Origin of the sequence: Pseudoalteromonas sp. Z1A2 (assembly GCF_011378755.1) — a bacterium.
GTDB lineage: Bacteria > Pseudomonadota > Gammaproteobacteria > Enterobacterales > Alteromonadaceae > Pseudoalteromonas > Pseudoalteromonas distincta.
In genome coordinates, this window is record NZ_WTKX01000003.1 from 185,476 (window position 1) to 243,146 (window position 57,671).

At 38.8% G+C, this 57,671-nt stretch carries 49 protein-coding genes, 1 tRNA gene and 1 riboswitch (1 of these 51 running past the window's edge); of the genes, 14 read left to right on the forward strand and 36 right to left on the reverse strand.

The window, feature by feature from the left end; translation table 11 throughout:
* Positions 1 to 38 precede the first annotated feature (38 nt).
* The 3 genes from GQR47_RS03770 to msrA all read left to right on the forward strand — a co-directional run bounded on the left by GQR47_RS03770 (position 39) and on the right by msrA (position 4,815).
* Positions 39 to 1,091 carry an efflux RND transporter periplasmic adaptor subunit gene (locus GQR47_RS03770; protein WP_154903486.1) on the forward strand — a complete coding sequence of 351 codons (1,053 nt, stop codon included), beginning with the start codon at positions 39 to 41 and terminating at the stop codon, positions 1,089 to 1,091.
* 3 nt (positions 1,092 to 1,094) lie between these two features.
* On the forward strand, positions 1,095 to 4,193 hold the full coding sequence (locus tag GQR47_RS03775; protein WP_024603401.1) for an efflux RND transporter permease subunit: 3,099 nt from the start codon (positions 1,095 to 1,097) through the stop codon (positions 4,191 to 4,193).
* 85 nt (positions 4,194 to 4,278) lie between these two features.
* Positions 4,279 to 4,815 (forward strand): peptide-methionine (S)-S-oxide reductase MsrA, encoded by a 537-nt coding sequence (msrA, locus tag GQR47_RS03780; RefSeq protein WP_024595951.1) that lies wholly within the window; start codon positions 4,279 to 4,281, stop codon positions 4,813 to 4,815.
* Between the two features lie 77 nt (positions 4,816 to 4,892).
* Here msrA and GQR47_RS03785 read toward each other — a convergent pair whose 3' ends face one another.
* The 3 genes from GQR47_RS03785 to GQR47_RS03795 all read right to left on the reverse strand — a co-directional run bounded on the left by GQR47_RS03785 (position 4,893) and on the right by GQR47_RS03795 (position 8,460).
* A complete protein-coding gene (locus tag GQR47_RS03785) occupies positions 4,893 to 6,719 on the reverse strand; it encodes a TonB-dependent receptor (protein WP_024595950.1) in 1,827 nt (608 codons plus the stop codon).
* 36 nt (positions 6,720 to 6,755) lie between these two features.
* Positions 6,756 to 6,940: riboswitch (cobalamin riboswitch) on the reverse strand.
* Positions 6,941 to 6,994: 54 nt separating this feature from the next.
* The gene (locus GQR47_RS03790) at positions 6,995 to 7,789 is read right to left on the reverse strand and encodes a hypothetical protein (protein ID WP_024595949.1); all 795 of its coding nucleotides are present in this window, start codon (positions 7,787 to 7,789) and stop codon (positions 6,995 to 6,997) included.
* Positions 7,790 to 7,977: 188 nt separating this feature from the next.
* Positions 7,978 to 8,460 carry a YajQ family cyclic di-GMP-binding protein gene (locus tag GQR47_RS03795; RefSeq protein WP_002958753.1) on the reverse strand — a complete coding sequence of 161 codons (483 nt, stop codon included), beginning with the start codon at positions 8,458 to 8,460 and terminating at the stop codon, positions 7,978 to 7,980.
* 152 nt (positions 8,461 to 8,612) lie between these two features.
* Here GQR47_RS03795 and GQR47_RS03800 point away from each other — a divergent pair, with 152 nt between their 5' ends.
* Complete coding sequence (locus tag GQR47_RS03800) at positions 8,613 to 8,966, forward strand: VanZ family protein (protein WP_002958754.1); 354 nt, start codon at positions 8,613 to 8,615, stop codon at positions 8,964 to 8,966.
* Positions 8,959 to 9,861, forward strand: a complete 903-nt coding sequence (locus tag GQR47_RS03805) for a 2-dehydropantoate 2-reductase (protein WP_024595948.1) — start codon at positions 8,959 to 8,961, stop codon at positions 9,859 to 9,861. Before GQR47_RS03800 ends, GQR47_RS03805 begins: the two co-directional genes overlap by 8 nt.
* 25 nt (positions 9,862 to 9,886) lie before the next feature.
* On the opposite strand, the gene thiI is transcribed toward GQR47_RS03805, so the two are convergent.
* Both thiI and GQR47_RS03815 read right to left on the reverse strand, forming a co-directional pair.
* Positions 9,887 to 11,344, reverse strand: a complete 1,458-nt coding sequence (thiI, locus tag GQR47_RS03810) for a tRNA uracil 4-sulfurtransferase ThiI (RefSeq protein ID WP_024595947.1) — start codon at positions 11,342 to 11,344, stop codon at positions 9,887 to 9,889.
* Positions 11,345 to 11,441: 97 nt separating this feature from the next.
* Positions 11,442 to 12,095, reverse strand: a complete 654-nt coding sequence (locus GQR47_RS03815; protein WP_024595946.1) for a TetR/AcrR family transcriptional regulator — start codon at positions 12,093 to 12,095, stop codon at positions 11,442 to 11,444.
* A 198-nt stretch (positions 12,096 to 12,293) separates the two neighbouring features.
* Between GQR47_RS03815 and coaD the strand changes: the two genes are divergently transcribed.
* The gene (gene coaD, locus GQR47_RS03820) at positions 12,294 to 12,785 is read left to right on the forward strand and encodes a pantetheine-phosphate adenylyltransferase (protein ID WP_024595945.1); all 492 of its coding nucleotides are present in this window, start codon (positions 12,294 to 12,296) and stop codon (positions 12,783 to 12,785) included.
* Between the two features lie 35 nt (positions 12,786 to 12,820).
* Here coaD and GQR47_RS03825 read toward each other — a convergent pair whose 3' ends face one another.
* The 10 genes from GQR47_RS03825 to argC form a co-directional block, all read right to left on the reverse strand.
* Positions 12,821 to 13,327, reverse strand: coding sequence for a hypothetical protein (locus tag GQR47_RS03825; protein WP_154903485.1), 507 nt, complete (start codon positions 13,325 to 13,327; stop codon positions 12,821 to 12,823).
* Between the two features lie 103 nt (positions 13,328 to 13,430).
* Complete coding sequence (locus GQR47_RS03830) at positions 13,431 to 13,943, reverse strand: hypothetical protein (RefSeq protein ID WP_024596066.1); 513 nt, start codon at positions 13,941 to 13,943, stop codon at positions 13,431 to 13,433.
* Positions 13,936 to 14,451, reverse strand: a complete 516-nt coding sequence (locus tag GQR47_RS20435) for a hypothetical protein (protein WP_024596067.1) — start codon at positions 14,449 to 14,451, stop codon at positions 13,936 to 13,938. The genes GQR47_RS03830 and GQR47_RS20435 overlap by 8 nt, the downstream gene beginning before the upstream one ends.
* A 456-nt stretch (positions 14,452 to 14,907) precedes the next feature.
* Positions 14,908 to 15,441: a hypothetical protein gene (locus GQR47_RS03835; protein ID WP_024596069.1), complete on the reverse strand. Its 534-nt coding sequence runs from the start codon at positions 15,439 to 15,441 to the stop codon at positions 14,908 to 14,910.
* A 16-nt stretch (positions 15,442 to 15,457) separates the two neighbouring features.
* The gene (locus tag GQR47_RS03840; protein WP_024596070.1) at positions 15,458 to 15,658 is read right to left on the reverse strand and encodes a hypothetical protein; all 201 of its coding nucleotides are present in this window, start codon (positions 15,656 to 15,658) and stop codon (positions 15,458 to 15,460) included.
* A 259-nt stretch (positions 15,659 to 15,917) separates the two neighbouring features.
* On the reverse strand, positions 15,918 to 17,783 hold the full coding sequence (gene argH, locus GQR47_RS03845; RefSeq protein ID WP_024596071.1) for an argininosuccinate lyase: 1,866 nt from the start codon (positions 17,781 to 17,783) through the stop codon (positions 15,918 to 15,920).
* A gap of 51 nt (positions 17,784 to 17,834) precedes the next feature.
* Positions 17,835 to 19,037: an argininosuccinate synthase gene (locus tag GQR47_RS03850; protein WP_154903484.1), complete on the reverse strand. Its 1,203-nt coding sequence runs from the start codon at positions 19,035 to 19,037 to the stop codon at positions 17,835 to 17,837.
* Positions 19,034 to 19,966 (reverse strand): ornithine carbamoyltransferase, encoded by a 933-nt coding sequence (locus GQR47_RS03855; protein ID WP_002958764.1) that lies wholly within the window; start codon positions 19,964 to 19,966, stop codon positions 19,034 to 19,036. The genes GQR47_RS03850 and GQR47_RS03855 overlap by 4 nt, the downstream gene beginning before the upstream one ends.
* Before the next feature lie 7 nt (positions 19,967 to 19,973).
* The gene (argB, locus tag GQR47_RS03860; RefSeq protein ID WP_154903483.1) at positions 19,974 to 20,741 is read right to left on the reverse strand and encodes an acetylglutamate kinase; all 768 of its coding nucleotides are present in this window, start codon (positions 20,739 to 20,741) and stop codon (positions 19,974 to 19,976) included.
* Entirely contained in the window at positions 20,742 to 21,752 is a 1,011-nt protein-coding gene (argC, locus tag GQR47_RS03865) for an N-acetyl-gamma-glutamyl-phosphate reductase (RefSeq protein WP_024596072.1), read from the reverse strand.
* A 224-nt stretch (positions 21,753 to 21,976) separates the two neighbouring features.
* Between argC and argE the strand changes: the two genes are divergently transcribed.
* Positions 21,977 to 23,125, forward strand: coding sequence for an acetylornithine deacetylase (argE, locus tag GQR47_RS03870; RefSeq protein WP_024596073.1), 1,149 nt, complete (start codon positions 21,977 to 21,979; stop codon positions 23,123 to 23,125).
* Between the two features lie 53 nt (positions 23,126 to 23,178).
* Here argE and GQR47_RS03875 read toward each other — a convergent pair whose 3' ends face one another.
* Both GQR47_RS03875 and radA read right to left on the reverse strand, forming a co-directional pair.
* A complete protein-coding gene (locus GQR47_RS03875) occupies positions 23,179 to 24,111 on the reverse strand; it encodes a hypothetical protein (protein ID WP_002958768.1) in 933 nt (310 codons plus the stop codon).
* Between the two features lie 75 nt (positions 24,112 to 24,186).
* A complete protein-coding gene (gene radA / locus GQR47_RS03880) occupies positions 24,187 to 25,572 on the reverse strand; it encodes a DNA repair protein RadA (RefSeq protein ID WP_024596074.1) in 1,386 nt (461 codons plus the stop codon).
* Positions 25,573 to 25,936: 364 nt separating this feature from the next.
* On the opposite strand from radA, the gene GQR47_RS03885 reads away from it, so the two are divergent.
* Positions 25,937 to 28,414: a PilZ domain-containing protein gene (locus GQR47_RS03885; protein WP_024596075.1), complete on the forward strand. Its 2,478-nt coding sequence runs from the start codon at positions 25,937 to 25,939 to the stop codon at positions 28,412 to 28,414.
* Positions 28,415 to 28,434: 20 nt separating this feature from the next.
* Here GQR47_RS03885 and serB read toward each other — a convergent pair whose 3' ends face one another.
* The gene (gene serB, locus GQR47_RS03890) at positions 28,435 to 29,463 is read right to left on the reverse strand and encodes a phosphoserine phosphatase SerB (protein ID WP_024596076.1); all 1,029 of its coding nucleotides are present in this window, start codon (positions 29,461 to 29,463) and stop codon (positions 28,435 to 28,437) included.
* Positions 29,464 to 29,615: 152 nt separating this feature from the next.
* Between serB and GQR47_RS03895 the strand changes: the two genes are divergently transcribed.
* On the forward strand, positions 29,616 to 30,236 hold the full coding sequence (locus tag GQR47_RS03895; RefSeq protein ID WP_024596077.1) for an AhpA/YtjB family protein: 621 nt from the start codon (positions 29,616 to 29,618) through the stop codon (positions 30,234 to 30,236).
* On the opposite strand, the gene GQR47_RS03900 is transcribed toward GQR47_RS03895, so the two are convergent.
* From GQR47_RS03900 to GQR47_RS03920, 5 genes are all read right to left on the reverse strand, one after another.
* Positions 30,203 to 30,970 (reverse strand): TatD family hydrolase, encoded by a 768-nt coding sequence (locus GQR47_RS03900; protein WP_165723573.1) that lies wholly within the window; start codon positions 30,968 to 30,970, stop codon positions 30,203 to 30,205. The genes GQR47_RS03895 and GQR47_RS03900 overlap by 34 nt on opposite strands.
* 21 nt (positions 30,971 to 30,991) lie before the next feature.
* Positions 30,992 to 31,630 carry a pyridoxamine 5'-phosphate oxidase gene (pdxH, locus tag GQR47_RS03905; RefSeq protein ID WP_024596079.1) on the reverse strand — a complete coding sequence of 213 codons (639 nt, stop codon included), beginning with the start codon at positions 31,628 to 31,630 and terminating at the stop codon, positions 30,992 to 30,994.
* A gap of 468 nt (positions 31,631 to 32,098) precedes the next feature.
* Positions 32,099 to 33,841, reverse strand: coding sequence for an arginine--tRNA ligase (gene argS / locus GQR47_RS03910; RefSeq protein WP_024596080.1), 1,743 nt, complete (start codon positions 33,839 to 33,841; stop codon positions 32,099 to 32,101).
* 60 nt (positions 33,842 to 33,901) lie between these two features.
* Positions 33,902 to 35,491, reverse strand: coding sequence for a peptide chain release factor 3 (prfC, locus tag GQR47_RS03915; protein ID WP_002958776.1), 1,590 nt, complete (start codon positions 35,489 to 35,491; stop codon positions 33,902 to 33,904).
* A gap of 292 nt (positions 35,492 to 35,783) precedes the next feature.
* Entirely contained in the window at positions 35,784 to 35,987 is a 204-nt protein-coding gene (locus tag GQR47_RS03920) for a multidrug transporter (protein ID WP_279167488.1), read from the reverse strand.
* Between the two features lie 245 nt (positions 35,988 to 36,232).
* On the opposite strand from GQR47_RS03920, the gene GQR47_RS03925 reads away from it, so the two are divergent.
* A complete protein-coding gene (locus GQR47_RS03925) occupies positions 36,233 to 38,899 on the forward strand; it encodes an ATP-binding protein (RefSeq protein WP_024596082.1) in 2,667 nt (888 codons plus the stop codon).
* Positions 38,900 to 38,972: 73 nt separating this feature from the next.
* Here GQR47_RS03925 and rimI read toward each other — a convergent pair whose 3' ends face one another.
* The 5 genes from rimI to guaB form a co-directional block, all read right to left on the reverse strand.
* Positions 38,973 to 39,440, reverse strand: coding sequence for a ribosomal protein S18-alanine N-acetyltransferase (gene rimI / locus GQR47_RS03930; RefSeq protein WP_024596083.1), 468 nt, complete (start codon positions 39,438 to 39,440; stop codon positions 38,973 to 38,975).
* Positions 39,427 to 39,732 carry a hypothetical protein gene (locus tag GQR47_RS03935; RefSeq protein WP_024596084.1) on the reverse strand — a complete coding sequence of 102 codons (306 nt, stop codon included), beginning with the start codon at positions 39,730 to 39,732 and terminating at the stop codon, positions 39,427 to 39,429. Before GQR47_RS03935 ends, rimI begins: the two co-directional genes overlap by 14 nt.
* A 64-nt stretch (positions 39,733 to 39,796) precedes the next feature.
* Positions 39,797 to 39,873 (reverse strand) — tRNA-Trp (locus GQR47_RS03940).
* Between the two features lie 155 nt (positions 39,874 to 40,028).
* On the reverse strand, positions 40,029 to 41,606 hold the full coding sequence (gene guaA, locus GQR47_RS03945; RefSeq protein ID WP_002958782.1) for a glutamine-hydrolyzing GMP synthase: 1,578 nt from the start codon (positions 41,604 to 41,606) through the stop codon (positions 40,029 to 40,031).
* Between the two features lie 264 nt (positions 41,607 to 41,870).
* Positions 41,871 to 43,340, reverse strand: coding sequence for an IMP dehydrogenase (gene guaB / locus GQR47_RS03950; RefSeq protein WP_002958783.1), 1,470 nt, complete (start codon positions 43,338 to 43,340; stop codon positions 41,871 to 41,873).
* A 401-nt stretch (positions 43,341 to 43,741) separates the two neighbouring features.
* On the opposite strand from guaB, the gene xseA reads away from it, so the two are divergent.
* Positions 43,742 to 45,073, forward strand: a complete 1,332-nt coding sequence (gene xseA, locus GQR47_RS03955; RefSeq protein WP_024596085.1) for an exodeoxyribonuclease VII large subunit — start codon at positions 43,742 to 43,744, stop codon at positions 45,071 to 45,073.
* Here xseA and GQR47_RS03960 read toward each other — a convergent pair.
* The 3 genes from GQR47_RS03960 to GQR47_RS03970 all read right to left on the reverse strand — a co-directional run bounded on the left by GQR47_RS03960 (position 45,070) and on the right by GQR47_RS03970 (position 49,684).
* Entirely contained in the window at positions 45,070 to 45,750 is a 681-nt protein-coding gene (locus GQR47_RS03960) for a hypothetical protein (protein ID WP_024596086.1), read from the reverse strand. The two genes, xseA and GQR47_RS03960, sit on opposite strands and share 4 nt — an antisense overlap.
* 35 nt (positions 45,751 to 45,785) lie before the next feature.
* Positions 45,786 to 46,604: a serine O-acetyltransferase gene (cysE, locus tag GQR47_RS03965; RefSeq protein ID WP_002958786.1), complete on the reverse strand. Its 819-nt coding sequence runs from the start codon at positions 46,602 to 46,604 to the stop codon at positions 45,786 to 45,788.
* A gap of 197 nt (positions 46,605 to 46,801) precedes the next feature.
* Positions 46,802 to 49,684 carry a pitrilysin family protein gene (locus tag GQR47_RS03970; RefSeq protein WP_165723575.1) on the reverse strand — a complete coding sequence of 961 codons (2,883 nt, stop codon included), beginning with the start codon at positions 49,682 to 49,684 and terminating at the stop codon, positions 46,802 to 46,804.
* Between the two features lie 250 nt (positions 49,685 to 49,934).
* On the opposite strand from GQR47_RS03970, the gene GQR47_RS03975 reads away from it, so the two are divergent.
* The gene (locus GQR47_RS03975; RefSeq protein WP_024597318.1) at positions 49,935 to 50,891 is read left to right on the forward strand and encodes a methylenetetrahydrofolate reductase; all 957 of its coding nucleotides are present in this window, start codon (positions 49,935 to 49,937) and stop codon (positions 50,889 to 50,891) included.
* A gap of 259 nt (positions 50,892 to 51,150) precedes the next feature.
* Here the strand turns inward: GQR47_RS03975 and GQR47_RS03980 are convergent, their stop codons facing one another.
* From GQR47_RS03980 to GQR47_RS03990, 3 genes are all read right to left on the reverse strand, one after another.
* Positions 51,151 to 52,131, reverse strand: coding sequence for a sensor domain-containing diguanylate cyclase (locus GQR47_RS03980; protein WP_024597319.1), 981 nt, complete (start codon positions 52,129 to 52,131; stop codon positions 51,151 to 51,153).
* 58 nt (positions 52,132 to 52,189) lie between these two features.
* Positions 52,190 to 53,437: a DEAD/DEAH box helicase gene (locus GQR47_RS03985; protein ID WP_024597320.1), complete on the reverse strand. Its 1,248-nt coding sequence runs from the start codon at positions 53,435 to 53,437 to the stop codon at positions 52,190 to 52,192.
* A 177-nt stretch (positions 53,438 to 53,614) separates the two neighbouring features.
* A complete protein-coding gene (locus tag GQR47_RS03990) occupies positions 53,615 to 54,316 on the reverse strand; it encodes a DUF3581 domain-containing protein (RefSeq protein ID WP_024597321.1) in 702 nt (233 codons plus the stop codon).
* 203 nt (positions 54,317 to 54,519) lie between these two features.
* Here GQR47_RS03990 and GQR47_RS03995 point away from each other — a divergent pair, with 203 nt between their 5' ends.
* The gene (locus tag GQR47_RS03995; RefSeq protein WP_084324671.1) at positions 54,520 to 55,299 is read left to right on the forward strand and encodes a CPBP family intramembrane glutamic endopeptidase; all 780 of its coding nucleotides are present in this window, start codon (positions 54,520 to 54,522) and stop codon (positions 55,297 to 55,299) included.
* Positions 55,300 to 55,403: 104 nt separating this feature from the next.
* Complete coding sequence (locus GQR47_RS04000; protein WP_154903480.1) at positions 55,404 to 55,796, forward strand: hypothetical protein; 393 nt, start codon at positions 55,404 to 55,406, stop codon at positions 55,794 to 55,796.
* Positions 55,797 to 55,812: 16 nt separating this feature from the next.
* On the opposite strand, the gene GQR47_RS04005 is transcribed toward GQR47_RS04000, so the two are convergent.
* The gene (locus GQR47_RS04005) at positions 55,813 to 56,112 is read right to left on the reverse strand and encodes a 2OG-Fe(II) oxygenase (RefSeq protein WP_154903479.1); all 300 of its coding nucleotides are present in this window, start codon (positions 56,110 to 56,112) and stop codon (positions 55,813 to 55,815) included.
* A 161-nt stretch (positions 56,113 to 56,273) separates the two neighbouring features.
* Positions 56,274 to 57,671: the 3' portion of a glutamate--tRNA ligase gene (gene gltX / locus GQR47_RS04010; protein ID WP_002961608.1), read on the reverse strand. 87 nt of this gene lie beyond the right edge of the window; 1,398 of the gene's 1,485 nt are visible here — the last part of the coding sequence; the start codon falls outside the window, past its right edge; it ends in the stop codon at positions 56,274 to 56,276.

Here is a 57,671-nt window from a genome sequence, read left to right on the forward strand (position 1 = left end):
CGTACAATACTTACAATTCATTTTCAGGTATGAAATCAATGTACTCAAGACAATCAGGTAAAGCACTTTTTCCATTTATTATTACGTTACTTCTAATATTTAGCGTTTATTTATATTTACCCGCTAGCCACGGCGAACAAGCCGATTCATCACAAGTGTCTACCCAAGTAACGGCTCATACTGTTACCTCTGAGGAAAACGCAGTGATGATAGAGGCCATCGGTAGTGCACGTGCAAACCAAGCTATTTATATAAAAAGTGCGCAAAACGATTATGTCACAGATATATATTTTAAAGATGGCGACTTAGTCAGTAAAGGACAAAAATTAGTACAGTTACAAAGCCAACAAGAGCAACTTGCAGTTAAAGAACTCGGTATTAACTTACGTGAGGAAAAACGCCAGTTAGATCGCCTTACCGAACTTTCACGCTCGCAATCAACGGCAAAGTCATTACTTGAAGAACAATTATCTCGTGTTGATGCCACTGAAGCTCAACTAGAAAGCGCTAAAACAAAGTTAAATGAAATGACTATTACCGCGCCATTTTCAGGCCTGTTAGGTAAGCGTGAAATATCAGTTGGCGCCTACGTAAGCAACACAACAATAATCACCACACTTGATGATATTAGTATTATTAAAGTTGACTTCAAAGTACCTGAAAAATATTTAGCACAATTAAACATAGGTATGAAAGTACTTACCCAAAACGATGCCTACCCAGGGCAGACATTTAACGGCAAGGTAACGCATATTAGCTCGCGTATTGATTCGGTAACACGCAGTGTTGAAGTAACTGCAAGTTTTGCTAATAAATCAGGATTACTTCGCCCTGGTATGTTACTAAATACAGCACTTGAGCTAAGCAGTAACCAAGCTTTAATGGTGCCAGAAAAAGCGGTTATCCCTTTACAAGACAAACACTTTGTTTTTCAAATTCAAGACGGAGTAGCCAATAAGGTTGAAGTGCATGTTGCTGGCAGAAATAATGGCTGGGTTGCTATCGATGAAGGTTTAAATGATGGCGAGCAAATTGTTACTGAAGGGCTAATAAAAATTCGCTCTGGTAGTAAAGTAAGCGTAAAGGGGTAATACGTGAAAATTACTGATACTAGCGTTAAACGCCCCGTTTTTGCCATAGTAATTAATTTACTGCTTCTTACTTTTGGTCTGGTTGCATTTACTATGCTGCCACTTCGTGAGTACCCTGATATTGAAACGCCAATAGTAAATATCAGCACTGAATACACAGGTGCTTCTGCCGAAATTATAGAAACCAAAATAACGCAAATAATAGAAAATCGAATTTCCGGTATTGAAGGTATTAAAAGTATTAACTCTTCGAGCCGTAATGGGCGTTCAAACATTACCATTGAGTTTGATATTAACCGCGATATAGATGCCGCATCTAACGATGTACGCGAACGTGTAGCACGTGCACTTGATAGTTTACCCGATCAGGTACGCCCACCAGAAGTGTCTAAGTCAAATAGTGATGAAAGCCCAATCGCATGGTTTGTATTAAACAGCGAAACAATGGACTCGTTACAGCTCTCTGATTACGCACAGCGCTTTATCGTTGACCGTTTAGCCGTTGTAGATGGTGTATCTAACGTGCGTATTGGTGGTGAGCGCCAATACGCCATGAAAATTTGGCTAAACCGCCAAGCAATGGCTGCACGTGGCATTACCTCGAGCGATATTGAAAATACACTGCGTACAGAAAACGTTGAATTACCTGCCGGCGAAATAGAATCAATAGATCGCGACTTTACCGTGCGTACCGCACGTAGTTATAAAGATCAGCGCGATTTTAAAAACCTTGTTATTAAACGTGGTGAAGAAGGTTATTTAGTGCGTTTAGGTGAAGTTGCCGACGTAAAATTAGAAGCTGCCGATGACGAAAGCTTATTTCGTGGTAACGGGCGCAACATGATTGGCCTAGGAATTGTAAAACAAGCTAAAGCAAACACGCTTACCGTAGTAGATAACGCACGCAGTGAACTTGAAAAAATCAAACGTAACCTACCTGAAGGCACCACAATTCAAGACAGCTACGATTCGTCTGTATTTATTAAAGAATCAATTAGTGAAGTTTACAGCACACTTGCCATCTCTATGGGTTTAGTCGTACTCGTTATATTTTTGTTTTTAGGCAATATACGAGCAACGCTTATTCCTGCGGTTACCGTACCGGTCGCACTTGTTGGTAGCTTTATGTTTTTATTAGCAATGGGCTACTCAATCAACTTACTAACTTTACTTGCCTTAGTACTGGCTATTGGTTTAGTAGTAGATGATGCCATTGTAATGCTTGAAAACATTCACCGTCGTATTGAACTGGGTGAGCCGCCATTACTAGCTGCATATAGAGGTGCGCGTGAAGTTGGTTTTGCCATTGTCGCAACCACGCTTGTACTAATATCGGTGTTTGTGCCATTGGTGTTTATGGATGGCCGTATAGGGGCATTATTTACTGAGTTTGCAATGGCGGTAAGTGCTGCCGTATTTTTCTCAAGTGTTACAGCGCTGACTCTCGCACCAGCCTTGTGTTCTAAAGTACTTAAAGTATCAGACAAACCAAATAAATTTAGCCAATGGATGGACCGCCAGTTTACTAAAATTGAAGTAAGTTACCGTAATTCACTCTCCACCAACATAACCCGTAAATGGGGTTTAATGGTGAGCCTATTATTAGCGGGCTTTGTTAGTTACTCGTTGTTTTTACAAGTCCCCTCTGAGCTAACGCCAAAAGAAGACCGTGGCACGTTCTTTATTATGATGAGCGGCCCTGAGGGCGCAAGTTATGAAAATAATGCCGCTAATATGGCTAAAATTGAAGAACGCTTAATGCCTTACTCGCAAGCAGGTGAGCTAAGTCGCGTACTTGTTCGAGTACCTGGCTGGGGTGGCAGCGGCGGTGTTGCTATTGTTGGTATGGCCGATTGGGATAAACGCAAACGCTCAACATGGGAAGTAATGGACGAAATAAGCGGTAAAATGCAAGAAGTTACCGATGTTCGTGCATTTGCCATTATGCGCCGTGGTATTGGCGGTGGTGGTTCATCTCGCCCTATTGAGTTTGTATTACAAGGTAATGATTATGCACAACTTGCCGATTGGCGTGACCGTATAATTAAGCGTGCTGAACAAAACCCAGGTTTAGTAAGAATCGATCATGATTATAAAGAAACCTTCCCGCAGTTTTTAGTCAGCATAGATAAAAACAAGGCCGCTGATTTAGGCGTTTCTGTATCTGATGTAGGCCGTACACTTGAAACAATGCTTGGCCAGCGCCGTGTTACAACCTTTATTGACCGTGGTGAAGAATACGATGTAATTTTAAAAGGGACTAAAGAAGACTTTACTAACCCTACTGACATTTCAAATATATATCTTAAATCACGAAGCGGTGAACTAGTCCCACTTGATAGCCTTATCAGCTTAAAAGAAGAAGCAACCGCATCGCGCTTAAACCGATACAACCGTATGCGCGCAATTACATTAAGCGCCAACTTAGCCGACGGTTATACGCTTGAGCAAGCGCTTAACTTTTTAAACGAAGTAGCCGCGCAAGAAAACGATATAGATGGCGCCGTAGATTACAAAGGCGAGTCGCAGCTTTATTACGAAGGCGCATCAGCGATGACCTACGTATTTATACTTGCACTCACTGTTACCTTTTTAGTACTGGCAGCACAGTTTGAAAGCTTTATGCATCCGTTCGTCATCATGCTTACCGTACCACTTGGTTTAATGGGCGCTATGTTCGGACTTTGGGCTACAGGACTTACCTTAAATATTTACAGCCAAATAGGTATTGTCATGCTCATAGGGCTAAGTGCTAAAAACGGTATTTTGATTGTAGAATTTACTAACCAACTACGCGATAAAGGCGTTGAATTTAGTGAAGCTATTTTGCAAGCAGCAACTCAGCGTTTGCGCCCTATTATTATGACCTCGCTGACTACGGTTATGAGTTCGGTACCTTTAGTACTTGCTTCAGGTCCGGGCGCTGAAAGCCGTATGGTGATAGGTGTAGTCGTGTTTACTGGGGTTATTGTATCGACCCTACTAACTCTTTTTGTTGTACCTGCTGCATATTATGCACTTGCACGTAACACTCAATCACCTGAATTTTTACAGCAAAAATTAGACAAACAAGCCGCTGAAAAACCTTTCGAAGAGATCTAGCCTCTTAATTGCGCCGTAACCTTGTTGTTGCGGCGCATACAATTTATGCTCGCCTTTAAACCCCATATACATTTTAGGAATACTTATGAGCTCAACAACGCAAGTAGCAACATTTGGTGGCGGCTGTTTTTGGTGTATAGATGCTGCATTTAGACGTGTAAATGGCGTACTAACCGTAAGCTCTGGCTACACCGGCGGTGAAACAAATAACCCAACATATGATTCTGTATGCTCAGGCACAACCGGTCACGCTGAGGTTGTTAAAATTGAATTTGACGCGACTGTAGTTAGCTTTGAAACACTCTTAGCAATGTTTTTCACACTGCATGATGCAACACAATTGAATCGCCAAGGTAACGATATAGGCACACAATATAGAAGTGTGGTTTACTATCACGATGAAGCTCAACTTAAGCAAACCAACGAAATGATAGCTCAACTGCAAAGCCATGTCGCTGAGCCAATTGTGACAGAAGTCAGCCCTGCCACTACGTATTATCCAGCAGAGCATTATCATCAAGATTACTATAACGAAAACCCACAGCAGGGTTACTGTAGTATTTTAATAGCACCTAAGTTACACAAGTTTGAAACCGTATTTAAAGAGTTCTTAGCTGACTAGCTAATTTTAGTAGTTAAACTTAGCTACACATTAAAAAGCCCGACATAAGTCGGGCTTTTTAATATTAATAAATACCGTTAAAACTGGTAGCTTGCGCCTGCAAAAAAGCGACGCTCTGGCGTGTTGTAGTAATACACTTCACCCGTTGTAAAATCAGTGTTTGAATCAACAGCGTTATATTCTTTATCAAATAAGTTTTCTACACGAAGTGAAACTTCTATATGTTCATTTACTTGATAATTACCCGCTAGGTTCCAGAGTGTATAAGAGCCTAAGCGCGTCACAGCACCTTGTCGGTCGCTACGGTATTGCATGTCTAAGCTTACATCAAAAGCACCAAACTGTTTTGCAAGTTCCCAGTTAAAAGTACGTTTAGCAACATTACGCAACTCTGCGCCCGTTTCTTCGTCTTCAGCGCTTAAATAAGCAAAGTTAAGGTTGCTATCAAAACCAAAAAACTGCTGAGATAAGCTAAATTCAACCCCTTCGTAACGTGCTTCATCGATATTAGCCAATGCAAAGTTTGCATCGTAATCAATCTTATCTTCTATATCGTTTCTAAATATTGCAATATCAACTTGCGCGATATCAAAATCTACACTCAAACCTAACTCACGGTTTACTGATTTTTCAGGTTGTAAATCAGGGTTACCATAAAGTGGATAATATAAATCGTTAAATGTAGGAGCTTTAAAGCCAGTACTTTGGCTTATACGAAATGTTGCATCTTCAGATAAATGATAACCTGCAGCGGCTGTATACGTTGTTTCGTCGCCAAATTGCTCATCATCATCTTGGCGAACAGTTAAATTAGCCAGTACTTTATCTGCATCATAGTAAGCACCTACAAACACAGCAAGTACATCGCGGCTGTCTTCAACAAATGGTTGCGAACTATGCGACACATCATCGTTGTACCAATTAATACCACCACTAATGTTAAGTTCATTAGATAACAGGTACTGGCCGTTATAATCAATTTGTGCGCGTTTAGTTATAAAGGTACTTGTTGTTGGCCCAACTGAAAAATCGACATATGTATTGTCTGAATCATCTGTTGAAAGCGCTAAATCAATACTATGCGTTTGGTTAGTGTAGTTTTTGCTCCAACCTGCAGAAAGTTGGTAGTTTTTAAAGTCATCTCGTTCAATCGTACTATCTGCTGGGCTAAAGCTACTGTCGTAATCTGCATAACCTTCACTGTATTGGCCTAATAACTTAAAGTCGCCGTAATGTGCATCGGTGTAGTTTACTTTAAACCCAAGGTTTTTATTTTCATAGCCATCTTCATCAGGTGCTACGCCTTGCAGTACATCAAAGTTATCTGTTTTTTCAAAGCCTGCGTTAAATGCTGTTGTTATATCATCTGATTTTACAGAACCTGCAACTTGATAATTTTGATAAGAGTCAGAACCAAATGTAGCGCTTAGGGATAAGTTATCTGACTCACGCGTAATAATATTAATAACACCAGCGAGTGCATCAGAGCCATAAACAGCCGCGCGAGAGCCTTTAATAATTTCTATGCGTTCAATACTATTTAAAGGGACATTATTTAGTGCTTTTTGACCAAGTGTTGCTGAGCCTGTACGTACACCGTCAATTAAAATCAACGTATCGCCAGAGCCTGTACCACGAAGTGACACACCTGTATTTTGACCAAAACCACCGTTTGGATTAACTTGAAAACCCACTCGCGTGCTTAAAAGTGTAGGTAAATCGCGTACGTTACTAGCTTCTATTTCAGCACGTTCAATAACATTTACACTCACTAAAACGTCGTTAATTGATTGCTCAAACTTATTAGCTGTAACGGTTATTTTTTCAATTGATTGCTCTGCACCAGACACAGAAAATGAAAGCGCAGCAGAAATTGCAACGCCTAGAGTTGTTTTGTTTAACATGAGATCCCCTACCTTTGCCCACCGCAAAGATTTAAGTAAGTAAGATTGCATCAAGGCCGGTCTCCGGACTCAGTAAGCACATAAAAACATGCAATACTCTACCGTTGCGGGGGCAGTGTTGGGCTTGTAGTCATCATGAAAACGCACCAACTTCCCGATTATCCTGCTAAAAAAATCATTACATGAAGTGGCTAGCAAGCACCTTGAAAATATGCCGTCATTGTGAGCATTTTGTTTACAAATGTCAATGGACGTCTATATAGCTAAAAGCTATTTCAGTTCAGTGCTGTATTATTATAGCTTGAAGGAATACCGTACTTATCAAGTAGCTTCTGAAGTTGCATTTGTGTAGTAGGTAAATTTAATATTTCATCCATTTTGCGACTAGATATTTTATTTGATTGTGAGTTAATCAAAAAATGTGTTTCATACACTGCATCTGGTACGTCACTCTTAAATAGTAAATCCATATTTAAGATATTCTGCTTTTTAAAATACTGATAAGCAATACTGTTTAAAACCCCGACTTCAGCGCGCCTTAATAGCAGCATTTTAACTACATTGAATTCATCGATTGTAAGGCTTACCTGGTGCTCTTCTCTCAAGTATTCGGCATTTGTATTAAATCCTGCAAATTGATACGAGTACCCTAAAACCCCAACTTTGGTTAATTTGTCCAGATTGTCAAAATAAGTTTGTTCTGATGCATTCTCTTTGAGTGTATAAAGCTCGTTTTTGGTGATGGTATAAAATTCAGTTTTTTCAATGTTTTTCTGCGTTGTTTTTGGCAGCCATTGCATTGCCATTAAAAATAAAACGTCGAAGTTATTTTTTTCAACAGACAAAGTAAGCCTTTTTACAGGTAAAGAAATAAGTATAAAGTTAAATTCCTCCTGTGCGTCGTTTAAAATATTAATAAACTCAGGAGCAAAGCCCTGCTTTTTTTGCGCGTTAATAATAATCGGAAAGTAGCCATCTTCGACCAATACATCAATATCAACTGGCTTTGATAAGCTTGGCTTGGTAAATATAAGCAAAACAAATAACAGAAATAATTGATGGGGTCTCATTTTAATACCTTCTAGAGTGAAATTTTTATTATATTCAATTAAATATAATAGCTTAAATATCAAAAGGTGGATTAATACATGCAGAACTACGAGAGGATAAGATGGGAAAGTTGTAAAAAATTAAGTAGCTTTAATCTGTCTGCAAATATAGACAAATTAAAGCATTTTTATTAAAAACAGTTTATAAATTAGTCGCGAAAGTTTTTAAACTGAAAAGGCTGACCTAAATCGGCACTGCGTACTACCTGCATTGCCTCTTGAAGATCGTCACGCTTTTTACCTGTCACACGCACTTCTTCGCCTTGAATAGCGGCTTGTACTTTAACTTTTGAATCTTTAATGGCTTTAACCACTTTTTTGGCCATGTCTTTTTCGATACCTTGCTTTAACCCAACGTTACGAAATACATTTTTTCCTGCACGGCTAATATCTTGAAGTTCTAAACTAGCTACATCCATACCGCGCTTTGAAATTTTTCCCGCTAAAATATCGAACAACTGCATAACTTGAGAGTCAGCTTCTGCTTTAAGCTTAATTGTTTTATCGTTTAGCTCAATAGATGCATCAACGCCTCTAAAATCAAAGCGAGTCTCTAGTTCACGGTTTGCGTTATCAACCGCATTTTTAGCTTCGTTCATTTCTACTTCAGATACAATATCAAATGAAGGCATTAGTATACTCCTAACTATTTAATCTTAATTTTATGTGGCAATTATAACGCTAAAATTATAAATCTTTACATTTTTCTGCATCTTGTTCAGGTGCGATACTAAATTAGTTTGATATACTTGCGCCTCTTTTTTAAGCGATTTTAGGATTTGTCGTGACAAGGCGTGTTTATCAAGCAGTTTTTTTAATCAGCATAGTGGCTTTCACCTTTTTATTTGCTAAAGAAATAAAAGGTGGCGTTGTAAATTTATTCCCTCATGTTGATAAAGTCGCCCATTTTGGGATTTTTTTTATATTAGCCATAATAATGGATAAGGCTTTTAAGCTTCCTTTATATGCTCAAATACTCTTATTAGCAGGCTATGGCGCCTCGATAGAAATAATGCAAGACGCACTTCCTTATAGGCAAGCATCACTTGGTGATTTTTTTGCTGATTTTGCAGGTGCTGCAAGCTACTTTTTACTTAGAGTAATTTTTACACCTCGAAAAAAGAACCCACATGGCTAATATTTTAATCGTTGGCGATGGCGCTATTGGCTTATTGCTGAGCCACTTTTTGAGCGCATCGCATAATGTCAGTGTTTTAACTCGTAAAAACCCAACAAACACCCGCTTTTACAGCAGAGCTAAGGGTGCATCAAAAAAAATTAACGCAAAATTTATTTCATTAAATCAGTTAGATAAAGCAACTGAATTTGATGTAATTTTATTTACCGTTAAAGCTTTTCAAGTGCTTGATGCGTTTTCTCAAATAAAGCCATTTTTACCGACACATTGCTCTGTTGTACTTTCGCATAATGGAATGGGCAACGTTGATGAGATAAATAACCAGCTAAACACCCATCAAGCACTCTACTTTTTAACGACAAGCATAGCGGGCTTTAAATCAAACCAATATATTGTGCAACACACAGGTGAAGGACAAAGCGTTATTGGTGGCTGTAATGAGCTTGCACTTCAAAATAGCGCGCCAATAGCTGATATTTTTAAAGTAATACCCAACCTAAAGTTTACTAATAACATTCAGCAGCTTCGTTTTGAAAAGCTACTCGTCAATATTGCCATTAATCCATTAAGCGCTTTAAGTAATGTAAAAAATGGCGAATTACGTGCACCTAAGTACAATACAATAATTTTTAATGCACTCACTGAAGCATGCAATATTGCAAAGGCTCAAGGGCTTAATATCCCATTAATTAAAGCTCTCAATACCGCTTATAAAATAATGGAGTTAACCGCAAATAATTACTCATCAATGCAGCAAGATATAGCTCACAATAGAGAAACAGAAATATCAGCTATATGTGGCTATATTAGCCAACAAGGTAAACTTTACAGTATTCCAACGCCTTACAACGATGAGTTGTTAGTCAAAATTCAGGCAAAAAAAAGCGTGGTATAAACCACGCTTATATAAGCTTTTAACTTTACGGGCGATAAACTTTTACAGTTTCGAAGCCCTGTTCGTGCAGCATAAGTGCCTGTAGTTGGCTCATTACGCCTCTGTCACAATATAAATAGTAGTCAGTGTCTTTTGGTAAATCACCAAACTTAGTAGCTAAACGGAAGAACGGCAAATGCACCACTTCAACACCATCGATTACAAGCGGTGCAGCTTCTTCTTCTTCTGGTGAGCGAATATCAATTACTACAGAGCCTGCAGGTAAATCAGCAACCGACTCAGCCTCTTTTAGCTCTTGCTTGGCTTCTACGTCAATATCGCGTACATCCATTATGCGCGCGTTATTTACTACGGTATCTAGCACATCAAAATCGAACTTTTCTTCTTCGGCTTCTATTACTTCAATTTTGGCTTTAACTGTCGGTTTTTTAGAAATAACACCACAATATTCAGGCATCGTTTCAGCCATTTCAGCTGTACCAATTTGGCGAGCAAGATTAATAATTTCTTGTTTATCATTTTGAATTAGCGGGCGTAAAATGAGCGTTTCAGTAACGCGGTCAATCACGCTTAAGTTCGCTAATGTTTGACTAGATACTTGGCCAATACTTTCACCAGTGACAAGCGCCTGAATGTTTAACTTTTCAGCCACTACACTTCCTGCTCGCATCATCATACGTTTAAGTACAACACCCATTTGGCTGTTTTCAACGTTTTCTAGAATTTCAGCAACAACAGGTTCAAAATCAACTGTTATAAATTTAACTTTATGTGTTGAGCTGTATTTTTTCCATAAAAAATAGCTCGCTTGCTTAACACCAATCTCGTGCGCTGCGCCACCTAGATTAAAGAATAAAAAGTGCGTACGTGCGCCTTTACGAATCATTTGGTAACTTGCTACGCCAGAGTCAAAACCACCCGACATAAGCGAAAGCACGTCTTCTTGCGTTGGTAGTGGAAAGCCCGCCATACCAAAATGCGTTTGCGAAACAATATAAGCTTTATCGTCTTTTACTTCTAAGCGTATTGTTACTTCTGGACGGCTAAGTTTAACGCTTGCGCCTTCAATATGTTGATTTAGCCCACCACCAACATAACGCTCTAAATCAGTCGAGGTAAAGTCGTGCTGGCCTATACGCTTAGCACGCACACAAAAGGTTTTACCCACAATTGTATGACCCACTAACGCTATTGTTTTTTGATAGATATCATCGAGAGTTTCAAATTGCGTCTCAGTTACTTCAATAAACTGAACGATACCAGGTATGCGTTTAAGGCTGTCGATAAAATCAAGGCGAACTTGTGCATCTTCAAGCTTTGTAACAACTGAAATATTATCCCAGTTATTTCTTACTTGTACTTTTTCGTCAAGACGTCGCAATACAATCTTAATGTTATTTTCTAACACTTTAGTAAAGCGTTTACGGACCGAACGGCTTTTGATGGCTATTTCAGGATGTAGTTTGACGATAAATTTAAGCATAGTTCACTCTTAGACTGCGGGAATTCGCGCTCCCAGGCATTTGGCGCGCGATTATAGCAAAAAATCCAGCGTCTAGGAAACAACCAAAGGGCAACGGCTAAACAACAGTTGGGGCTTGTTGCGCTAATTCGGTGTATTTTTCGCGTAATAGGTTCATTTTATTAATACTTTTATCGGTACTGTACGCTCTAAATAATGTAAGTACTTTTAAAATACCGTGATATATATCTTGCTCAGCAAGGGTACCGCTTGGCCTACGAGCCTTAATATAAGGCGTCCAAAAGCTAACAGTTAACTTTAGTGTATGGGCTAAATCAATGACATCTTGCTCATCAATAGTAATCATTTCACTATCGCGAAGACCTAGAATAATTTTACGAACTTGCTCTAATAACTCTAACTGAAAATCAATGTAAGCTTGTTTTAGCTCAGTGTCTCTGGCGAGTATATCGCCAAGATTGTCGTAAAAAAAATGGTAACGCCACATCAATTCAAATAACGAATCTAAATAAGCCGTTAAATGATTAAATGCATCATCATCTTTATTAATAGGTTTAAAGTGAGTATTTAAATGATCGCGATACAGCGCAAAAATATGACGGATAATGTCTTCTTTATTTTTAAAATGATAATAAAGATTACCCGGGCTCATCCCTAAGTTTGATGCAATATGATTTGTCGTTATTGCACGCTCACCATTTTCGTTAAACAACAAAATACTGGTGTGTATTATTTTATCCTTGGTATTCATATGCTAATACTCAAATTATCTATAGGCTACATTACACTCAAAAGAGGTAAACAGTATAAACAAATATGAATCATTAAAACACTCAAACCTTGGACTGACCTGTTCAAAGAAAGTAAGTGTTTATATGCTTTATTAGCTAGGCTGCTTTGTGGCATAAACACTGTTAAACTAGCGCTAAAATCATAAATAGTGAACATTATGAAAGTTATTGCAATTTACCCTGGCACCTTTGATCCACTAACCAATGGTCATACAGATCTTATTCAACGTGCAGCTAAAATGTTTGATACCGTATTAGTTGCGGTTGCGAACAACCCAAGTAAGAAACCCTGTTTTAACCTTGAAGAACGTGTTGAACTTGCAAACTCTATTTTAAGTCACTTAGATAATGTTAAGGTCATTGGTTTTTCTGGCTTATTGGCTGACCTTGCGCGCGATCACAATGCTAATGTGCTTATTCGTGGTATTAGGGCTGTATCTGATTTTGACTATGAATTTCAATTAGCTAACATGAACCGCCGCCTGAATCCTGATTTAGAAAGTGTATTTTTAACACCCGCAGAGCGAAATTCATTTATTTCATCAACGCTTGTTAAAGAAGTAGCACGTCACAATGGTGATGTAAGCGAGTTTGTAGACCCTGTAATTGTCAAAGCGCTAAAAACTAAATTGGGCTGTGGTGCCAGTTAATAATAAATAAGGCCTGTTAGCACTGAAATCCATTACTAATAGGCCCTTTTATTAAACACTTTATTTAGCTTTCCTTCTAACCAAGCAAGTTTTAAAATATCTTTACCTATAAAGAAAACTAAAACCATGGTCAAATCTGTAAAATTTATACCTACTATGTACACCCACCAGAACCACCAAAATTCATAATGGTGCATAACATCATTATCTATATACATTGCAAAAAATAGTAAGGTGTTTATACCTAAACCAAATAATAAATAAATGTATACACCGCTAATTTTTATAAAAAAACCAGATAAAATAATAACAAATAGAGTAATACTATCGAATAAGAAAAAATCGAAGTAAGTTATCGAATCCATATCAATAAAAATACTAGAAGAGTAAGAAAGTGCCATGATGAAAGATAGCCAAACAATGCTTTTATCTGCGTTATTTATAGAGCTTACTAAAGAATATAGAAAAGCCATCAAAAAGCCCCACTGTACAAAAGCACCTATATAAAAAGAGATGTTTGTATTTAAAAGTAGCTCAATCATCTTACTCCAACACTAGATAAAAAATTATTATACCGCTTTACATATTACGGCAACATCAGAAAAGGCACAAAATCACTCTTCTTTTAAGTTGAGCTATACTGCCTCAGCGATCCAAACTTAACTTTCTAACACACCTTAAAAGCTTGTTTAAGCCTAAAACATCCTTATTGATGATTAATACCAATGCCATTGTAAAGTCGACAAAATACATTCCAAAAATATAAACAGTCCAAAACCACCAATAGTAAAGAGTACCTGCAATTTCAATATCGTAGTGCATACCTAAAAATAAACATGCATTAATAAAAAGGCCTACAATTAAATAGGAGAAAACAATTGGTACTAATTTTTTATATATAAATCGCCAAAGTATCAGGGCGCTAATAGTAGCAAGATCATAATAGAAGTAATTTAGGTGAGGATTTTCAATAAGTGGATCCATAAAAAGACTAGATATATATGAGGCCATCATTATAAATGAAAGATGCGTTCTACTTTTATCATTTTTATTAATACTCGCTGATAGGTTATATAAAAATGCGATTAGGAAGAACCATGTAAATAGTATTGCTACGTTATATCCTAAATCTACCAGAGCCCAAAGTATGTCAGCCACTACTATTATTCCTTTTCATAATACTATTGTGGAACCATATTTTAATTGCAGCTAAAGCTAAAAAATCTTTGTTTATAAAAAATATAGCTAGCATCATAAAGTCGGCTAAATTAATAACAATTGAATAAAAAAACCAAAACCACCAAGGTTCGTAATTATTAAAAACTGACACATCTATATACATACCAAGAAATAATGATGAGTTTATAATCAACCCTAACAACAAGTAGATCGATATAAGATTTTCAATAATGAACAACCTTAAAATAATAATGGCGAAAATAGTTGTTATATCAAACAAAAAGAGCTGAAAATACGATATGTGTTGTATATCTATAAACAAGCTTGAGGAGTAAGAAATTGACATAACAAATGATAACCATACAGCTTCTTTTCTAGGTTTGTTAATACTTATAACTAATGAGTACAAAAAAGCCATTAAAAAGCCCCACTGTACAAATGCACCTATGTAAAAAGAAATTGCTGGATTAACTAGAATATTATCCATTATTTTTGAGATTTTTGTTGAATACTAGTGACAGAATCATTAAAACATCGAACATATTTACACCAACAGAATAAACACTCCAATACCACCAAGGCTCATAGTTATACAAGATGTTTAGATCGTAATGTAATATTAAGGTAAGCACAGCATTTATTATTAACGCAAAGATGATGAAGTGAAAAGCTATAGAGCGGTGAAGTACTTTAAAGTACTCTAAAATTAACAAAGCTAAAATTGTAACAAAATCGTAGAGCATCGAGTTTAAATATAAACCTTCTAATAAGTCTATATAACCACTAAAAACATATGAGCAGAGCATAAGCGCAGATAAATAAACAGGAGACTTATTTTCTTTATTTATCGTAGAGGTCAAACAATACAGAAAGGCCATTAAAAAGCCCCACTGAGTGAAGGCTTGTACATAAACCATTAGGGGTTCAGTAACGTACATTTAAGCTAAGTTACTTTGTGGGTATCGTTTGACTTGAAGTAATTAAGGAGTTTGCTTTTTAATTTATGAAAACCAAGTAAGTCTCTATCTACAATCAAAATAACAATCATTATAAGATCGATTATATTGACTGAAAATGTATACAAATCCCACAAGAACCAAGGTTCCCTGTTATTGTAAACATACATATCTAAGTACATACACAAACTCAATAATGAATTAACTATAAGGCCTATTAATAAATACATAAATGAGGGAGTTGTTTTTTTTAATAGTAAATAAACTGATAATAAGGCACCCACAGTAGCATAATCATAAAGTGCCCAATCAAGATAAAGTGAGCTTTCAACTGATAACCATGAGAAAAAATAGTCTGATGTAGAATAAGAAAACATCATAATGAAAGAACTGAGCAATAAGGTTGTATTTCTTTTTATATCTAATGAAAAAACAAAAATATTAAAAAAAAATGCCATCAAAAAACCCCACGAGGCAAAAGCTGATAGCGAAAAGAAACCAAAAAACTCAGTTAAAAACATTCATTACCTTCATTAATTATTTTGGTTTATTTGGGGGATAAAGTATCACACCACCACGCTGTAAATCAGTACTCGCAGCAGCCATAGCTTCTTGTGAGATGCTTACTGTATCAGATTGCAGGGTTTTAGGGCTAGCAGTTTGTTCCATTGCAGGCTTTAATTGTTGTGTTTTGTTGTATGCTTGCATTTGTAATTGGCTATTAGCTGAAACTTGCATGTGATTGATCCTTGTAAAAGTTTTAATTATATTTGGTGCAACTTTTAACCACATTATTATGTAGATAAATGCATTACCTGTTTTAAGCAGTGATAGCTATTTTGCTATCTATCTTATACAAAGCAACCAATGTGCCAACTTTTTTTGACACATTAAAATTCACTCAAAAAATATAATCAAACCAAACAACTCCGACCAGTTTACTGCAAATATAAAAAAACGCACAGGGATAACCGTACGTTTTTTATATCCAGGGAGTTTAAGCTACGTATTTACACGGGATCTCCGCAGGTGTACTTAGCTTCAAAATATATTCCATTGCTACTTCGTCACAATTTTCTTTACGAAGGCAAAGTTCACAATCTTTCATTACTTTTTCAGGCAAAGAGTCTTTGCTACAAAAAGTAAAACGTTGTTGTTCAAAAAAATCGGGTACACGGGTCAATACAATAACTCGGTTAAGTGCCAATTTTTTGGCTTTAGCAAGTAGGTGCTCTACAAGCTGTCTACCCTGCCCCGTCACTTTACTTTTTGGGTCTATACCCAATGAGCGTATTTCAGCAAGGCCGGTATCGTAAATGTATAACGATGCACAGCCCGACACTTTTCCATTTATTTCAGTAACTGCAAACTCGTTAATAGAGTGCACCATATCGCTTTTTGCACGAGGTAGGTTTTCGCCTACCGTTGCCCAATGCTGTATAAGTGTGGCTATTGCCTCTACATCATCTAAATTTGCATCACGTACCGTTATTTGCTGTTTTTTTTTGGCTTCTTTAACAGCATTAGTTACTTGCTCAATAGACGTCCCACCAAGCGCTTGACGCGCTTTTATACACGCATCAATTTCAAGTACTGGGTAAACATCGTCTTCAAATACAGTGTTTACTGATTTGTACTGTTCAAGTGATAGCTCCTCAAGCGTTTTACCTTCGCTAATCGCAAGCTGTACAAGTACACCCACAATGTGATGCCCTTCTCTAAATGGCACACCTTTAGCAACTAAGTAATCAGCAAGTTCAGTGGCATTAGCGTGGCCGCCTTTTGCCGCTGCTAACGTTTTATCACCATTTACTTTTACGCCTTTAATACACGCTTGCGCCATATGAATACATGCAAGCCATGTTGGCATAGCGTCAAACAGGCCTTCTTTGTCTTCTTGCATATCTTTATTGTATGCAAGTGGCAACGCTTTTAATGTCATCATCATAGCGCTAAATGCACCAAATACACGTCCGGTTTTACCGCGAATAAGCTCGAGTGCATCAGGATTTTTTTTCTGAGGCATGAGCGATGAGCCTGACGTGACGTTATCAGCAAGCTCTATAAATCCGGCTTCACCCGAATTATAAAAAATCAGATCTTCAGACATACGAGATAAGTGAATCATCGAAATAGACGCACAACTTAAAAGATCTAACACGAAGTCACGATCAGATACGCCATCAAGGCTATTTTTTGTAGCCGCTGTAAAACCTAATCCGTGGGCTAATGCTTGGCGATCAATCGGATAAGCTGTACCTGCTAATGCACCACTGCCTAATGGGCAAAAATTCATGCGCGCTTTAGCATCTTGCAGGCGGCTTTCATCGCGCTCTAGCATTTCTACATACGCCATACACCAGTGGCTAAACAATACTGGTTGTGCGCGCTGTAAATGCGTGTAACCTGGCAATATTGTGCCAAGCTCTCGCTCTGCAAGCGCTACAAACTCGCCTTTTAGCTGTGCAATGGCATCTAGTAAATGATCGGCTGTATCACGGCACCATAGTCTAAAATCGGTGGCAACTTGGTCATTACGGCTTCGGCCTGTATGTAATTTTTTAGCTAAATCACCTACTTTTTCAATTAGAGCAGCTTCAACATGTGAATGAATGTCTTCTGCACCTGAAGTAGCAACTGATTGTGGATCAGCTTTAACTTCTTCAAGTAGCTCATTTAATGCAGCAACTAATTTTGTATGCTCATCACTTGAAAGTACATTTACCTGTTCAAGTGCACCAGCCCATGCCACAGAGCCAATAATATCTTGCTCTGCTAACTGGTAGTCAAAGGGAAGAGAGTCGTTAAATTGCTTAAACGCCTCATCTGGACCCGTAGAAAAACGTCCGCCCCATAATGCCATGAAATCTCTCCAAACCCTGTAATGCCCCTTTTATAAGGGGCTATAAATAATTTACTTTTTAGCCAATGCTGAAATTCTGCTTGAAAGCGAGAATAAACGAATAAAGCCTTCAGCGTGTGACTGGTCATACACATCATCTTCGCCAAATGTAGCAAATGCTTCGCTGTATAAGCTATTTGGTGATTGCTTTTGAACCGCAGTTACTTGACCTTTATATAGCTTAAGTACCACTTCACCTGTTGCCACTTTAGAAAGTGCTTCTGCACCAGCTAAAATAGAATCTTTAAGTGGTGTAAACCAACGTCCGTCGTACACTAAATGTGAAAATTCACCACCTAGTACTTCTTTCCATTTACGGCTTGCTTTATCAAGCACTAGCTCGTCAATGGCTTGAAGCGCAGCCATAATTACTGTGCCACCTGGTGTTTCATAACAACCGCGTGACTTCATACCTACTAAACGGTTTTCTACAATATCAACACGTCCAACGCCATGAGGCGATGCAATATCGTTTAATTTAACTAAACAGTCATATGGTTTAAGTTCTTCGCCATTTACAGCAACCACTTCGCCTTCAACAACTTTTAAAGTTACTAGTTCTGCCTTATCTGGTGCTTGCTCTGGAGAGTTAGTCCAAGTCCATACTTGCTCAGTTGGTTGGCACCATGGATCTTCAAGCTCACCACCTTCGTGCGAAATATGCCAAGCGTTAGCATCACGGCTATAAATTTTTGTAGCAGATGCTGAACACGGAATGTCACGCTCTGCTAAGTAATCAAGTAATGATTCACGACTCGATAAGTCCCACTCACGCCATGGCGCAATTACTTTTAAATCTGGAGCAAGGGCTGCAAAACATGATTCAAAACGAACTTGGTCATTACCTTTACCAGTACAACCATGAGAAAGTGCATCAGCACCTACTTTACGTGCAATTTCAACTTGTGCTTTAGCAATAATAGGACGCGCCATAGACGTACCTAGTAAATAAGTACCTTCGTAAATCGAGCCCGTTTTAAGTGTTGGATAAATGTAATCACTTACCATTTCATCTTTTAAATCAACTACGTAACATTCTGAAGCACCTGAAGCGATTGCTTTAGCTTCTACGCCTTCAAGTTCTTCTGCGCCTTGACCTACATCCGCTACAAACGCAACAACTTCACAACCGTAGTTTTCTTTTAACCATGGCACGATAGCCGATGTATCAAGACCACCTGAATAGGCTAAAACGACTTTTTTAATTGAACTCATAGGTGTTCCTTAACAAAATTTGGATTTAGTAATGTAACTAGCAAAGCATTTTGCGCGTGCATGCGATTCTCTGCTTGTTGAATAATTTTCGATGCTGGACCATCCATTACCTCAGAGGTAATTTCAAATTCACGGTGTGCCGGTTGGCAATGTAATACCGTAGTTGCACCGGTTTGATCTAGCAATGCCTGATTTAATTGATAAGGCATATATTTTTCTTTAACTTGCTCAAGCGGTGTTGTATCACCCATTGATACCCATGTATCTGCATATACAACGTTTGCACCAACAGCCGCTTCAACACGGTCACTTACCATCACTGATGCGCCATTCATTGCCGCTATTTGCTCTGCCTTTTTAAGGATTTGCGAATCAGGCGAGCTGCCTTTTGGCGTTACAGCAACAAAATCAGTGCCAAGCGTTGCCGCTAAAAGCATTAATGAATGAGTTACATTGTTGCCCTCACCTAAGTAAGCCACTTTAAGCTCGCTCACATCGCCGTGAACTTCTTGAAGCGTTAAAAAATCAGCAAGCGCTTGGCATGGGTGGTATAAATCACACAAACTATTTACTACCGGTACTGATGCGTATTCACCTAATGTAGTTAATGTGCTGTGCTGATTTACGCGCGCAACAATACCATCGGCCCAAGTAGAAATATTAAGTGCGAAATCTTTAATTGATTCACGTGCACCCATAGCGCCATTTTGCTGATCTAAATAAACTGCATGGCCACCAAGGCGGTTAATACCTATATCAAACGATAAACGAGTACGTAAACTTTGTTTTTCAAACAATGTTACGATTGATTTTCCCGCTAATACATTGCTGTATTTTTCTGGTTTTGCTTTTATATCTTGCGCTAACTTTAATAAATTAAGTGCGCCTTCTTGGTCTAACTCTAAACCCGTTAAAAAATTCTCAAACATAATAAACCTATGGTGTAATCTTAGTTCCGACATGCTCGCCTTGTAGCAGAGCAGTTAAATTTTCTGGCTTTTGCCAGCTGGAAATATACACACCGCGTCGTAAATGTTGGGCAGCGTGAAGGCTGGTCTTAACTTTGACCTCCATCCCGCCCACAATTACTCCATTTGAAATTAAAGTATCAATGTGTTTTGTGTCAAGTTGATGTAACGGCTGTTTATTTTCATCAAGCACTGCTTCAACATCCGTCATAAAAATAAGCTCGGCATTTAAGTTACTAGCAATAGCCGCTGCTGCTTCATCTGCATTTACGTTGTACCAAAGCCCTTGCTCATCAAAGCCTATAGAGCTAACAATGGGTAGGCGACCGATTTTAAGTAAATCATTAACAATAGAATCGTCGTTGCTTTTACATTTACCCACCAAGCAAAGCGCTTTTAGCTTTTGAGTGGCAGTAACACCTGCCTCAAAAAGGCTTAAGCCCACAGGCTTGTGCCCAGCACTAATAGCTTGAGTCATTAATTGTTTATTAGCGCAACCTGCAAGCGCACCCACTATATAAGGCATTTGCTCTGCTGGGCTAATACGTAATCCTTGGTGTTTAGCACTGGCAAAACCCGCTTGTTTTAACCATGTATCAACTAAAGCGCCACCGCCATGTACAATCACAAACTCATCATTTGTTTGCTCATTTAATACATCAAACAACGCTTTTGCTGCATTTTCTGTATTAAGTACTGCACCACCTAGTTTAATTACCCACGTTTTTTTACTCATTTAAAACGCTCCTTTTAAACCAGTGGTATGATCTAAATTCATAGAAATATTAATACACTGCAAAGCTTGTCCAGCAGCGCCTTTTAATAAGTTATCAATAGCAGACATCACAATTAACTGCGTTCCTTGTTGCTGCCAGCCAATATCAACAAATGGCTGCTTAGCTACACCTTTAATTGAAGGTACTTTATCGCCTAATAAACGAATTAATGGCTCGCTCGAAAGTACTTGATAAGCCGATGCAACGTTTTCCTTGGTAACGCCTGGCTTAAGCTGTACATAAATAGTTTCTAAAATACCGCGCGGAAAATTACCTAAGTGCGGTGTAAACAACACTTTGTGGCCAAGGTGTTGTTCAATTTCAGGGCCGTGGCGATGGTTAAACAAACCATAAGGTGCAAGCGACACTTCACAAAAATGCGTTCCTACACTAGCTTTACGCCCGGCACCCGTAACGCCCGAAACCGCATTAATAATAATACTTTCGCTGCTCAATAAGCCTGCTTGCTTAAGCGGTTTTAGCGCATTAAGCGCTGCTGTTGGGTAACAGCCTGCAACAGCAATTAGCTTTGCATTAGCGATAGCATCATGGTTCCACTCAGCTAGACCGTAAGCCGCTTCATTTAAAAGCTCTGGATGTTGATGCTCAAAACCATAGTAAGTAACGTAGTCGTCATTGCTTGCTAAACGATAGCCACCAGATAAATCAAATACCTTTTTACCCATAGCTAAAAATTGCGGCGCTAAATCAACACTTACTTTGTGATCGGTACATAAGCATACGTAATCAGCATCACTTTGAATGTCATCAAAAGCTGATACGCTAAGAGGAAGTAAAGGGCAGTCTAGTAAGCCAAGGTGCTCTGGGTATAAATCACTTAGCAATTTATTTTTATCTAAGCTACCCTCAGATACATAACAGCCTGTTAAAGTTAAGTTTGGATGCTTAGCAACTAAACTTGCTAACTCTGCGCCGCTGTATCCGCTTGCGCCAATAATCACTACATTCATTTGTTACTCGTTATCTTAAAATTAATTACTACTTATCTATAATGTTCGCTTAAACTAGCTTAGACGCTAATTAAGTCTTTTTTATTAATGAATTTTGATTATCGTCGCATTATTTTCATGGCGTTACTTTTAATATATTTATGCTTAAAAAGTGAATTGATATTCATCATAAATACTTTTATATTGTTATGCAATTAAATTGAATAATAATTTTGGATTTTTTTATGCCTTTGCCTTCGTTTATTTCCATGTACCAACAATTGATTGCAGCCCCTTCTATTAGTGCTATTGAAGACAACCTGTGTATGAGCAATAAAAACGTAATTGAACTCCTAGCCAGTTGGTGCGAAACAATCGGTTTTACGTGTGAAATTATAGAATTAGAAGGAGGTAAAGGGCGCTATAATTTATTAGCAAAACGCGGAGAAGGTGATGGCGGATTAATGCTAGCTGGTCATACCGACACAGTGCCTTTTGATGACAGTCGTTGGAATCATAATCCATTTAAACTTACCGAACTCGATAACAAATTGTATGGGCTAGGAAGTATTGATATGAAAGGCTTTTTTGCTTTTGTATTACAAGCGATTAGTGAACTTGATGAAAAGCAGCAAACTCAGCCTATTTTAATCCTTGCCACCGCCGACGAAGAAACAACGATGGCTGGTGCACAACAAATATGTAAGCACCCGAATTTAAAACCTGCGCGTTGTATAATAGGCGAACCTACTGATATGACGCCAGTATTTATGCACAAAGGCCATATGAGTACAGCAATAAGAGTGGTTGGTCGCTCTGGGCATAGCTCCGATCCCGAACGTGGTCTTAACGCCATTGAAGTAATGCATAAAGTGATTACAAAATTGATGATCTTAAAAGAACAATTAAAGCATAAGTATTCAATATACCACTTCGAAATCCCTTATCCAACATTAAACTTAGGTAATATTCATGGCGGCGATAACGCGAATAGAATTTGTGGTTGCTGTGAAATGCATATAGATATGCGCCCATTACCAGGTTTAAGTGTACAAGAACTACAAGCATTCGTACTCGATGCAACGAAAGAGATAAATCAGCAATACCCAAATGCGGTGAGCGTTATTGATCTACATGAACCAATACCGGCATTTAGTGGGAGCACCGACAGTGCTTTAGTAAAAATGGCTGAAAAAATAGCGGGGCAAAAAGCGGTCGCAGTAAATTACTGCACTGAAGCGCCGTTTATCCAGCAACTCGGTTGTGAAACGATTGTAATGGGCCCAGGCTCAATTAACCAGGCACACCAGCCTGATGAATTTTTAGCGATGGAAAAAATAAAACCATCACAACAAATAATCACTGATCTTATAAAAGCAAATTGCTTTAGCTAATAAGATTACAATAAAGGCGCCAATTGGCGCCTTTATTAATACAGAACTAAGGCCTAATCACCTTTAACTTCTAAGTTAATAAACTTAACTAGCTCTTCAGGTTGCCCTACTAGCATCATAACTTGTTGGTTAATTTCCATCATAGTTTTACCTTCAGGTAGCTTTGCAGACACACTGAATGAATTTAAACCTTTCGCAAAGCTGGTTAAAGCCTCTGCAATATCTTCAGTTACAGGAGCTTGTTGTAACTGTTGCTCTAGCGTCATTTCCATTTGCTCAAGCGTCATACCTTGCTTTTCAAGCTCGCTTGAGAGTAAATCTTTTAATTTACCCTGGTTATTTAAGGCAAAGCTAACATTACGCGGCTCTAATTTACTCATTGCTTGCATAACAAGTGTTTGCTGCTGTAATTCTTGCTCATACGTCAGCGGTTGATCACCCGCTTCTTGCTGCGCCTTGCTAATAGCCAATGAAGCATCCATTAACGCTTTTGAATTAGCTAAACCCATATCCATATTAAAACTAACAATGTCTTTTGCATCAAGCTTAACTACTACATCACTATTGCCAGACTCTTCATCGTAATCAAGTGATGAATGTAAGTCGTAACTTGCCGACGCTAACATTTCGTTTGTATCAGCTGGTAATTTTGATACGAAGCTTTTATCAAACTGAAAGCTTTTTACATCAAATGATGTATGTGGTGATATTTTATCCGGCTCGTAACCAGTTATTTCAATGCTTTGAATATTAGCAACATTGTCACCTTCAGGGCTTATTACTTCCATGTTTGTTATTTCTACACTCTTTGAAATAACACTTGCCGATAAACCAGCGTATTTAAATGTAGCGCCAGTTTGCTCGCTTACTAAAGCAAGTTGCTTATCTACTTCTGCACGCACTTCTTGAGTTGCTACGTAGTTTGCGTAACTAACACCACCAACGCCTGCGGCCACAAGAGCTGCAACTATAACTAATTTTTTCATGTCATTTCCTTATTTAATTCTTTCTATAAAGTGTCTCAACTTAAGAGTAACACTGAAGAACATCACCGATAAGTGTTAATTAATCAAACTAAGTAACTCATGTACGGTTTTTACAGGGGTAATTTTAGCGCCTAGCCCTTCCATCGATTTATGGTAATTGCGAAATGGAATATATATTTCTGTAAAACCATGTTGTGCAGCCTCTTTAACACGCGGTACACCACTGTCTATTGGGCGTACATCGCCGTTTAAGCTAAGTTCTCCCATAATACACGTGGTACGAGGTACAACAAATTCGTTTAAACTGCTAAGTAACGCGGTTACTAATGCTAAATCGATGCAGGTTTCTGTCTCATCAATTCTTAAACCACCCACAATATTAAAAAACGTATCGTGAAATATTTTAGTTTTAGTATGCTTACGTAATATACCGGTCAGCATTTTTATACGATTCATATTTAAACCAACACAAACACGCTGCGGAAATTCAGCTTCTGTTTCGGTAGTTAAACATTGAATCTCAAGCAATAAATTACGATTCCCTTTACGAATACAGGTAATAGTAGAGCCAGGTGAGTCGGTGGTTGAACCCGATAAAAATATTTCACTTGGATTATCAACGCTTAACATCCCACGTTCACACATTTTAAAAATGCCAACAGTATCAATATCACCAAAGCGGTTTTTATTTGCCCTAAGGGTTCGTATTTGCCCATCGTTGGTATCTATGTGTAAAAGCGCATCAACAATATGTACAAGTGTTTGAGGGCCTGCTATTTCGTTATTTTTATTTACGTGAGCAATAATGAACATAGTTACATCATTTTGCTTACAGTACTGAGTTAATGCTTGGGCGGCGCTTTTTACTTGCGAAGGCGAGCCTGGGCTACCATTTGCCGTATCGGTTACAACAGCTTGAATAGAGTCAATAACAGCAAACTTAATTTTATTTTTCTCGAGCTCTTCGATGATGGTTTCAACGCTCGTTTCTGAAAGTAAATAAAGCTCTTCCGGGTTATAGTTTAACTTTAAACGATTTACCCTGTTTTTAAACTGCGATAAAGATTCTTCTGCCGTACAGTAAAGTGACGGCATCCGTTGTGACATTCTCGCCACTAAGTCAGATAGCAAAGTTGTCTTACCCGCCCCCGGATCGCCCGAAATTATATTAACAGAGCCAGTAGTCACCCCGCCGCTTAGTACGCGATCAAGCTCGCCGATTTCAGTTAGCTGCTTTTCAGCCTCTGATGTAGCAATATCATTGATTTTTTTAGAACCACCACCAACACCACCAGCATAACCACCAACGTTTGATCGTATTGATGCTTTTTTACTATGCCCTGCTGAAGGCTTAAATTCCGCTAATGTGTTCCACGCACCGCAGCGACATTGACCCTGCCAACGTTGATAGTTCATGCCACATTCGGTACAAACAAATTCTACTTTTGCCGCTTTAGCCATAGATCACTTTACCTACTATTCTTTAAATTAAAAAAATTCTTACTATTAGGCGCTTATTTTGCCATTTCAGGCATTTACTTAGCAACAAACTCTTGCCTGCTTAAAAATCTAGCGTCACAATCAATAAATACACATGGTGTTTCTTTTTAGCTATAATTTAGGGCATACTTTTTGCTTTGTAATAGTTTAAAGTAACTTGCCAATAAAATGGCAAATAACACATACATAACAAGAGCTAAACAGTAGTAACTCAAATAATTGTACCTATATTAATAACGTAGCGCGATTTAACGTTTATTGAACTTCTAATAAATGGACTTAACAGTATACCTACTTTTTCAATTAGACGGTGATGGTTTTATAAATGGCTGATGACATAATGCTCAAACACGAAGATCTCGTGAATGAGTTAAAAACATATTTAGGCAACGCTAAATTTGATCTAATTTTCAAATCAAAAACCGCAGGGTTAACTAAACCTGAGCAATTTTTAATGAAAATGGAAATGTCGCGTTTATCTCAGCCAGTGGCACGTTTTGTTGATCTTCGCGGATTAGTGACAGGCCAAGTAAAACCATATGAGCATAACGGCAAGCAACACTTTATGGATGACACAGCCATTGAAGTGTTTGAAAAAGCGCTTAAACAACATGGTGAATACACCTTAGCTGTTTACGAAGCCGTAATGAATACAGAAAATAACCACCGCGTATTACAAAAACAAGCAGCCGAAAAATCAGAGTTACAAGAGTTAGAAAATAACTTAAACACTGAAGTAATTAAGTTTGCCTCTTACGAGAGCCGCCGTGAAGAACGGATGAATTACTCAATAAAAGTAACGATTGATTACAAAGATAAAAAGAACATTGCTGCTAGCACCTCAGATATATCTTTAAGCGGTTGTAAAGTTAAGCTTGCAACGCGCTACTCTATAAAAAAAGGCGAACTCATCGCAATGCGCTTAGTAGGCCTTGAGCAAGACTTTGAACTTGGCCTAAAAAACGGTATTCAATACGAAGTTGTTGCAGTAGAAAATATCTCTCGTGAATTTAATCACATCCGCTTAAAGCGCACTTATATAGAAAACAACGATGCCTTTAATGACTTTTTAGAAAGTTTTATTCATGGTAATAAGCGTCGTTATAAAGTAAATCTAGATAATACGCTCGATGCTGTAGTATCAAAGGGGTATGAGCAGTACTACATTCCTCGCGTAACGTCTTTATATGTGTTTTTAAGTAAAAAAGATGAGCAATATTACCCAAGCCTTAGCCTTACCACTGAAAATAATATTTTTATTCAGCGCTACTTTACCGATGAAAGAAAAATACCGTGTTTGTACAATATACTTAATCATCAGCGTATTACACAATTACTAACTCAAATTACCGCAGTAAAAGAAGATTACCTCTATACATTTACACATATATCATCAGGTAAAATTTATTACTACTCAGCGACGCGTACAGAGTTAAATAACAACCCTAAATTACGTGATCTATTTTTAGGTTTTGGTAGCCAAAAAGAGAGCTGGCAGTGCTTTAAAATACAAGTAATGCCAAGTCATCCAGATGATTCTTTTATACCGCTTTCACTACCTAATAGTGCCGGTGAAAATATAGAAAAATTAAATAAGCCGCCTTCACCTCGTGTAAAAGGCCTTATAAAAGATGTTAAGTATATTGTTGTACTTACAAATATTGGCAATAAAGCTGAACAAGCAAATTATAAACAACTTACTTTTGATAAAGCATTAGTAAATCAGCTCAAGCACTTTGGCCACGCAAAACACAAAACACCACCCTACTTAGATATTGTGCCACTTGAATACGTAAATTTACGCTCGCATAAGCGCTACCTTTATAAAACACCAGTTAGTGTCACTATTAATGATGAGGTATTTAACGGCTATACACGTGACTTTTCGGTAATGGGTTTGCAGTTAGAGTGCGAACAACCTGCCACATTTAAAAAAGGCGATATAGTACTTTTAGCATTCCCTGAACTTCAAAAAATAACTAAAAAGCATAAGCTTAGTGAACTAAAGTACGAAGTAATGGCCATCAGTAAGTCATTTACTACTATTAACCTAAAAGCAAATCGTATTGCTGATTTACCCCATGCTGGCGTGACCTTTTTCACTCAGCTAATAGAAGGTAATAAAGACAAACTTAAAGTATCTGAAGAAGCACCTAAAGTAGAAGGCTTATCTACCGCACTTAGAAATATGGTTACAAAAAGCGTTTGCCAATTTCCGCTATATTTACACAAAGAAGCTGCACACTTTAAAACCGGCGCAATTGGATATGGGTTATACGCCAGCCCTATGCACGTGATTTTGCAAAACTTTGGTTTATTAAGTAACAAAACTGACTTTTCGAGCATTCTGACCGAAGAGCAAATTATTAATGTAATAACACCAAATATTAAAGATCGCAGCCGCCAAGATGCACCGCTTGCTTTTACACTTGCTATTAACTTCGATCCTCGAAAAGGCAGTATTGAAGAGGCTATTGTTAGCCAATGCGCTTTAGGTGAAGACTACTCAAGCTTTTATAAACAAATTAGTAAAGGTATTACATCGCAACTTATATTCGTAATGCGTTTGTATATATCGCGCACAGGTCGCCCCGATACTGATTATCTTTCTAATGAGCTAAAATACGTAAGTCAGTACGCAATGCACAAAGCTAAAGATTTAGAAGAAGCCTTATGGGCCGTAGCTGGTGTGGGTGATGTAGTAGATATAACTGAAGAAGCGCTAAGCCATTTAGAACTAAAAAAAGAGCAAGTAGCACAAATGAGCCGCCGTAAGCTTATTTGGTTAAACCGCTTACGTTAAGCGGTTTAACTTAATTTATTTTAAAGTGTTGGTTGTTTTTCTAACGGAATAGCCAACATATACAACAATTGCAATAATGACCCTTCACAAATAGCCGCTTGTGCTTGCTCAACCACTTTAGGCTTACCATGTACGGCCACACCTAGGCCAGCTTTTGCCATCATCACTAAATCATTTGCGCCATCCCCAATAGCTACAGTTTGTGCTTTTTTAAGCCCTAGCTTTTGCTGAAGCACCTCTAATACGACCGCTTTTTGCTGCGCATCGACAATCGTGCCCAGTACTTTACCTGTTAGCTTGTCGTCTTTAAATTCGAGCACATTAGCGTGCACTTCATCTAAATTAATCAGCTCTTGTACACGCTCTGCAAAAGGCACAAAACCACCTGAGGCAATCGCCAAATACCAGTTATGTTGCTTTAAAATTTGGCACAGTATTTTAATACCAGGCATCAATGGTAATGAACTTTTCAGTTCTTCAATTAAGCTTTTTTCAATACCTTCAAGCTTAGCTACACGCTGATATAAACTCTCACTAAAATCAAGTTTACCCGCCATTGCAAGTGCAGTTACAGAAGCAACTTCATCGTATACGTTCGCAAGGCGTGCTATTTCGTCTATGCACTCAATAGTTATTGCAGTTGAATCCATATCCATAACCAATAAACCAGGCTCATATAAATTAGGCGGCGTAGCAACTTGCACTAATTGACAATCAAGCGTGTATGAAAATTCTTGTAGTACTAACGGGTTTATAGTTTTATCTGCATTTTGCGCGTAAAAACACAGTGCTGGTGCAAGCCCTAAATCAGGTTGGTATTGGCATATAGCGGTGACTTTTTGGTTATGTGTCGCTAAAAAGTCAACAATACTGGCAATGTGTTTTTCTGCAAAATCACCTGTAAATGCGATGCTAAATAACCCTAATGCTTTGTTTGGAATATAATCGAGAGGTGTAGATACACCACCACTATAGCTAAACCATTTATTTAGAGTTAAGTGTTGTAATGGTTGCTCAGCAGCTTGCTGTGCCATGTTGATTTGCGACATGGGATCTCCGTGTTTATTTTTATTTTCCTGATAGTTGGCATCTCAAAACTGCTATTCTCAACACTAAATTCGCCATCAGGTGGGGTTTAAGGTTATAGTTAGTGTAGTTGTAACATCAAATCAAAATGCTGTCAGTAGCATAAACGGTGACTATGAAAAATAACCATATTAAAAACCCTATAAGCGTATCCCAAAGAAAGCGGCTCGTTCGCTTAATTCTTGCGGCTGGCTGTTTTGTATTACTAAGCTGGGTGGGTGTTAATAGTAGTTTTCAGAGTCACCAGTTACTTTACGATAGCGCCGACAGCACCGCCAAAAGCCTCACTCAGTTTATGGCTTTAAATGTTAAAACACCTTTAATCGAAAAAAACAAACCCCAGCTCAATGCAATTTGTAACGATATAAGTAAAGATGAGTTCGTGCTTTCGGCCACTATTTACGATCAACAGGGTATTTTATTAGCCAGTAGCGACAATTGGCAGTCGCACCATGTTTATGGTCAACTTTCTGATTCTACCCCCGGAATAAGTAAGTTAAAAACACCTTTTATGGAACCTGTTATAAGCGATGATGACCGCCCTATAGGTTTTGTATCTATTACTTATTTAACTCGCGCTGCAATATCCGACAGCCATAATCATTTTCATGACTTAGGCAGGCAGGTTTTATTAATGCTAGTGATTGCTTGTATATTTACGTGGCAGTTAGGCCGCGGATTAAAGCGCTGGCAGGTAAATCGTTATATGCAAAAAACATCTGAACAAGAATCATAAAGTTGCTTTGCAAGCGTCTCTTTTTCGCTGTGTGGCTTTAAATCACATAGTGCGTCAAACACATCAGGTATATGCAATGGCGTGTTAACCTCCCCTTGGTAGCCACTTAACGGCATTGAAGGTGAATCTGTTTCAAGCACTAAGTGCTCGGGCTCAATAGCGGTAATAACAGCACGGGTTTTAGCTGCACGTTGATAGGTAATAACACCGCCTACGCCAAGCTTAAAGCCCTGTTTGATATAGTACTTCGCTTGTTGGATTGAACCTGAAAATGCATGAATCACTCCCCCATTTTTTGGCTTACAACGTTTAAACGCTTGCGCAATTAAATCATGGCTTTGCCTGTGATGTACAATGAGCGGTAAGCTTAGCTCATTAGAAAGCCCTATTTGCTGTTCAAATAAATAAGTTTGTTTAGAGAGGTTTTCAATGCTTCTATCAAGCCCACACTCACCAATGGCCACCAGCTGATGCTTATTTGTAGTTGCAAAGTCAAATAACGCTTCTATATGCAATTCTCTATGTTGATCTAAGAAGTAAGGATGTAGCCCTGCCGCTATTTTTATACTTGGATAGGTTGCTTTGAGCTCTATAAGAGTATGCGATTGAGCAAGCGTAATACCCGGTACAACAAACTGATTAACTCCCTTTGCGACACACTCGGTTATGAGCGATTCACGACTTGAATCAAACTCACTAAAATCGAGGTGGCAATGAGAGTCAATAAATTGCACGGTTACTTACTCATCTATTTATTAAGGATTTAAGCGTGTAATTTGCCAGCTATTATCTGCTTGGCGCTGATACATAAAACGATCATGTAAACGATGCGCCCCACCTTGCCAAAACTCAATTTTAGTGGGCACTACACAATAACCGCCCCAAAAATCAGGTAATGGAATTGCACCTTTAGCAAACTTATTTTTCATATTAGCAAAGGTTTCCATTAGTACTTTACGTGATGACACCGGACGGCTTTGCGCTGATGCCCACGCTGCTAATTGGCTTTCTTTAGGACGAGATAAAAAGTACTTTGCCACAGCAGAGGTAGGTAATGGTTTAGCCTCACCGTATACAATAACTTGGCGTTCCATGTGGTGCCACGGAAAGTGCAAGGAAATTTTGTTATTGCCTTTAAGCTCCTGCGCTTTACGCGAACCTGTATTGGTAAAAAATACAAAGCCGTTATCATCCAGGTGCTTTAAAAGCACAATACGCTGTGAAGGCTGACCGGTTTCATCAACAGTTGCTACAACCATCGCTGTTGGATCGGGTAATTGGCTTGCTACAGCATGCTCAAGCCATGTTTCAAACTGCTTGAATGGGTCATCTTGCAAGTTATCTTCGCTTAACGCGTCTTGCAGGTATTCACGGCGGATATCTTCGAGTTTCATAACAAATCCTTTAAATAAAGACTTAGAAAAGAGCTTAGAGTAGCGAGCTTAAAACAATAGATATTGAGTAATAAAAAATATTAAGATTCAGGTATATGCGATAGCAATAACACCGAGTCTCGGGTGTATTCCATAGCAGTAAACATAGAGTCTCAGGTGTATCGTTGGGTTTCGTTTCACTCAACCCAACCTACAACGCAAACTACACAGCTCAGATATCTGCAAGTGTAGAAGTGCTGACAAGGCGGAGTGCTTTTTATGCCAAGGAGCATACATTTAGTATGTGACTTAGGCTAAAAAAGCACGACAACGCAGTCAAAGCGAACTACACGCAGCAGACGGTTCACCTAAGTAGTTTAGCCTAAGACAAGGCATTCAACCCGACTTATCCCTATGGACATACGGTTTGTATGTGATTAGGGTAAGTCGGATTGGATAACGCAGTATTAGGTTAAAATACGACGGTGATTACATTTGCTCCATAACTTCAATGCCTAGCAAATCCAATCCCGTTTCAAGAGTTTTAGAAACCAAATTACACAACACTAAACGGCTATCGCGCACGCTTGGCTCTACGCCTTCTTTAAGTACTGGGCAGGCTTCGTAAAATGTCATGTATAAGCTTGCAAGCTCGTATAAGTAACCACATAGTACGTGCGGTGTTGCTTCGCTGATCATTAAATCAAGTACTTCTTCGAGCTGTAGTAGCTTAAGTGCAAGTGCTTTTTCTTGAGGCTCGACAATTGCAACGTCTGAATTTAATGTAGCAGCATCAACGCCTGATTTGCGGAAAATACTGCGTACGCGTGTATAAGCATATTGTAAGTAAGGAGCAGTTGCGCCTTCAAAACTTAGCATGCTGTCCCAGTTAAAAATGTAATCACTGGTACGGTGCTTAGAAAGGTCGGCGTATTTAACTGCACCAATACCTACTTTACGGGCAATTTCGCTGCGATCGCTATCACTTAAATCAGACTCACGTTCAGCTAATTTTGCTGCTGCGCGGTTAATTGATTCTTCTAATAAATCAGCAAGTTTTACTGTGCCGCCAGTACGTGTTTTAAATGGTTTATTATCGGCGCCCATCATGGTGCCAAACGGGCAAAACTCGTAACTTGTTTCGTCTCTTAATAAACCAGCTTTACGCGCTGTTAGCTCTACTTGGTTAAAGTGTAGATTTTGACGTGCATCTACAAAAATTAAGATGCGATCAGCACCTAATTTATTTGAACGGTAGTCACATGCCGCTAAGTCTGTTGTTGCATATAAAAAACCACCGCCAGATTTTTGTACGATAAACGCTGATGGCTCGCCATCTTTATTAGCTAGCTCATCTAAAAACACCACTTGCGCGCCTTGCGACTCTACGGCAATGTTTTTATCTTTAAGTAGGCTAATAATATCGTTAAGCTCTGCGTTGTATGCGCTTTCAGCCATAATATCGGCTTGGGTAAGCGTTACATTTAAACGCTTGTATACTTCTTCAGAGTGTTTAACTGAGGTGGCTATAAATAGTTTCCAAAGTTTTTCACAATGCGCATCGCCGCCTTGTAATTTAACAACGTAGTCACGTGCTTTATCTGCAAAGCCTTCCTCGTCGTCAAAGCGTTTTTTAGCATCGCGGTAAAAAGTTTCTAAATCAGCAAGCGCAACAGTATCTAAGTCAACGCCTTGACTAATTTGATCTTCTAAATGCGCGATTAACATACCAAATTGCGTGCCCCAATCACCCATGTGATTTTGACGCACAACCGTATCGCCTCTAAATTCAAGCGCACGTACAATTGAGTCACCAATAATAGTTGAACGTAAATGACCTACGTGCATTTCTTTAGCTAGGTTTGGTGATGAATAATCAACAACTACTTTTTGTGGCTTAGCATGTTCGTTTACAGCTAGTTTTGCATCATTGTTAGCCGCTTTCACGCTTTGCGCTAAAAACTCAGGCTTTAAATGAATATTAATAAAACCTGGACCCGCAATTTCAGTCTTTTGTGCAATATCGCTTACATCAAGGTTATCAATAATTTTTTGTGCAAGCTCACGCGGGTTGCTTTTCATTTTTTTAGCTGCGCCCATGGCTGCATTAATTTGGTAATCACCAAATTGTGGACGCGTGCTTTGCGTTACTGCCGGGTTTGTGTCTTCAGGTAAGCCTGCACCGACCATAGCTGCAATGGCTTTTTCAATTAAAATAGTACGAATATTCATATTTTTTTACCTTTATAAACCCGCCAAAGCAGGTTTTCTTTTAATTCTTGTAAATGAGCTCTAGTTTTCGCGTGTATGGCTAAACGTTACTTCTGGGTAACGCTCTACCGATAAGTTAAGGTTTACACGGCTCGGTGCAATGTAAGTTAAGTTATCACCGCCATCGAGAGCTAAATTGCTTTCGCATTTACGTTTAAATTCTTCAAACTTTTTAACGTCATCACTGCTTACCCAGCGTGCCGTATTCACGTTTACGCCTTCATAAATAGCATCAACGTTATATTCTGCTTTTAAACGCGCTACAACCACATCAAACTGAAGTACGCCTACCGCGCCTACTATTAAGTCGTTATTAATAAGTGGTCTAAATACCTGTACAGCCCCTTCTTCAGAAAGCTGTACTAAACCTTTTAGCAATTGCTTTTGCTTAAGCGGATCGCGAAGGCGAATACGACGAAATAGTTCAGGGGCGAAGTTAGGAATACCACTAAATTTAAGTTTTTCGCCTTGCGTGAACGTATCACCAATTTGAATTGTACCGTGGTTATGCAAGCCAATAATGTCGCCAGCGAAAGCATCTGCGGCACGTTCACGATCGCCCGCCATAAAGGTTACCGCATCAGAAATGCTCACTTGCTTGCCAATTCGCACGTGATTCATTTTCATGCCTTGGCTGTACTTACCCGATACAATACGCATAAATGCAATACGGTCACGGTGTTTAGGGTCCATGTTGGCCTGAATTTTAAATACAAACCCGGTAAAGTTTTCTTCAGTTGCAACAATTAGTCTGTCTTCGGTTTCACGTGGTAATGGCGTTGGCGCCCACTTAGTTAAACCATCTAACACGTGATCAACACCAAAGTTACCAAGTGCGGTACCGTAATAAACTGGCGAAAGCTCACCGGCTAAAAACAGATCTAAATCAAATTCGTTTGATGCACCAATAACAAGCTCAAGCTCATCACGTAACTGCGCAGCTAAGTCTTCACCAATGGCTATATCTAACTCTGGATTATCAAGGCCTTTAATTGTGCGAACATCTTGAATTTTATGACCTTGGCCCGTTTTATATAAAACAGCTTCATCATTATGAATGTGATAAACACCTTTGAACTCTTTACCACAACCAATTGGCCAAGTAATGGGTGCACAGGCAATATTTAGCTCTGTTTCAACTTCGTCCAGCACTTCCATTGGGTCACGAATATCACGGTCACATTTGTTCATAAATGTAACAATAGGTGTGGTACGCAGGCGTGTAACTTCCATTAGCTTACGGGTACGGTCTTCTACACCTTTAGCCGCATCAATAACCATTAAGCACGAATCTACTGCTGTTAATGTACGGTACGTATCTTCAGAGAAATCTTCGTGTCCTGGCGTATCAAGTAAATTAACAAGTGCGTCGTTATATGGAAATTGCATTACAGACGTAGTAACTGATATACCACGCTCTTTTTCCATTTCCATCCAGTCAGATTTAGCATGCTGGTTAGAGCCGCGACCTTTTACAGTACCAGCTCTTTGAATAGCTTGTCCGAATAACAATACTTTTTCGGTAATCGTTGTTTTACCAGCATCCGGGTGAGAGATGATAGCAAAGGTCCTTCGCTTGCTGATTTCATTGATAATAGTCTGGTCTGCCATTGATAAATTCTTTTAGTTTATATGCGGGGTTGAATGCATTTTAATAAGCGTCTGCGAGTAAACCCGTTATGTTGATCGTAATTAACTACTATTCTCGCTGATTTTCACGTTGCAAACAGCTGATAATAAAGCGTCAATAGTTGATTTTTTAATAATGGCAATTGTAACAGGAGTCGGTATAAAAGTGTGCTATCTACTTAAAAATATCTTAGCTTTAAAATAAATGTGTACAGCAAGCGATATTTAAACGACCTACAATTTGCTCGTAGATCGTTTAAATAAAAATGAGTAGTTACTTAACAACATCAATAGTAGGTACAACCGACATTCCAACACGTAGTTGACTAAGTAAAGGCTGCTTGGCATCTAAACTAATCTTTACCGGTAGGCGCTGCGCTATTTTAGTAAAGTTGCCTGTCGCATTATGCGCATCAATAGTGGAGTAACTTACACCACTTGCTGGACTTAGACTGTCAACGTGTCCTTTTAATGTCACGCTTGGCAATGCATCAACTTTAATTAGTAACTTTAAAAGATGTAAAACTATGTAAGTTTTTTAAACAGCGAATTAATATTATATCCATGTAACTTGTTAAATTTAAATAACTTAAACATAAAAAAAAGAGCTAAAGATCATGCAACTAATGATTGTAATTTAGCCACCAAGACCGCTATAAGCTTGTGTAATCAGGTCGTAACGCATATTATTGGCAGATTGCATGGAGGATAAGTCGTTTGGTCATGAAAACCAGTAAGTTAAGTATAAGATTATTATGGTATATAACACCTCTTGTTATTCTGCCACTGCTATTTTTAGGTGGCTTTACGCTCACCAATGTCACTAATTCAACACAAAAACAAGCTGATTTAATAATGAGCCGTTTTGTTGAGCAACAACAGCAAAAAATATTCAACTATATCGACTCTTTTCACTCTACTGCAAAACTACTCTCAAATTCGCCAGTACTTAGTGACTTTTTAGCAAACGATATTAGTGCCAACGGTAATTACACCCGAAAACTTGGCGCGCTTATGGATGTATTTGCCAGTTACAGCGAAGCTTATCCAGATATAATTAGCATTAATTTAGTTTCAGCAAGTGGGAAAAGTGATGCCTACTACTCTAATAACCTAACAACAGCGCCTAAAAGCTATCCATTTTTTAATCGAGTATTGCAAAGTAATTTAAGTACACAGCAATTTATGATTCAAAAGGACGATGGCACCACGAGCTTATATTTCATTCAACGAATTGACAGCGTTGATTACTACTTGAAACGTCCACAGCAGCTTGGTTTTATTGTAATACATATAGAGCCTTCAATACTCAACTCCAGTATTTTAGAAGCGCCATATAACAACACACTTAATTTAATGTTGACCAAAGACGGGAAAATTTTATTTAGCTCCGACTACAACATGCGCGGCCAATACATAAGCGAATATGAACTTAACCAAGTACATGATCTTGCCGATATAGGCATGCTTTCTACCATTGAACTCTCAAGCATAGATAAAATAGAGCGAATGATTTTTGCCGTACAAATGCCCGGTGGATATTATTACGTTTCAACCATTCCCAAAGGTGTGCTTTATCAATCTGGTAAAGCCATAAGCCTAATAACAGGCTTAATTGTTATTATTTCGATAATCACCCTGCCAATATTAATTTTTATAGTGGTACGTAATTTATTACTTAACCCAATTGAATTATTAGGTGCTGCAAGCCACCGTGTTGGTGATGGCGATTTGTCGGTGCACTTACCAGCTCATACAAATGACGAAGTGGGTGTTTTGTTTAACGACTTTAACCACATGGTTAATCAAATTAGACACTACCAGCAGCAGCTTGAAGAATATAAACACCACCTTGAAGATAAAGTAGAAAGTCGTACTAAAGCACTTGAAGCCATGAACAGCCAACTAGAGCTTGCAATTGGCCAAGCCGAGCAAGCTAATCAGCTTAAAAGTCGTTTTTTAGCTAATATGAGTCACGAAATACGAACGCCACTTACGGCTATTATGGGCTTTACAGAGCAATTACTCCACAACGACAAAGTAGCCAACGACAAACAACATCTAAGCACTATTTTACGTAATTCAAAACACTTACTAGAGTTAATAAATAATATACTCGACTTATCTAAAATTGAAGCTGAAAAGCTAGCTGTCGATTTGTCTGCGTTAAACGTAGTGCAGCTTGTGCATGACATTGAATCAATTATTCAACCACTGGCACAAGAAAAACAATTAACCCTTAATATTGATTACCAACTGCCGCTACCTCGCACCATTTATAGTGATGTGACCCGCTTAAAACAAATACTTATAAATATTGCAAATAACGCTGTTAAATTTACCGAAAATGGCAGTGTGTCTATTTGCGTGCATTATTTACAAGCAAGTCAAAAGCTAGAATTTGTAATTAAAGATACCGGCATTGGTATGTCTGAGCATCAAATAGAGCGTGTGTTTAAACCGTTTGAGCAAGCCGATGCCACAACCACACGTCGTTTTGGTGGTACAGGCCTTGGGTTGTGTATTTCTAAAAATTTAGCACTGTTACTTGGTGGCGATGTAACGCTTGAAAGTGAAGTTGGCGTTGGTAGCCGCTTTACAATTAGGGTGTCGTGTCAGTTATCTGATGATCAACCAATGCTTGAGTTTTTAACGCAAGAAAGCCAGTTAATACCAGAGAAAGACCCTCTCTTATCGTTTGCGACCAATAACTTTGAGGCTAATATTTTAGTCGCTGAGGATAACCCTGATAACCAACTATTAATTAAATTATTACTGCAAACTTGGGGCCTTGAACCCGATATTGCTAGTAATGGCGCCCAAGCTGTAGAAATGGCACTCGTTAATGACTATCAGCTTATTATAATGGATATGCAAATGCCTGTAATGGGCGGATTAGAAGCGACTAAAATGCTTCGTCATGCAGCATACGATGGCCCCATTATTGCCCTTACTGCTAATGTAATGAACCACGATATAGGCACTTACCTAGAAGCTGGCTGCAACAAAGCACTCGCTAAACCCATTGATAAAGATGCTCTGGAAAATGTACTCGTAAGCTACCTACATCTTGAAAAGGATAATCAAAATAAGTGGGACAGCTTATTAAAAAGCGAAAAGTTTCAGCAAATTACTGATAACTATTTAGCCAACTTACCTACTTATTTAGAAGAAGTTAAAACTCTGCAACATTGTAATGACTGGGAAGCATTAAGAAGTATAGCGCACAGTATTAAAGGTAGTTCTGGGTGCTTTAATTTTGATGAAATTTATCACAGCGCTGCGGCACTTGAAGAAAATTTAAAAAGTAACAATAAAGTGCCAAGAGACGAGCTAGTAAATAAATTAATAGCAGCCATTGAGCAAGCAATTAGTGGCAAAGTAACCTAAAAGAAAACTTACAAAATAGTACAAGTTCGGTGCGTTAGTGCTCTATGCTTAAAACGCTAACCACCGACTTTAATTATGAAAAGTTTAAACCTAATGCCATGCCCATTAAAATAGCGTCTTCAAAGCCATTTTTGGCCGGATTATCACTTGGATAGTAGTTTTTACGCACTGACATCTCTGTAAAGCCAGCGTTCTCGTATAGCGCAATAGCCCGCGTATTAGATTCGCGTACTTCTAAAAAGAGGTTTTCAGCATTTTGCTGTTCACCATATTCAATAAACTGAGCTAACAACTGCCTTGCAATACCCTTACCCTGGTGGCTTGGTGTTACACAAATATCCATAAGCGTAAAATCAGGCCCTGCTTTTTCACCAATATAAAAACCAATCATGCTCATCTCATCAAATGCGGCAACATTAAAATAGCGCCCACCTATACATGAACTCATTGTATTTAAAGTCCACGGATGGCTATGACATGCTGTTTCGATGGCCATTAATTGAGGTATTGCAGTTTCATCTACTGATTTAAAGTTTATCAAGGTGTTCACTCATTAAAGCCCATAAAGCACGCTTCTCAGAGGCGTTAAGCTGTGGGGTTGGCAATGTAAGCTGATTGTCGTTTAATTGCATCTCACTACCCTGTACAACGCTATTTACAATAATAGCCCCTGCACTGAGCTTAATGTCTGCAAATAGTTGCTCATTTATCGTTAAAGAACTAGCTGTCGTGCTTTGCGATAAAGTATCTGCTTGGTCATTTGTTTGAGAACAATAATGCTGATTGAGTTCAAGATTTTCTATATCAAAAATAGCTGCGTAACGTGGATGCATAACAACTCAGTAGATTAGACATTTGAACAATATAAGAAGTAATAAAAACGATGTAAAGAAGAAATGGCAGGGGCGGAGAGATTCGAACTCCCAACCATCGGTTTTGGAGACCGCTGTTCTACCAATTGGAACTACGCCCCTGCAATGACAACGAATTATAGAGAAGTTTCGCCAAAGGTAAAGAGAAAAATCACTCTTTTAGTTCAACTGCTTTTTAAATAAACAAAACGGCGAATTAGCATGCTAATTCGCCGTTTTTTAATCACTTAAAATTAGTTAATTAAAACTAAAATTAATTATTCCCATTCGATAGTTGCAGGTGGTTTACCTGAAATATCGTAAACAACACGAGAAATACCATCAATTTCGTTAATGATACGGTTTGAAACCACACCTAAAAACTCATATGGTAAATGTGACCAGCGTGCTGTCATAAAGTCGATTGTTTCTACACAACGAAGTGATACAACCCAATCGTACTTACGTGCATCGCCCATAACCCCTACCGATTTAACTGGTAAGAATACAGTAAACGCTTGGCTTACTTTATGGTAAAGCTCAGCTTTGTGTAGCTCTTCGATGAAAATCGCATCTGCGCGGCGTAGTAAATCACAGTACTCTTTTTTGATTTCGCCAAGTACACGTACACCTAAGCCTGGTCCAGGGAAAGGATGACGGTAAAGCATGTCGTACGGTAAACCAAGTTCTAGACCAATTTTACGCACTTCATCTTTGAATAATTCACGCAATGGCTCAACAAGGCCCATTTTCATGTCATCTGGTAATCCGCCCACATTGTGGTGAGATTTAATAACATGCGCTTTACCTGTGGCAGATGCCGCAGATTCAATAACGTCAGGATAAATTGTACCTTGCGCTAACCATTTCGCATTTTTAAGCTTTTTGGCTTGCTCATCAAATACATTAATAAACGTGTGACCAATGGCTTTACGTTTATCTTCTGGGTCTGACTTACCAGCTAAATCATTTAAAAACTGCTCTTCAGCTTCAACTTTAACAATGTTTAAGCCAAATTTATTACCAAACATGTCCATAACTTGCTGACCTTCGTTTAAACGAAGTAAACCATTATCAACAAATACACATGTTAGCTTTGCGCCAATTGCACGGTGAATAAGCATAGCCACAACTGATGAATCAACACCACCAGATAGACCTAAAATGACTTCGTCATCACCTACAGTTTCTTTAATACGCTCAATAGCATCATCGATGATTTTTGCAGGAGTCCATAATTTTTCACAGCCACAAATATCAATAGCGAAACGCTCAAGCAAACGTAACCCTTGATGAGTATGCGTTACTTCTGGGTGAAATTGTACGCCGTAAAAACGCTTTTCTTCGTTAGACATTGCAGCATGTGGACAAGTAGATGTTTTAGCTGTTGTTGTAAAATCAGCTGGAATGTCCATTACTTTATCGCCATGACTCATCCATACGTCAAGTATGCCGTTGCCGCCATCAGTAATATGGTCTTCAATTGCATCAAATAATGCACAGCTGCCTACTTTTTCAACTTGTGCGTAGCCAAACTCTTTTTTATCAGAGCTGTGTACACTTCCGCCAAGTTGAGCTGCCATTGTTTGCATGCCGTAGCAAATACCTAGCACAGGCACGCCTGCATTAAATACATACTCAGGAGCGCGCGGGCTGTTTTCAAGTGTTGTTGATTCTGGGCCACCAGAAAGAATAATACCTTGTGGGTTGAACTCGCGGATTTGCTCTTCAGTCACATCCCATGCCCAAAGTTCACAGTAAACACCAATTTCACGCACACGACGGGCGATTAATTGAGTGTATTGTGAACCAAAGTCTAAAATGAGAATTCGTGAATCGTGAATATCTTTGCTCATGGAGTATCTCGTAAAGTCTGATGCTAAATGCCGCTTTGAATACCAATTTTATTAAACATTACTAAGTCTTGCAGGCTAAATAACTCACTAACCACGTTAAAAATTTCTTATTTAGAAGAACTAAAAATCGAAATTTTTGCCTCGTTATTGAGCCATTTATCTGTCGCAATAATTGACCACTTTATTAATGCAATTGGTATTTATATAAACGACTAAAAAGAGGGCTTGCAAAGCAAGCCCAGTATATTAAATTAATTACGCTGCTTAACCTAAGCGGTAATTTGGTGCTTCTTTAGTGATTTGCACATCATGAACGTGCGACTCACCCATACCTGCTGAAGTAACACGTACAAATTGTGGTTTTGTATTTAGCTCTTCAATTGTTGCGCAACCCGTTAAGCCCATAGCGCTTCGTAGGCCGCCCACTTGCTGATGAATAATCGTTGCAATAGGACCTTTGTAAGCTACGCGACCTTCAATACCTTCAGGTACTAACTTGTCTGCTTCGTTTGATTTTTGGAAGTAACGATCTGATGAACCTTCTTTTTGATCCATCGCGCCCAATGAGCCCATACCACGGTAAGATTTGTAATAACGGCCTTGGTACAATTCAACTTCACCTGGTGCTTCTTCTGTACCAGCAAGAAGAGAACCCACCATTACACACGATGCACCAGCAACAAGTGCTTTGACAATATCACCAGAAAAACGAATGCCACCATCAGCAATAACAGGAATGTCGCGACCTTTTAAGCCTTCAACAGCATCTGAAATAGCGGTAATTTGTGGAACGCCACAACCGGTAACAATACGTGTAGTACAGATAGAACCAGGGCCGATACCTACTTTAACTGCATCCGCTCCGGCATCAGCTAGTGCAATCGCACCTTCAGCCGTTGCAATGTTACCTGCAATAATTTGTAAGTCTGGGTACTCTTTGCGAGTTTTAGTAACACGGTCAATAACGCCTTGAGAGTGACCATGCGATGTATCGATAAGTAAAACATCAATACCCGCTTCTACTAATGCAGCAATACGCTCATCAGTACCTGCGCCAACACTTACAGCAGCACCTACACGTAAACGACCTTGGTCATCTTTACATGCGTCAGGTTTGTCTTGGGCTTTTTGGTAATCTTTTACTGTGATCATGCCTTTGAGTTTAAATTCATCATCAACAACAAGGATTTTTTCAATGCGGTGTTCGTGCATTAAGCCTAAAATTTCTTCGCGTGCTGCGCCCTCTTTAACGGTAACAAGCTTTTCTTTTTTAGTCATAACGGTAGAAACAGGCTGTTCAAGCTTAGTTTCAAAACGCATATCACGACTGGTAACAATGCCTACAAGCACATTATTGCTGTCGGTAACCGGAAAGCCTGAAAAACCTTTTTCGTGCGAAAGCTCAATTGCATCTGCAATTGTTAAATCGGCAGTGACCGTTACAGGGTATGAAACAATACCTGCTTCGTAGGTTTTAACTTTACGTACGTTTTTCGCTTGTTCTTCAATAGTCATGTTTTTATGAATAAAACCAAGACCACCTTCTTGCGCAAGGGCAATAGCTAAACGAGCTTCTGTAACAGTATCCATAGATGCTGAAATAAGCGGCAAGTTAAGTTTGATACCACGCGTTAAGCGAGTTGAAATATTTGCCGTGTGTGGCAAAACAGTAGAATGACCAGGTACTAAAAGTACGTCATCAAAGGTAAGAGCTTCTTTAGCGATTCTAAGCATTTTGGCAACTTCTCACATGTGGATCTAAGATAAGGAATTGCGGCCAAATTTTAACAGCGTTGTTGGCATGAGTAAATAATATTTCGCAAATATTTATGATAATATAGGGTCTATTAGCCTTTCAAGGTTAAATTTGCAGCAGTTTGTTAGGTATTTAGGCAAGGCAGAGCCTATGCAGTGTGGTTATTCCCTATAAATAGGCGATAACGTAGCATCAATTCCAAACAAGCGCTGCCCAAAGGGTTCAGCCTAGGGGCGATTAACTCTTTGTTACTCGGTTTTTACTTAGCCCACTAGGTTACAAACCTCGCGCCGCGATTAAATCGCCCCTAGTTTGAACAAATTTTAATCTACAAAGGTCAATAGACCCTTGCTTTATAAATAGTTTTAGGTTGTTTTTTATGTTTTCGAAGCCTTCGCAGGCGGTTTACACCGTTTCACGCCTTAATAGAGAAATTCGCACAATCCTTGAGCAAGGTTTTGCATCTTTAGTGCTCACGGGCGAAATTTCTAACTTTATTACCCCTGCATCTGGACATTGGTACTTTTCGTTAAAAGACGATAAAGCACAAATTAAAGCTGCTATGTGGCGTGGGAATAATCGCAACCAAAGCTATCGCCCTGCAAATGGCGCGCAAGTTACAGTAAAAGCGCGTGTATCACTTTATGAACCTCGCGGTGACTACCAGCTTATTGTTGAGCATATGGAACCGGCCGGCGAAGGTCAGCTAAAACAAGAATTCGATGCACTTAAAATGCGTTTGGCCGCCGAAGGATTATTTAGCTCTGCGTATAAAAAACCACTTCCGCAAAACATTAATCGTATTGGTGTTATTACCTCTGCAACCGGCGCTGCTATAAAAGATATTTTAACGGTACTTAAACGCCGTGCGCCGCAGCTAGAAGTAATCATTTACCCTGCTATGGTACAAGGCAAAGAAGCACACCTACATTTAATTAATCAAATTGAATTAGCTAATGCTCGTGATGAAGTTGACGTACTTATTTTAGGACGAGGCGGCGGATCACTTGAAGATTTATGGTGTTTTAATCACGAACAGCTCGCACGAGCTATTTTTGAAAGTGAATTACCGATAGTAAGTGCAGTAGGCCATGAAATAGATACAACCATTAGCGATTACGTTGCTGATGTTCGTGCAGCAACTCCATCAGCCGCAGCTGAGCTTGTAAGCCCAAATACGCAAGAGTTACACAACAAAGTAACGCAATTGGTTAATCGTTTATCTAACGCGTTTAAGCACGGTATTGCCGATAAACGCGCATTAGCAACGCAGTTACAACACCGCCTTAATTTGTGTCATCCGCGTAGTCAGCTTAGTCAAAAATCACAACGTTTGGATGAGCTAAGCATTGCGCTGCAACAAGCTATGCGTAATCGTTTATATCAGCAAGAACGCACACTCAATAACTTAACGCCTCGTTTGATGCGCCAATCACCTGATAAAAAACTCGCTTCAGCAAGCCATCAACTCTCGCAATTACAAGCTAGGCTAAACCAAGCTATACAGCATCAGTTACAACAAGCGAATAATAGCTTAGCACTGCAAGCAAGCAGGTTAGACTCGGTAAGTCCGCTTAATGTTTTAGCGCGCGGTTATAGCATCACTAAAACACAGCAAGGAAAAGTAGTTAAATCTGTGGGGCAAATTAAAACAGGCGATGTTTTAGTTACAGAGTTAGTCGATGGCTCTATAGAATCACAAATTATTTAAAGCTCTGTACTTAGCAACATTTTAAGTTCGCTATCGCTCGATGTGGAGGTAGTGCTTTTAAATTGTTGCCAAAACTCTTGTTCCATCAACTTATCGTTTAGCTCTCGCCATTGAGCATTACCAAATGTGTCGTTATCAATGGGGGCGGCAAGTTCAAATTCACATACTGTTTTTTTACATTTTGCACTAACAACGTCAGGAATAATTGATAAATCAGCTGTTAATAAAAAATCTTGTAATGCCATTTCAGTACGATAAGCCCATTCTTCATCGCGCGTTTGATTTTCAAATTTATCACGTAAAATCTGCTCAAAATCTGAAGGGCCCCTCATTTTCTTTAAAACACTTTTGAGCGCCGCTTTCTGTTCGGCGAGTTGCTGCTTAAGCTGAGTTACTTGCTCTTCTAAAGGTAGTTCATCAAGCATTTGGGTTTCTGAATTGGTTGTAGGCCTGTCTTCAGCGGGCTCTATACTAGCGACTTGCTCAGGTACTGCAGAGTCTGCATTACTCAATACCTCATTACTTTGTTGTTCAGTATGAAGCTTTTTCTGTTTTTCATAACTTGGCTGCGACTTAACAGATTCCGGATGACTTGAAGCTGCATTAAAGTAGCTCCAAGTTAAACCTACACCCGCAATAAACCCAATCCCTAGAGCCAATAAACTATTCTTGTTCATGTTAATTCCTTTTAAGTTTTATTATTTTTTATTACTTATAGCATTGCACTCGTGTGCGATTCGTTTTCAGGCTCAGGATTTGCTAAAAAGTTTTGGTTCATACTTTGCGCCGGACACTCACAATCCGGTCGACCAATAATTTTAGCGGGTACGCCAACAGCGGTTGTGTGTGGTGGAACATTGCTAAGCACAACTGAGCCCGCACCAATTCGTGCGCCCTCACCTACTTCAATATTACCAAGTACTTTAGCGCCGGCGCCAATTAATACGCCTGCTCTAATTTTAGGATGACGATCGCCCTGCTCATTACCTGTACCGCCAAGCGTTACAGATTGCAAAATTGATACGTTATCTTCAATTACCGCTGTTTCACCAATAACAATACCGGTTGCGTGGTCAAACATAATGCCTTTACCCACTTTACATGCTGGGTGAATATCGACCCCAAACACTTCAGAGTTACGGCTTTGAATAAAGCGCGCTAGCTCTTTGCGATTTTGTTGCCACAAACAATTAGCCAAACGGTGCGCCTGAATAGCATGAAAACCTTTTAGATTTAATATAACCGTAAGATAGGTTTCTGATGCCGGATCGCGGTCTTTTACAGCTTTAATATCCTCAGCAACAAAAGATAGCATACGGTCACATTTTACAAATGCTTGGTCAAACAGCTCTCGGATAGTGAATGCAGATACCACCGCATCAGCCAACTTATTAGCAACAATAAAGCTCAATGCCGAACCTAAACAATCATGATTTAAAACACATGAATAAACATGACTTGCTAATAATGGTTCACGTTTTACTACATCGTTAGCTTCGTCGCGAAGCTGTTGCCAAATTGCATGACGCATAATACTGCACTGCCTTAAGTTGATATAAAATAGCCTTTTCCCAAGTCTAACGGATTTAACCACTAAGGTGTTAATCCCTTAGTTATTTGTTCTGGTTATTAGGTATAACTGTTTATTAAGTTTCATTATTAAATAATAAAAATGCCTCGATGCTTATAGCACCGAGGCATTATTTTAACGCTTAAAAAACACTTAAATTATTGAAATACTTTATCGACTTTCATCACTTCAATATTTTTTGCAGGAATTGCTAATTTATAATCAGCAATTACTTTATCTTCAGCCACTAATTCAGCAGGTTTATTAGTGTTATAAATCATTGGTGATGTTTGCTGCGATGCTAAACGTTTTTGCATACCAGCGCCGTCACCAGTAATAAATACATAGTGAACATTGTCTGTTTGTAAGTTTTCTTTAATAACGCGATTAACATCAGCAAGCGTTAGCGTTTTAAGTTTATTAGTTACGTAACTTACAAAGTTATCAGTGTTGTAAAATTCGCTATCAAGCGCGTAACCTAATTGGCGATTTTGACTTGCAACCATTTGCGGCACAAAGTTAATTAAAAAGTTACGCGTAGCTTCAAAATCACCTTCGCTCATACCATTTTTAATTAGCTTATCTAGCTCAAACAAGGCGGTACGTGTTGCAAAGTGCGCATCGTTATTAGAGCGAAGTGGGCGTAACCACACTTGAAATATTTGCTCTGAGCGCCCTAGGTTTGCATCTGGCTTGGTTTGAAACATACCACGTGGAAAGTATTCAATGTATGCGTAATCGCCATAGTTCATGCCGCGAGTTTCACGAATGCGCTCATATAAAAAGCTGTTAGAACTACGGTGCTCACCAAAGTACGAACGCACAAGCCAAAGGGCTGTCCAGTCTTCGCTACTTCTTATTGTATCAATAGGAAAACCAAACGATACAGCAGTCGATTGTGCCGATTTTTCTACAATAGTTGCATGATGACCTTTAAGCACTGGCGCATCAGGAATACTTAAACGGCTTTGCTCACCTTTTGGTAGCGTTGCAAAATCGCTCATCATTTTAGCTTTAAGGTTTGCAGGCACAGCCCCAATTAAGCCAACCGTGAGTTTAGATTGCGTAAGCTCGCTGTTATAAAACGCTTTAACATCATCTAGCGTCAACGCTTCTAAATCCGAAATATCACCGTAGTTGTAACTTTCGTAAGGGTGATTTTTGTAAAGTGCACTGTATAGCACTTCTTTGCCTAGCTCTTCATCGTTAGATGCTTTTAAGCCTGATTTAATACCATCGATCATTTCTTTTTTAAGGCGTTTAAAGTCATCGTCTCTAAAGCCTGGGTTTAATAATTGATCGCTCACAAGTGAATACCACTGCGCTGCATTGTCTTTATGAATACGCCCTTGGAACGACAGCATTTCTTTATCTATTTGATAACCAAAGCTACCTGCAAGCGGATAAAGTGCTTTTTGAATATCTTTATAGCTTGTCGCCTCTGAGCCACCTTGTGCAAGCATTGCCGCAGTGAGCGCTGCAACACCTTTTTTGCCTTGAGGGTCGGCAGCCGCGCCGGTATTGAATAAAAAGTTAACATCGATTAACGGCGAGCTATTGGTTTTATCAAGTACTTTAAATGCAGGTGCCGCAGGTGCTTGTTCAAGCTTTGCAGTAAGCGCATTTAAATTAACTTCTTGCTCAAAACCTGGGGCTTTATCAAGTGCCGACATTGTTAATGTGGTACGTGCGTTATCAGTAAAGTATTTATTAGCAACGGCTTTAATATCTGCGCTGGTGATGTTATCTGCCGATTTATACAGCTGGTTTATAACCTCAGGATCGCGCTCAAAATGCATGTAGCTGGCAAGGGTTGATGCAATCGCTTGCGACGAATCTAAGCCATTAATAAAGCTGTATTTAAGATTCGATTTTAAATCACTTAGCTTTTGCTCATCAACAAGCTCAGTGCGTGCTTTTGCATAAGTTCGATTAATGGCATCGCGCGCAGTGGCTAAATCGCCTGCGTTTTCTACTTTAACAAATACGTGTAATAAACCCGGATCTTTAGTCTCTGGGTTATAGGTAAACATTTGGCTGGCAATTTGTTTGTCGACCACTAGCTCTTGATATAAATCTGAATTATTTGAAAAATAAAGCTGTGAGATTAAATCAAGCGCCGCTCTGTCTTTTTTAGCAGGCTCCCACGCAGCGCCTTTGTACGATACGAGTAACCAATGCCCTGGTAGCGCTTCATCTTGCTGGTGCAAATATTTTGGTGCTTGTTGAACAGGTTCTGCTTTAATGTCAGCAACATAGTTACCCTTTTTCCAGCTGCCCCAATGCTTTTTAACCATTGCCATTGTTGCTTGTGGGTTTACATCGCCCACGATGACAAGTGACACATACTCAGGCTTATAAAACTTAGCAAAGAATTCTTTACCATAGGCCATTTGATCAGGCATGGCTTCTATGTCTTTAAAAAAGCCCATAGTGGTGTGTTTATACGTGTGCTTATCAAACGCTTTTTCGCGTACAGCGCTTAATAATTTACGAATTGGGCTCGCGTTGTTTTTTAAGTACTCACCTTTTACTGTTTGCGCTTCTGTTCTAAATTGCTCTTCGGTGTAGGTTAAGTTTTGAAAAATATCAGCTTCAAGCTCAAGTACTTTATCAAGGTGCTGCTTTGAAAAGTTTAAATGGTAATTTGTGTAATCGTTTGTTGTATATGCGCGGTTATCAACACCTGAATTTTTTAATATGTCTGAGTACACATCTTCAGGGTATTTTTGTGAGCCTTTAAACATCATGTGTTCAAAAAAGTGAGCAAAGCCTGTTTTGCCCTCTTCAACTTCGTTACGCGATCCAACCGATACCGGAATTTGCAGCGACACTACATCAGGGTAATCGGTTTTAACAACCATGACACGTAAGCCGTTTTCTAGCTCTTCAATTAAGTAATCTTGTGAAAAAACACGGTCATCAGCTTTATTTACTTGTTCTTGTTGTGCTGTTGTTTGCGTGCTTTGGTTTTGTTGCATGGCGCAACCCGTTAAGGCCAGCGATACCGCTAAGCTGGTTGCTAATAATTTAAATTTCATTGTTGTCCCTTTTTAAATTGAGCAAATTTGTTGTCAGATTTAACTCTTTAATTATGCCCCAAAGCCAATAAATATAAGAGCCCCAAGGGAATTTATTATGTAAACAACTGTGTCAATTATAAATTATGGGAACAAGCACTATGAATAAACATCATGTTAATTGAAAAACTTTCATTAAATAAATCTATCTAGACGTCTAAATGGCTGCTATATTAAATCCATCAAAACAAACTTAGCTGGAATGAGGATTATGGCTTTATCACTAAAAGAGAAGATAGTGGACACCAATCAAGGTGTTTATCTTATTGGTACTACCCCGCCTAAAATTGGCACCGATAAAGCGCAATTAAAAACCATTGCAGAAAAGCTATTAGGTCGCTTACACGAAATTGAATACGACGGCGTGATAATATACGACATTCAAGACGAAAGCAGCCGAACTAACCAAGACCGCCCATTTGCGTTTAAACAAACCGTTGATCCGCGTGAATACAGCCATTTACTTCGTAATTTATCTGCACAAGATGTGATTACTTATAAAAGTGTGGCGCAGCGTGGCGTAGGCGAATTTAAAGATTGGCTAAGTGAAACTAAAAACGACTACGATTTACAAAATGTTGTTTTAGTAGGTAGCCCATCATCGATAGGCGATATAAAGCTAAGCCTGCCAGATGCGTATAAAGCATTGGCTGAGCAGTCAGATGATTTCTTTTTAGGTGGCGTTACGATTGCCGAGCGCCATTCAAGTAAACGAAATGAGCACGAACGATTAATAGAAAAAACAGCACAAGGTTGTCAGTTTTTTATATCGCAAGCTGTTTACGACGCACAAGCTACTATAGAGTTAATTACTAGCTACGCACGTACATGTAAAGCACAAGGGATTACACCTCAACGTATTATATTAACGTTTACCCCATGCGGCGGCGAAAAAACCTTAGAATTTATGCAATGGTTGGGTATCTCAGTGCCAGAGGCAACTAAATGGCGCATGCTTGATGCAGACAATACATTAAGCGAATCAGTCCGTATTTGCCGCGAAAACCTCGACTTAATACTTAAAAGCTGTGCGCACCTAGACGTGCCACTGGGCTTAAATATTGAAAGCTTAACAAACCGTAAAGAAGAAATTGACGCATCAATTAACTTATACCGTTTATTAAAAGCTATTATGGAATTAAACCTTGCTGAAAAGCTAATAGCTTAAAGGCTAGGTGAGAGCTAATTAACACCCTTCTTGGCAAGCCTCATGGCTTGCTTTTTTATGTCCGTACTTTGAAAAACAAATTAATAAGTACAAGTAAAAATTTGCAGCTTAAGCTATTCATTGAAGCTATTTTTGGTTATTACTCTCAAGCCTTTTTAAGGCAAACCCCATAGAGGAGCACATAACACCAAAAATAAAACCTATCGCAGAAAAAACTAGCCAAGTTTTTGTGGCATGAGTCATGACGAACTTACTTTTATTATTGTGCTTTTTTAGCGAACTTGTATGCTTGTTTATTTTTATACATTGCGTGGTCTGCATCATTTAATAGCGCTTCAAAGGGCTGCTTTTGTTTATTAGTAAAACTATAACCAATACTAAGCGATAAATCGCAAACACCTTCTTTTAGTAAAGCATTTGTATACTCAGAGGATATTTTATCCATGATGTAGTTAATTTTACTTTTATCGCTTACTTGCATTACTGCAACAAACTCATCGCCACCTAAACGCCCTACTATATCGGCATCTCTTAAATGCGTTTTTAGCGTATCTGCCAATATAATCAATGCTTTGTCGCCCACTTCATGTCCGCAAGTGTCGTTTAACTTTTTAAAGTCGTTTATATCAATAAACAAACAACACACGTCAAAACCTAAACGCAGTGCTAAATTAAGCTTTTGTTGGGCTAATAAGTTAAGTGCTCGGCGATTATAAATATTAGTTAATGAGTCTAACATGGCTATTTCACGCATTTGCTCATAGCTATACACAAGCGCTAAGTCGTCTTCAATCAAATCGCGTAATTGCTCTATGAGCTCAAAGTATTCATCGGTATAGCTAGTTATTTTAGTGTCTTTTAAACATAACGTGCCAAACACTTCGCCTTCAGGCCAATGAATAGGTAAACCTAAGTAAGATTCAATACCCTCTTCAACTACTTCTGGTAGGGTATTCCATGCATCGTTATTACTTGCATCATTAACATATAAAATATTATTAGTTTCAGCGACGTGGCGACAAAAAAGAGGTGTTTGAGGAGGGAGTATAGGGTTGGTCTCAAAGTTAGAGCCCCCCTCGTTACTTCTAATAACAACGCGATAGCCTTTGCTTGTTGCCTGAACCATATAACCAGACGGGGCTGAAAAAAGCCCCGTTACAAGATCAATTGTTTTTTGCCATTTATGCAAAGATATTTGGCCATCAATACCAGAAAATGCCCATTGATCAATTTCAAACATTGCTTTACCTCGGCTATTTAGTAGCTCCAGTATAGGCAAAAAAACAACGTAAAAGCTATTATTTACGACGTCTGCTTGGCTCTCTTTTACCAGTGATGCGTTTTTTATCGCGATCTTTTCGCGACTTGTTAGTATTTTTACGATTATCTTTTGGCTTTTTATTAGGATCTGGCTCGTAACCTTCTAACCACTGCGGCGTTAAACGCGTATCGAGTAGTACTTCAATTTCTTCTAGCAGCCATTGCTCATCAAGACTTACCAGCGACATAGCAAGTCCTTGTTCACCAGCACGACCTGTACGGCCAATACGGTGCACGTAATCCTCGGCAATGTAAGGTAGTTCAAAGTTAATTACGTATCTAAGTGTAGAAATATCTAAACCACGCGCAGCGACATCGGTTGCAACAAGTACGCGTGTAATACCTTCTTTAAAGTTTTGCAATGCACGGTCGCGTGCGCCTTGCGATTTGTCGCCATGGATTGATTCGGTTTTTAAACCATCTTTACACATTTCTTTAGCAAGCTGATCAGCCATTTGTTTTGTGCGAGTAAAAATAAGCACTTGGCGCCAGTTTTTCATGCCAATCATGTGCGATACAAGTTCGCGCTTACGATCCTCATCTACATCGTAAATAACTTGCTCTACTTCAACCGCGGCTGAGTTACGTTTATCAACTTCAATTAGTTCTGGGTTTTTAAGTAACTTTTTACTGAGTTCAAACACGCTGTCATCAAACGTAGCTGAAAATAGTAAAGTTTGGCGATCGCCCGGGATATGTCGCAATATACGTCTAATTTCATCAATAAAGCCCATATCAAGCATGCGGTCAGCTTCGTCAAACACTAAGGAGTCTACGCTTGAAAGTACCACACTGCCTTTAACTATATGATCAAGCAAACGCCCAGGTGTTGCCACTATAACTTGCGCTGTTTTAAGTGCTTTTATTTGAGGGCCAATACTTACGCCACCATAGGCTAAAGCGCCATTGATATTAGTGCCTTGTGCGTACTTTTCAAAGCTTGCAAATACTTGCTGAGCAAGCTCACGGGTTGGCGTTAAAATTACAACGCGGGCAAGGCCTTGCTCATCTTTTTTAGGGGTATTTAAAAGCTTATGTAATAAAGGTAAAACAAAGGCGGCGGTTTTACCCGTACCTGTTTGCGCGCTGCCCATTACATCACTTCCGGCTAAAATAGGCGGAATAGTTTTAATCTGAATTGCGGTAGGTTGAGTGTAATTATTTTGCTCAATCGCTGTTAATAATAACGGGTCGAGATTAAGTGATGAGAACGTAGTGGCAGACATAGGCTTAGCTTTAAAATAACAAAGAGCGCTATTGTACGCATATTACTGTACTGCGTAAATTAACCAGTCCAGAAAAGTATTTAATCGTGGTTGCTCACTTTCACTTTAGCGCTAAAAACAATAAAAAAGGCTCTAAATAACAGTTGTATTTAGCGCCTTTTTTAATTTTATGTAGCTTTAAGCTGGCTTTAGTGTTGCTTTACGTTCGTTGTAAAACGCAATTAAATCATCAACTGTTGCTTGGCAGTATTCGCGAATACCCGAAACCACCATGTGCTTTTCACCACTGCCCACTTTAACGCCGTTTTCTAACAGGTTAAAACGTAGTGTAATTTTTCCGCGCTTACCAGTGTACTCAAAGCTTGGCTCTGCAAATTCAAGTATTGGCGCTGTTATATCAAGGTTATCAAGATTAATAAGCATTGATTCGTAAATTATCATCGGACGAGCAGGGTTTATCATTACCTCTTGCTTGCCCATTAATGGGATAATTACATGCGGAAAGGTAGTACCAGAAAACTCAACATAATTTTTTATTAGACTATTAGTTAGTGCTGGGCATTGGCTGGTTTTACCGCTGCGCTTTACCTTTAAAATGACTTTTTCGCCATTGGTTACATCAAACTCATCGGCTCCCTCAGGGAAATGAAGTTTGGTGTTTTCATCAACCATACCGGCAAAAGTAAATTCCATTTGTTCACTAATACCGTAGCGGTCTAGTACCAATGAAAAAAGTAAGTCTCCTGGCGCGCAAAACTTTTTAGCATCTTTGTCATGAAGTGGATTGTAATCGTCAGCAACGCATTTAGCGAAGCGACAACCCTGCTCACGAGAGATAGAAACATAATCAGCATGCTGCTGAAAAAAAGGACTTAACATAGTTTGTTCACTGCTTAAACTGCTTATAACCTATCTATATTACCAGAAAAAAAATATTGAGAGGTCGAATCTGTTAGATTAATGGCTAAATAAAACAGAGCAATAAAAAAACAATGACCTTTTATTTGTTAGCGCTATCAATTATATGTGTTTTTCCGTACTGCAAAATATCAATAATGCGGCAACCCCTTTGGCACTACTTAATGGCTTTAAGTGTTCTAAGTGCGTATTTTCAAGGTTATGTAAATTTATATGCTCTGCTCAGCATTGGGCTTTACGTTGTTTTATACTACTGCGCGCTAAATGCAAAGCGAGCAATAATACGCGCTATATTAAGTACTGTTTTTATAACTTTCTCACTGGCATTAGCACTTCATTGGGTGCCTGGTTTTAATAACCTCCCTATTGTTATAGATGAGCGTATTACAAGCGATGCGATTGCTTTTACCTTTTATGCTAATTTTGATAAAGCTATGGCGGGGTTATTTCTTTGTGCTTACTTTTATTCGAATAAAAAAGCTTTAAAAGCAGACTCTAATAAAGTAAGTCGATTAAACGTTAAACAGCCCATTTTTATAATTATTGCTACGGTTTTAGCTTCGCTCACTGTGGCTTTAATACTTGAACTTGTAAGTTTTAACCCAAAAGTGCCCGACTTTTGGTTAGCCTTTATTGCTATTAATCTTTTATTTACCTGTGTAGCTGAGGAGGCTTTATTTAGAGGGTTATTACAAACCAAACTTAGCCAAATAATCTCATCTACCCGCCTAGCGTTACTTGCCCCAATAATGACTGCTGCAGTGTTTGCTTTAGCACATTTTGCTGGAGGAATTAACTATGTATTGGTTTCATTTATTTCAGGCTTAGGATACGGCTATATTTTTTATAAAACGCAGCGTTTAGAATGGGCTATTATATGCCACTGGTTAGTGAACGTTTTTCACTTCTTTTTGTTTACTTACCCTATGCTCAGTAAAATCTAAATACATTTACAAATGCTAACAATTTACCCGTTAGCAAACATTGCCAGCGTTTGATTTTGTTAGTAATTTACTACTTTAAATAATAAATTAAAGGACTAATAAATATGCTACGTTTTATAGCGGCAATAACAGTGCTGGCCACAATAACCGGTTGTTCAGGAATGACCTATCATACAGACATAGACAACGGTGTTTTATCTCAAGAAATTGGCACCTACGTTAATAAAAGAGATTTACAGCAATTTTATAGCGACCAAGAAGCACACGAAAGTGGCGCAACACTTTTAGGCCGAATAGAAGGTGAAAGCTGTGATGGCGACGGTATGGGCAACAATAATGTAAGCTACAATCGCTCTAAATCAAACGCGATTGATTTACTTAAAGCTGATGCTATGCGCAGGGGCGGGAATGCTTTTACTATTAATTCCTGTAGTGAAACCTCTGTATCGTACTGCGACCTATCTGTTTTATGCACCGGACAGGCCTACGACTATTAATAAGTAAAAGTGCAAATTATATATTAAGCGCAAAGCTCAGTAGTACACGCTTTCCAGACTCGATTTTAGATACGCTGTGTTCGTACTTATCGGGTCTGAACAAATACACGCGATTAAATAAATTTATAATGCATTTTGAGCATTTAAATACCCCACCCGCTTTAGGTTTCTCTAATACAAAATTAAGCTTGTAATAGCGCCCTTGCTGCACAGGGTCAATATGGTTCATTACGCTATGATTGGTTGGGTAAGTAACAAGGTTTATCGAAAATGTGTTACTGCTAAAAATGGCTTTGTTTTTTACAAGTGCAATCATACTGCCTCCTATGAGTTTATATGCCGCATTGTAGCATTTAGTAAATTATGAATGCTTAGGCTAAACAATATCAAAATACGATGTCATATAGCTAAACAGCCTGAAACAAAAAAGCCGAACTTATTTTACTAAGTTCGGCTTTTATAAGTGCATTTTAGTAATTATGCACTTGGGTATTCGCGGTACGCACGCTCTATATTTTTAGCCTGCTTTTTAGAAATACCTAAATGAGCAAGTGCAACACGTAAACGAGCACGTGATAAGTCAGAGCCTAATATTTCCATTGCATCAAGCACTGACGTACTTGATGTTTTGCCTGTAATTGCGACAAAAATTGGCTCTAAAAAGTCTTTAATTTTAAGCTCGTGGAATGTAGCCACTTCTTTTGCAATTGCAAAAATAGCGGGCTTATCAAAGCTACGTAAGCCTTCTAGCTGCCATACAAAAAATTGTAGTGCTTGGCGTATTACGTTTTCGTCTGCTTTACCGGCTGTTAATAGCGCAGGATCGTAAGTTGGAATACCACCTACAAAATGTCCAGCAAGCTCAACCATATCCGAAAGGGTATTAATACGCGTTTTAGCCTCAGGTAATACTTTAGCTAACATTTCACCGTTAAACTTCCAATCAACAAAGCGCTGAATTAACTGCTCGTCGGTTAAATTTTCACGGATCCACATGCCGTTTAACCAGCTTAATTTATCCACGTCGAATACTGGACCACCAAGCGATACGCGCTTCATGTCAAAGTTTTCAATCATTTCATTAAGTGTGAACTTTTCACGCTCATCTGGCATTGACCAACCCATACGACCTAAGTAGTTAAGCACGGCTTCTGGTAGGTAACCCATTTCTTTATAATAGTTAATAGACGTTGGATTTTTACGCTTAGATAGCTTTGATTTATCTGGGTTACGTAGTAATGGTAAATGACCAAGTACTGGCGCTTCCCAACCAAAATCTTCGTAAAGTTTTAATAACTTAGGTGCTGAGTTAATCCACTCTTCGCCACGGAAAATATGACTAATTTGCATATGGTGGTCATCAACTACGTTCGCTAAAAAGTACGTTGGGAAACCATCCGCTTTTAAAAGCACTTGCATGTCTACGTTTTCCCACGGGATCTCAATTTCATCTCGTAGGTAGTCGTTAAACTTAAATGTGCCTTCGCTTGGGATTTTCATACGTATAACGTAAGGTTTGCCTGCCGCTAAGTTTGCTTTAATTTCTTCATCTGTATGGTTTAAACCACGACCGTCGTATTTAGGGCGCAAGCCTTCTGCCATTTGCTCTTCACGCATTTGATCAAGCTCTTCGCTTGTTGCAAAGCAGTAAAACGCTTTACCATCGTCAACTAACTGATGCGCGTATTTTTTATATAAATCGCTACGCTCAGATTGACGGTAAGGACCAAATTCGCCACCCACATCAGGACCATGATCCCACTCAAGCCCTAACCAGCGTAAGCTATCCATAATCGCAAGTTCAGACTCTGGCGTGCTACGTACTTGGTCTGTATCTTCTATACGAAGTACAAATTCACCGCCTTGTTGTTTAGC

What these genes read in the sequence shown, in the direction of transcription:
- GQR47_RS03770 (WP_154903486.1), top strand. Translation starts at nt 39, where the DNA reads ATGTACTCAAGACAATCAGGTAAAGCACTTTTTCCATTTATTATTACG.
- msrA (WP_024595951.1), top strand. Translation starts at nt 4,279, where the DNA reads ATGAGCTCAACAACGCAAGTAGCAACATTTGGTGGCGGCTGTTTTTGG.
- GQR47_RS03785 (WP_024595950.1), bottom strand. Translation starts at nt 6,719, where the DNA reads ATGTTAAACAAAACAACTCTAGGCGTTGCAATTTCTGCTGCGCTTTCA.
- GQR47_RS03790 (WP_024595949.1), bottom strand. Translation starts at nt 7,789, where the DNA reads ATGAGACCCCATCAATTATTTCTGTTATTTGTTTTGCTTATATTTACC.
- GQR47_RS03795 (WP_002958753.1), bottom strand. Translation starts at nt 8,460, where the DNA reads ATGCCTTCATTTGATATTGTATCTGAAGTAGAAATGAACGAAGCTAAA.
- GQR47_RS03805 (WP_024595948.1), top strand. Translation starts at nt 8,959, where the DNA reads ATGGCTAATATTTTAATCGTTGGCGATGGCGCTATTGGCTTATTGCTG.
- thiI (WP_024595947.1), bottom strand. Translation starts at nt 11,344, where the DNA reads ATGCTTAAATTTATCGTCAAACTACATCCTGAAATAGCCATCAAAAGC.
- GQR47_RS03815 (WP_024595946.1), bottom strand. Translation starts at nt 12,095, where the DNA reads ATGAATACCAAGGATAAAATAATACACACCAGTATTTTGTTGTTTAAC.
- coaD (WP_024595945.1), top strand. Translation starts at nt 12,294, where the DNA reads ATGAAAGTTATTGCAATTTACCCTGGCACCTTTGATCCACTAACCAAT.
- GQR47_RS03825 (WP_154903485.1), bottom strand. Translation starts at nt 13,327, where the DNA reads ATGATTGAGCTACTTTTAAATACAAACATCTCTTTTTATATAGGTGCT.
- GQR47_RS20435 (WP_024596067.1), bottom strand. Translation starts at nt 14,451, where the DNA reads ATGGATAATATTCTAGTTAATCCAGCAATTTCTTTTTACATAGGTGCA.
- GQR47_RS03835 (WP_024596069.1), bottom strand. Translation starts at nt 15,441, where the DNA reads ATGTTTTTAACTGAGTTTTTTGGTTTCTTTTCGCTATCAGCTTTTGCC.
- GQR47_RS03840 (WP_024596070.1), bottom strand. Translation starts at nt 15,658, where the DNA reads ATGCAAGTTTCAGCTAATAGCCAATTACAAATGCAAGCATACAACAAA.
- argH (WP_024596071.1), bottom strand. Translation starts at nt 17,783, where the DNA reads ATGGCATTATGGGGCGGACGTTTTTCTACGGGTCCAGATGAGGCGTTT.
- GQR47_RS03850 (WP_154903484.1), bottom strand. Translation starts at nt 19,037, where the DNA reads ATGAGTTCAATTAAAAAAGTCGTTTTAGCCTATTCAGGTGGTCTTGAT.
- GQR47_RS03855 (WP_002958764.1), bottom strand. Translation starts at nt 19,966, where the DNA reads ATGTTTGAGAATTTTTTAACGGGTTTAGAGTTAGACCAAGAAGGCGCA.
- argB (WP_154903483.1), bottom strand. Translation starts at nt 20,741, where the DNA reads ATGAGTAAAAAAACGTGGGTAATTAAACTAGGTGGTGCAGTACTTAAT.
- argC (WP_024596072.1), bottom strand. Translation starts at nt 21,752, where the DNA reads ATGAATGTAGTGATTATTGGCGCAAGCGGATACAGCGGCGCAGAGTTA.
- argE (WP_024596073.1), top strand. Translation starts at nt 21,977, where the DNA reads ATGCCTTTGCCTTCGTTTATTTCCATGTACCAACAATTGATTGCAGCC.
- GQR47_RS03875 (WP_002958768.1), bottom strand. Translation starts at nt 24,111, where the DNA reads ATGAAAAAATTAGTTATAGTTGCAGCTCTTGTGGCCGCAGGCGTTGGT.
- radA (WP_024596074.1), bottom strand. Translation starts at nt 25,572, where the DNA reads ATGGCTAAAGCGGCAAAAGTAGAATTTGTTTGTACCGAATGTGGCATG.
- GQR47_RS03885 (WP_024596075.1), top strand. Translation starts at nt 25,937, where the DNA reads ATGGCTGATGACATAATGCTCAAACACGAAGATCTCGTGAATGAGTTA.
- serB (WP_024596076.1), bottom strand. Translation starts at nt 29,463, where the DNA reads ATGTCGCAAATCAACATGGCACAGCAAGCTGCTGAGCAACCATTACAA.
- GQR47_RS03895 (WP_024596077.1), top strand. Translation starts at nt 29,616, where the DNA reads ATGAAAAATAACCATATTAAAAACCCTATAAGCGTATCCCAAAGAAAG.
- pdxH (WP_024596079.1), bottom strand. Translation starts at nt 31,630, where the DNA reads ATGAAACTCGAAGATATCCGCCGTGAATACCTGCAAGACGCGTTAAGC.
- argS (WP_024596080.1), bottom strand. Translation starts at nt 33,841, where the DNA reads ATGAATATTCGTACTATTTTAATTGAAAAAGCCATTGCAGCTATGGTC.
- prfC (WP_002958776.1), bottom strand. Translation starts at nt 35,491, where the DNA reads ATGGCAGACCAGACTATTATCAATGAAATCAGCAAGCGAAGGACCTTT.
- GQR47_RS03925 (WP_024596082.1), top strand. Translation starts at nt 36,233, where the DNA reads ATGAAAACCAGTAAGTTAAGTATAAGATTATTATGGTATATAACACCT.
- GQR47_RS03935 (WP_024596084.1), bottom strand. Translation starts at nt 39,732, where the DNA reads ATGCATCCACGTTACGCAGCTATTTTTGATATAGAAAATCTTGAACTC.
- guaA (WP_002958782.1), bottom strand. Translation starts at nt 41,606, where the DNA reads ATGAGCAAAGATATTCACGATTCACGAATTCTCATTTTAGACTTTGGT.
- guaB (WP_002958783.1), bottom strand. Translation starts at nt 43,340, where the DNA reads ATGCTTAGAATCGCTAAAGAAGCTCTTACCTTTGATGACGTACTTTTA.
- xseA (WP_024596085.1), top strand. Translation starts at nt 43,742, where the DNA reads ATGTTTTCGAAGCCTTCGCAGGCGGTTTACACCGTTTCACGCCTTAAT.
- GQR47_RS03960 (WP_024596086.1), bottom strand. Translation starts at nt 45,750, where the DNA reads ATGAACAAGAATAGTTTATTGGCTCTAGGGATTGGGTTTATTGCGGGT.
- cysE (WP_002958786.1), bottom strand. Translation starts at nt 46,604, where the DNA reads ATGCGTCATGCAATTTGGCAACAGCTTCGCGACGAAGCTAACGATGTA.
- GQR47_RS03970 (WP_165723575.1), bottom strand. Translation starts at nt 49,684, where the DNA reads ATGAAATTTAAATTATTAGCAACCAGCTTAGCGGTATCGCTGGCCTTA.
- GQR47_RS03975 (WP_024597318.1), top strand. Translation starts at nt 49,935, where the DNA reads ATGGCTTTATCACTAAAAGAGAAGATAGTGGACACCAATCAAGGTGTT.
- GQR47_RS03980 (WP_024597319.1), bottom strand. Translation starts at nt 52,131, where the DNA reads ATGTTTGAAATTGATCAATGGGCATTTTCTGGTATTGATGGCCAAATA.
- GQR47_RS03985 (WP_024597320.1), bottom strand. Translation starts at nt 53,437, where the DNA reads ATGTCTGCCACTACGTTCTCATCACTTAATCTCGACCCGTTATTATTA.
- GQR47_RS03990 (WP_024597321.1), bottom strand. Translation starts at nt 54,316, where the DNA reads ATGTTAAGTCCTTTTTTTCAGCAGCATGCTGATTATGTTTCTATCTCT.
- GQR47_RS03995 (WP_084324671.1), top strand. Translation starts at nt 54,520, where the DNA reads ATGGCTTTAAGTGTTCTAAGTGCGTATTTTCAAGGTTATGTAAATTTA.
- GQR47_RS04000 (WP_154903480.1), top strand. Translation starts at nt 55,404, where the DNA reads ATGCTACGTTTTATAGCGGCAATAACAGTGCTGGCCACAATAACCGGT.
- GQR47_RS04005 (WP_154903479.1), bottom strand. Translation starts at nt 56,112, where the DNA reads ATGATTGCACTTGTAAAAAACAAAGCCATTTTTAGCAGTAACACATTT.